This is a genomic window from Nafulsella turpanensis ZLM-10, assembly GCF_000346615.1.
Classification (GTDB): Bacteria; Bacteroidota; Bacteroidia; order Cytophagales; family Cyclobacteriaceae; genus Nafulsella; species Nafulsella turpanensis.
This window is the reverse complement of sequence record NZ_ANNU01000059.1, coordinates 1-51,173: the sequence shown is the minus strand read 5'-3', so window position 1 is coordinate 51,173 and position 51,173 is coordinate 1. Positions and strand designations below refer to the sequence as shown.

Genomic DNA, 51,173 nt, shown 5'->3' with positions numbered 1-51,173 from the left:
GCATAGGATAACAAGTTAATAATTTACACTTAACCTGCTGTCCTATTTTCGGGGTCCATTATACTGACGGTATGACTCCTTTTTATGGCATGATTACCGTTAGGCACAACTTTTTCAGCATATGTAGTACGGTTGCAAAGGCTATATCCAACAGGTCAGAGATTTCTGACAGGAGCATCGAGTAAAAAAAATCTCGTGAGCCAGCTTTGTCTGGCTCTTTTTTATGATCACTTTTTTGTAATTAGGGGAAAAGTCTGATTTTGAATAATGTCATAGCTGTTTTAGGAATTTTGCAATTCTTCCTCTTCAAACTCAAAAACCTTGCTTAATTGAGGTAAGTTATTAATATGTTTATCAATATAGCTCTTTAATACTGTATCTATGTGGGTATGTCCTGTAAAGCCCATTAATGTTGGAAGCGGTACACCTTCTTGTATAACCAGATTTATAAATGTTTTTCGCCCAATTGAATGGCTGGTAAGTGTTGAATATTTAGGCACCCTTTCACCCTTGTAAATTATGTTCTTCTTTAATAGGGGTATTTGAGAACAAAATTCTTTTATATATTCAGATAGGTATTTAGGAGAGTAAATGGGAACTGTGTAGTTATTTTTCTCTAAAATCCTTTTTACTGGTTTAGATATTGGAATAACTACTTTTATGTTTTTTCTAATGGTTTTTTGTGGGTAAAATTCTAAACAACCATTCAGAACATAATCCTTTGTTAAATTCTTTGCGTCTATCTGTCGCATTCCAGTGTGAGAGAGAAAAACGATAATATCCTTTGTTCGTTCTTCTCTTTTTGTCTTTGGCTGATATTCTAATATTTCGTTGAGTTCATCACGTTCTAAGCATAAGGTATCGGTTTTTGTTTTATCTAATTTTTCCCATGTGTCAGGTTTTATTTTGTGTTTTACCTCCTTTCTATCTAACCATTTAACAAACGTTACAAATACTTCTATGCGCTGATTAATAGTGGAAGATGCATTGCCTTTTTCGTTCAAGCAATAGTCGATGTACTTTTCTACAAAACTGTAATTGAAGTTTTCCAGATTTAGAAAATACTTGTAATGCTTATCCGCTTCTAACATTAATTTACCAGCAAATTCATAATACTCAATACTACTTTCCGAAAGCCTTTTATTATTCTTTCTTTCCTCAATAAATTCGGTAAACAGTTTATGGACATCTGTTACTGGTTCTGGCTTATTTAAACCAGCTTCTAAATAATTAATAGGCGGTAACTTTCCATGAAATTCATGTTGATGCTGATTTATTAAAGAAAGTAATCTATTATAGATATTATCTACTATCGTTTCATCACCAACTCTTAAAGCACCTCTTTTTGGTTTGTGGTTCCTCTTATCCCATTCCTTTGCAGATAGCTTAACACCCGTATTAAACCGCTTTATCTTACCCGAATTTGAATAGTAAATTACTATGGTTCCTCGACCAGTTTTTGGACTGATATTGTATAGCATCCTTTTAATATTTTTTCCAGCATCCATAAGAGTTAGTAAAGAATTAGTAAAATTTTGCTTACAATTATTTGATTTATGCTTGTATAAAAACATAAAAAAACCGCTTTAAGGGCGGTAGTAGACAAATATAATAAAAGTGTTTGTTTAAAGTTAATTATAATCATCTAAAGTCTTCATAATCGAATCTATGGGTTAAAAAAATGTTTACCGGCAATTTACTAATAAAACAAAGAGGGCAAAATGTTTTAAATCCGGAAAAGAAACCGCTTTTCAGTTCTGCTTAACTGGCAGCTGCCCTCGAAAGGCGGTCGTTAATGGCTCGCCCGAGGCCATAATCAGGTACCCGCTCCGCCAGAATACGACGAACCGGCATTTTATCGAGTTCCCGCAGGGCTTTAAACAGGTTTTGAGCCGCCTCGTTTAAATCGCCGGAAGGGGATAGCGTAATATGCCGTACTTCAGGATAAAAATCGCGGAAGGAAAGCACCGCTACCTCCTCCTTCGGGTATTTGCGCAGCATTTCAGTAAGGTTGCCGATGAGTACCGGTATGCGTGGTGCATAATGGCTCTTGAGTTGGCCGGGAGCCTGCGGGTTGGAAGAAGAATGCGGCATCAGCTCAATGTCGGTGCAGTAAGGCGCTAAATCTTCTATACCCATACCGCCAAGGCGGTATACAATGGTTTTGCTTCCTTCAAAACCAATAATGGTCGATTCTACACCCACTTCGCAGGGGCCGCCGTCAAGAATATAAGGAACCTGGTCGCCCAGCTGGTCGGCCACGTGTGTGGCGGTGGTAGGGGAGATATAGCCAAAAGGATTCGCGCTGGGGGCTGCCAGTGGAAAATCGAGCTGCTCCAGTAACTGCAGGCTGAGGGGGTGGCGGGGAATCCGCACGGCGACAGCAGGCAGACCCGAAGTGACTACATCAGGAATTTTTGCATTTTTCGGTAGCAGCAGCGTTAGCGGACCAGGCCAGAAGGCTTCCGCCAGCTGCCGGGCTTCCGAAGGGATTTCTTTCAGAAATTCCGCTGCCTTTTCAAGGCTGTGGGTGTGGACAATGAGAGGGTCGAAGGAAGGACGCCTTTTGGCTTCAAAAATACGAAGGGCAGCCTCCGGGTCAAAAGCATTGGCGGCCAGCCCGTAAACTGTCTCTGTAGGAATAGCGACCAGCGCTCCCTGCTCCAGAAGGATTTTGGCTCTGCCGATATCGGTTCCCATTTTAGACTTCAGCTCCTTCATAATTCTTAAAAAGTAAAAATCTTCCGCCAGTTCAGGGTGTGTTTATTCGCAGTATTGCTTTACTGCTTCTTTTGCCTCTTCGCTTCCCAGCTTACCTGCCTTTTTAAAGAAGAGGCAGGCTTCTTCCTTCTTCTCCTCCGCTATATTTGCCAGGCCCATCAGGTAAAAGGCACTGCTGTTCTGCTCATCCGTCTTCATTACTACCGCCAGGTTTTCCTTAGCCGCTGCGGGCTGATTCATCACCAGGTTAATTTTAGCAAGGTTAAAGTAAGCAAGGGTTTTGCCTGAATCTAGCGCAAGTACCTGCTCCAGGTCGGTTTTAGCCTGCTTATATTCACCCATTTCGTAAAGTACGGCACTCCTGTTCAGGTAGGTGTCAGGAAGTTCAGGATTAATTTTTACCACCTGGTTGTAATCCTGCAGTGCCTCCATAAACTTACCGGTGGTGAGATAAGCATTGGCACGGTTAAAGAGGGGTTTATAAGTGCTGCTGTCGTGGCGGATAGCCTGGTTAAAATCGGAAATGGCATCCTCCAGGCGGTCCTGCTCCAGGTAGGCTACTCCCCGCATATTGTAAGCTTCGGCATGTTCAGGATTCTGCTCCAGGAGACGGTCGAGGTAGGTGACAGCTTCTGTAAATTTCCCTTCATCCATTAACTGGCGGCTTTTATTGCTTAACTCTTCTTCGGAAGGAGAGCAGGAGAACAGGCTTATTGAAAAGACTAGGGTGAAAAGGATAGGATATATCTTACGCATGAGTATCAGTTTTTTTGCAGTGCAAATATAGCATGAAAGACAGGAATAAGAAATACCTGTCTTCCATGCCTCTTGTTAAGGAGTAGGAAGATGTTGGCTATTGGAGTATTACCACTGTTTTACCTATCTTCTGATCCTGATACTCCAGCTGAACAAAATAAGTACCCGGTGCCATAAACTGACCGGTTTCATTGGTGCCATCCCAGCTTACAACGGAGCTTCCGGCAGACTGCATGGCCCACAGAAGGGTTTTAATATGAGCTCCCTGCATACTGTAAATTCGAATTCTTACCACCCCATCTTCCGGAAGGATAAAAGGAATTTTCAGTGGTTTGAGTTTAGAGGGTATAAAGGGGTTGGGGAATGGATTTCCCATCACTATTTCTTCTCCGGCAGGATTAGCTGTAAGTGGTAATACGCCGTCAAAATCCCGGAAATAGACACCATTGCCATGGGTGGCCACTACTACACGACCATCGAGGGAACGGTAGCGGATTTGCGGAACGACTACATCTTCAATGGTTTCGGCCCCTTCCTGTAGCCACACCGTGGCATCGCCTTCCAGCGAAAGGGTAGAGTAAAGGCCTACACTGGTACCCACTAAAAAGAGATTTTCCCCGTTCTGGAGCGGAATAATTTGTGCATAGCGAATGGAAGGACCATCGCCTGTCCCGTCAGGATTTTCTTCCAGGTTTCCGCCCACATGGGTAAAATGTAAGCCACCATCTGTCGAGTGGAAAATGCTTCGGGAATTATAGTTGGAGAAGATAACCATAATTTCATCGGCATCAACAGGATTAATGGCAATATGGGCGTTGTAGCCACCCACCGGAAAGAGGGGAGAGCTGATTTTCCGGACATTGACGATGGTACTGTCTGCATCGTCCACCCTAAACAGATTACCCATGGTGGAACCATAATACATAATATTACCCGGATGTCGTGATACTGAAATAGCACTTATGGAACCGCTGTCGATGGCGGTGGTGGGGAGTACTTCCCAGTTCAGCCTTACCGGTTCCTGGCTACCCGCCGGAATCTGGCTCAGGTTATGGTTTCGATACACCACATTGCCGGCGGCCAGGTACATACGATTCGAATTATTGGGGTCGAAGGCGTAGGGGTTCACAAACAGGTATTTTTGCCCTTCTACTCCGCCCGCACCTACCGGATCTACCCTTGCAAAGGAGGTAAGCTCCAGGTCATCGTTCAGCGTTACCCGGTAAATCTGGCTGTTCTGGAAGGAGAGGTAGTAATAGCTGCCCTTGAAGGTGACGTGGGTATAGCCTCCATCTCCGCCAAGTATCCGGTCCCACCTGCTTTTCGGACCTGCATTATTGGTAATCTGGCTGCCGTTGTCCTGTAATCCCCCTACAATGATGTCATTGACCTGCTCCTCGTCCAGCCCAACGGTATAAAACTGACTGGTAATATAGCCGCTGTTGAGGTAATCCCAGCTTACGTCTTCGGCCAGAATATCTTCCGAGCGGCTAATGCCACCGTCGTGCGCGGATAAGCTTTTAGTTGGATCGGAAGGGTAGAACAGCAGGGCGTGCTGATCGGGGTGCTGACCGGGGTAAAAGGAGAAGGCCCCGGTGGTATCATAGCCGCCTATCCAGGCAATATTTTGGGTGCTGGTAAAGCCATCACTGGAGCGGTAGAGGTTGGTGCCGCCCAGGAAAACCACATCTTCTTCTGCCGGGTGTACTTTTACCACCATATTGTAGGAGCCCTGCAGCTCAAGCTTTCCGGTTTCTCCTTCAAATTCCGGTAAATTTTCTGTTAGTTCGGTCCACTTTCCTGCCCCTAAGGCCTCATGCTCATAGCGCCACAGGCGGTCGCCCAGTTCCGACTGTACCAGAAAGTACACTTCATCTTCATCCTGCGGATTCATATCCATGACTGTTCTGCCGAAGGAGGAAGGCCAGCCGGCAGGAGTTATATTTTCCCAGCTTACTCCATCTTCAGAGCGGTAAATGCCGGTATACTGTGCCTTGTCCTGGAACTTTTCTGAGCTAAAGCTGGCATACAGTACGCCGGAGGGGCTAACTTCCACATCGGTGTACAGAGCTGCGGTATCGGCCAGTGATTCCTGCCAGCTGTCTCCTCCATCTATCGAGCGGAAAATACCTCCTGCACAGGCGGCATATACCTCGTCCTGCTCAAGGTTAGAACCGTCGACCTTTACATTGAAAACATAATTAAAAGGAGAGTCGAAATAATTAAGATCTCCGGTGCTGGTGGAGGGAAGTAAGTACCAGCTTCTTCCGCCATCGATTGATTTGAAGATGCCATCACCACGGTAAGGCGCATCGCCACCACGGGCAGATGCACCGATAATTTCGCCGGTGCCATAGTACCAGATATGTGTTTTGCCGGGACGGGTATCCTGGGTAAGGGAGTTCACACTCTGGATAACATTGGGAGGCGTGGTCTTCGTCCAGCTTTGTCCGCCGTCTTCTGAACGCCACATGCCGCCGGACACTCCTCCGGCCAGGATAATATCTTCGTTGGTGATGTCGAGCTCGAGGGCGCGGGTGCGGCCGCCAACATTGAATGGGCCTGCAGAGGTCCATTCTTCTGCCTCAATACCTGCCCGCCGGTAAGCAGCAGCGTGTTTTTTTATGCCCGGGATTTGTCTGGCAAAGGCCAGCTCTCTTTCCCTGATATTGGCGGGAAACTGCCCGGTGCGGGGATCGCGCAGGATTTCCAACTCATACTGCTGCCGCGCCAGAGGGTTATCTTTGCTTCCAATGGAGGCAGGCTGCTGCAGAAAGGAAAGATCTTTGATGACCGCTCCTTCGGGTGGAGGAGGTAAGAAGGAAGGTTGCTCCTTTGGCCACCATTCCATTATCAGGAACAGACTTATGGCAGCCAGGGCAATGTATAAAATGCTCTTTTTGTTCACGGCAAAGTTTTTCTCAAGATACGAAAGAAATCCCTCAGTTTTACTTCCTTACAGCCAGCTGTTTATAGAAGGAAGCTCCCGCAGAAGCAAACCCAGCTTGGGGCTTTTAGTCTGGGGGTGCCGGCTTAGTCAAGATTTTCTTCAAACTGACGAATGGCTTTCTTCAAATGATCGGGAATAGGAAGAGGCCTGCCTGTTTTAAAGTCTACATGCACGAGTACAGAAACAGCGACTGCATAAAGCTGGTTGGGCTGGCCGGCTTCTGCAATAAAATTTTCCTGTGTAAAAGAGGTTTGTCCTATACGGGTGGTACGAACCCACACGACCGGCTGGTGGTGAAGCAGAATTGGCTTTTTGAAGTCAATTTCGGTCCGTGCCAGTACCATTCCCAGTTTGGTCCAGTCCCAGTTACAGGCCTTGCGGAAGTAATCCGAGCGGGCATGTTCGATAAAGGTTAGGAATTTAGCATTGTTCACATGGCCCATCAGGTCCACATCGGCATAGCGTACTTCTATAGGTTTCTGGTATTGAAATCCCTGCATGAGTATAAAATGAAGTTTTGGTTTAGCGGCTGGAAAAGGTGTACTGGCCTGTTTTCTCTATCATCCGCATAATAGAACGGTTAAAAGCTGTTCTGGAAGGTACTTCCTCCATAGCTATCCAGGCAAGCCCTTTGCTTTCGTTGTTTTGCTGCAAAGGCTCTTTAGGATCGGCCGTAAAAAGGAACCGGATATCGTAATGCAAATGCTCCGCTTCGCCCCTTCGTTCGGGAATGGTATGGATATCGATATCAAAAATCGTCTGATCCAGGATTTGGATGCTGCTCAAACCGCTTTCTTCCCGGGCTTCCTTTTCAGCGACACGCCTCACATTTTCGTCACCATCGGCATGGCCACCGGGTTGGAGCCATTTGTCGAGCTTGCGGTGGTGCAACAGCAGCACCTGGTCGCCTCCCGGATTTACTATCCAGGCTGAACCGGTAATATGGCCTTGCCGGAGGTGGCGGTGAAAACATTCCGGTTCCTCCTGCAGCAGCTTTAATATCCTGGAGCGGAAAGCTTCTTCTTCCGCATCAAAGGCCCTGTACTGTGATAGCTGTTGGGTAATTGCTTCTCTGTTCAAGGGTGGCGTTTTTATTCGATAATAATATTGACTTTATTAATCCGCCCTTCGCGCAGGGTATCGGTTTGTACGCCGGCACCTGCATTGGTCATCTCCTCTTTTACCACATCAACAAAGTACACCTTTGGCTCAAGGTCCTTAATTTTTACCCGGCCTTTTCTGTCGGTTAGTACGGTTTCTGAGGCGGCATTTTCTTCCTGGCGGTATTCCTCTTCGGTATGGTAAAGTGTTACCTCAGCATCTGGTACAGGGTTGCCTAATGCATCGAGTACCGTAATACGGATAGAAGTGCTGAGGAACTGTATAGGAGCCGTAAAAGCACTTAAAACCACTACAAGGATAAAGGACAGAACAACTGTTTGTTTTTTCATGAAGTCGAAATTTTTCAGGGTTAACGGAAATAGCCGGCCATATTTTTAGCCGTTACCAAATTCGCACATATCTGCCGGAATTAAAAGAAAAGAAGGACAGAAAGCGATTAACTTAGAGGAATTGACTTAGCTGACCCTGAAAAGCTTACTCAATAAATCGTCGAACGAGAGGGCTTCAGTAAATAAATGGTCGGAGTAAACATTTACCAGAAGTTTAAGATAGCTGGGCTGCTGGTCGATGAGTACATGCTCCAGCAGTATGTTGCCATAGCGCTGGTTATTTAGCTTTTGATGTAGTGGGCTGTTGGGCTTGAGGTAATGCTTTTCAGTGGTTTGCACGTAGGTGCCACGGTCGCGGATATGACGGTCGGTATTCTGCAGGCGATAATCGAGCTGGAGCACCTGGTCGCGCAGGTAATCGAACAGGAACTGAAAGGAGCGGGCGCCAATGGCAGGATGGTAGGAGAGGGCAAAGCCGTTTGCCGGAGCGGACTGGAAGAGGTGCATATGATACATCCCTTCCTTCCTGTTTTTTTTTGAATGATAAGAAACCTCCACAGCCCTGAGCAGGTCGGCCAGGTAGGAGCTTTCCTTCCACACCTTATAATGTTGAAGGTACCGTTCGTTCCGTTTTAATTCCTCCTTTACCTGTACAGCTTCATTTTGGTTCGGCTCCGGGAAAAGCTGTTTTAACAAATCATCTAAAAAAGCCATACTCATTTCCTTTCTCCTGCTAAAAGATCTAAAAGATAAAGAAAATTCTTCGTTTAAGCTGAAAATAATTAGATTTATTCGATAAAGAAAAATCTTACACTTTTATGTCTGTTTATAAGTCTTTTGTAAGTTTATTGTTGCTGTGCAGCCTTTGGTTAAGCGCCACTGCCCAGGAGCCCCTCCGTTACGAAGTTTCCTTCCCTAATGCGGAGCATCACGAAGCGCGCATCAGGGTGCATTTTAACCATTTGCCGGAAGAGGTATTAGCCGTTCGAATGGCCCGCAGTTCTCCCGGCCGCTATGCCCTTCATGAATTTGCTAAAAATGTGTACGATGTAAAAGCTTTTGATGGAGAAGGCAATGAACTGGAAGTGTACCGGCCCGACCCCTACGAATGGCAGGTGGCAGGCCATAACGGAGAGGTTTTTTTTGAATATACGCTTTTTGCCGACCGCATCGACGGAACTTACGCTGCCGTAAATGAGCGACAGGCCCATCTGAACATACCGGCCACCTTTGCCTACTCAGAAGATCTTAAATACCGGCCAATTGAAGTGGCTTTTAAGCTGGATGAGCAGGAAAACTGGAAAGTGGCTACACAGCTAAAGCAGCTGAACGATACCGCTTTTTACGCCCCCAACCTTTATTATTTTATGGACAGCCCTGTACAGGCCGGCGATTTTGATGTGCGCAACTGGACCTCCTCTTCCAATGGCAAAGATTATGAAATACAGCTGGTGCTGCACCATGAGGGTACGGAAGAAGAACTGGATCGGTATGCCGAATGGACCCGCCGTATTGTGGAGGAGCAAAAGCTGTATTTGGAGAACTGCCCGATTTTGATTTTGGACGGTACACTTTCCTGGTAAGTTATCTTCCGGAGGCATCCGGCGATGGCATGGAGCACCGGAACAGCACCATTGTGACCAGTTCCCGACCTTTAGCCACCAGTGCCAAAGATAATATCGGCACTGTGGCGCATGAGTTTTTCCATGCCTGGAATGTGGAACGAATCCGCCCGGCATCGCTGGAGCCATTCGATTTTACTTCTACGAATATGTCGGGTGAATTATGGTTTGCCGAAGGCTTCACCTCTTATTATACCGATCTTACGCTGGTAAGAGCAGGGATACTATCGATGGAAGAATACCTGCAGAACCTCTCGGGCCTCATGAATTATGTATTGCTTTCTCCCGGCAGCAAGCTGCATTCCCCGGTAGAAATGAGCTACCAGGCTCCTTTTGTAGATGCGGCCGTTTCGGTAGATCCGGTTAACCGAGGGAATACCTTTATTTCTTATTACAGCTACGGAGAACTTTTGGGGCTGGCGCTGGATCTCCGCCTCAGGACTGAATTTGAAGAAAAATCGCTCGACGGCTTTATGCGCTTTGTATGGGAGCGTTACGGGGAGTCCGAAATTCCTTATACGCTAAGCAACCTGCAGGCCGCCCTTGCCGAATATAGCGGCAGTCGTGAGTTTGCGGAGACCTTCTTTGCCAAACATATCCATGGAAACGAGCTGCCTGATATGAAAGAATTATTCAGCAGGCTGGGAATTGCCCTTGAGCCCGCAAACCAGAACAGAGGTAGTCTTGGAAGGGCTTACTGGCAGGAAAAGAATGACCAGCTGGTTTTGGGTTCCTACACTTTACGCGGAACTCCTCTTTACGAGGCAGGGCTGGATAAGGGCGATGTGCTGCTGCAGCTAAATGGACAGGCTGTTAACAGCAAAGCAATGCTCGACAGCCTTTTAGCTGGCTCCCGGGCAGGCGATGAAGTAGCGCTTTTATATAGTCGCTTTGGGGAAGAGAGAAAAGTAACGCTCGAACTGGAGGCCGATCCGGAGCTAAAGCTGGTGCCGCAGGAAAAGGCAGGTAAAAAGCAGCTGCGCCTGCGGGAGGAATGGCTTGAAAGTAAGGTGAAGTGAAATGAATATTTCTGCCGTAAAAAAGAAGAGGGCTATGGTAACTACCACAGCCCTCTTCTTTTCTGTAACCTGCCATGTTCATTCTTGCTTAGCTGACATGGAGCCTCTCGGCTCAGGTTTAGCTCCTCCGCCACAGGACAAACCCTTTTCTGCCTTTTTTGTATGCCCTTACCTGAAGGTATATCCTACAGAAAACTTCGCTACCCTGTTATATACATCTATATTGCTTTTTCCGGCATCGAGCGATGAAAGTCCATGGTCATAGCCCGCACTAAGCTGTACGCCATTGGCAAACTGATAGCCTAAACCTCCTGTAAGTCCGAAATCCAGTTTACGGAAGCCACTGTCCCAGTTAATTTCCTGTTCGTAGGAGAAGCCCATAATGCCGGCTTCGCCACGGATTTTATTGGCCACCAGGTATGATAGCTGAGGACCGGCATACAGCTGAAAGCCATTTCCCAGCCGCACCTTCGCCAGTAGTGGGAGGTCAATGTAGTGCGCATCGTCCGTTACCGTCGCCTTTACTTTCAGGAAGTTGTTTGCCTCATAGGTATAGCTGGCTTCAATTCCTTTGGTAGAATAATACAGCCCTGGCTCCAGTATAAAGTGCTGCCCCATCGGTATAGATAAAAATCCGCCAACATGGTAGCCCTGCTTAATGGTGCCTGGAAGGATACTGGCTTCACCCAGCATATCACCAAGGACCTGGCCTACGTCACCATCCCAGCCCGATACATTAAGGCCAGCTTTTATACCGCCACTGATTTGTTGTGCCTGCGCCTGCAGGAAGCCGGCAGCTAGAATTCCGATTAATAACACTAACTTTTTCATACGCCTCAAATTTTCTTTGTTTAAAAGGCATAATGGAAAAACCGTGCCAATCGGGAATTCTTTGCCTGATTTTTTTTGTTCTGAAAGCTTCCAATTTTATCAATCGAACTCGGGAAAAAGCCTCAGGCATATTTAAATGGCTATTTTAGCTTTTTGTCAGCTTTTAAAATAAAGGCCGCTTCATGTTTTTGCATCCCAATTTCAGGGTAATAATCTACTGCAGCGGGGGCGGCCAGTAAAATAAGCGTTGCCTCCGGAACGGCTTCCTGCGTTTTATGGATCAGGGCCTTGCCAATTCCCCGGTGTTGAAATTCCTTATTTACGGCTAAATCAGAAAGATAGGTGCAAAAGGCTCCGTCGGTTACGGAGCGGGCAAGGCCGATGAGTTTTCCTTCCAGGCGGGCCGTTACAACCAAATTTGCATTCCGGCACATTTTACTAATTCGTTCCTGTTGATGGATGGGCCGTCTTTCTGCCAGGCCCGATTGCTGAAGGACCTCGATGAATTCTTCTTCTTTCAGTTGTGACTCTATGATATAGACAATTTCCATGACTAAAAAGGTAAAATGGTGGTGGAAGGAGTAATGATAGTATGGTTAGCGGTTCCTCAACAATTTCAGGATGTTTTTTCCGGAATTGGCAAAGATCGGCAATTAAACAGGATGAAAAAAAATAGAAGTTAATGTATGAATGTATGCAAGGATAGATGGGGCTGTCAGCTAAAGTAGCTCTTCTTCGCCAGGTCGGGCTTTAGTCCAAAATTTTCTTTTTTTAAAAGGAGTGAAAGAGTGCCAGTGTACTTTTGAATAGCAGGCATGGAGCAGCAATAAAGGGTTTTCCTAACTATTTCAGTGTATGCACGTTAATTGGGTGTTAGTAGGTAAAAAATGCCACAAGGACTTAAATAAATGATGCAGCGATATGCCAAAAGATAAAAAGCTACAAATATGGCCAGGAAAACCTTATCCTCTTGGAGCTACTTATGATGGGAAAGGGGTTAATTTTGCCCTCTTTAGTGAATATGCCACTAAAGTTCACTTATGTCTTTTTTCTTCCGATGCAGATGAAGAACAGCAGGCCTGTATAAGAATCAATGAACAAACAGACCACGTTTGGCATGTTTATATACCTGGGATAAAGCCCGGCCAATTATACGGGTACCGGGTAGATGGCCCTTTTGATCCTGAAAACGGCATGCGATTTAATCCTAATAAATTATTGATTGATCCTTATGCCAAAGCAATAAACGGGAAAATTGAGTGGAGCGATGCCATGTTCGGTTATCCCATAGAGGACGAGGATGAAGACCGGCACCTAAAGTTCGATTCCAGCGACAGTGCTAAGGGCATGAACAAGTCCGTCGTAATAGATCCCCGCTTCAATTGGCAGGGGACGAAGCGGCCTAATACTCCTCTGCATAAATCTATTATTTATGAGCTTCATGTGAAGGGTTTTACCATTCAGCATCCGGAAATTGACCCCTCCATCCGGGGCACATATAAAGGCTTGGCAGCGCCGCCTGTAATTGCATACCTGAAAAAATTGGGAGTTACAGCAGTGGAGTTGTTGCCCGTCCACCATTTTGTGAATGATAAAACCCTTGTTGATAAGGGACTCACAAATTACTGGGGATATAACTCCATTGGTTTTTTTGCTCCTTATTCAGAATACTGTTCATCCGGAAAAATGGGAGAACAGGTGAAGGAATTTAAGGAAATGGTGAGAACTTTCCATAAAGAAGGCATTGAGGTAATCCTCGATGTGGTGTATAATCATACCGCCGAAGGGAACCATTACGGTCCAACGCTTAGCTTTCGAGGGATTGACAATCATGCCTATTACAGGCTTGTACCGCAATCTTTGCAGTACTATATGGACTATACCGGAACAGGAAACAGTATAAACATGTTGAGTGCGCGCTCCCTGCAGTTGGTGATGGACAGCCTCCGGTATTGGGTGACGGAAATGCATATTGATGGCTTCCGCTTCGACCTGGCATCTACCCTTGCCAGAGGGCTTCATGAGGTAGGAAGGTTATCTACTTTCCTGGATACCATTCATCAGGATCCTATTATTTCGCAGGTAAAGCTCATTGCAGAGCCCTGGGATGTTGGTGAAGGAGGCTATCAAGTTGGAAACTTCCCTGTGCTGTGGGCAGAGTGGAACGGGAAGTTTCGCGATAGCGTACGCCGCTTCTGGCGCGGAGATGAGAGCCAGGTGGCAGAGCTGGCCAATCGCCTCAGCGGTAGTAGCGACCTTTATGAAGATACAGGGCGCCGGCCAACCGCCAGCATCAACTTTGTAACCGCTCATGATGGATTTACGCTGCACGACCTGGTTAGTTATAACGAAAAGCATAATGAGGCTAATCTGGAAGGGAATAACGATGGGGAGTCACACAATGAGAGCTGGAACTGTGGAGTGGAAGGCCCTACCTTCGACCAGAGCATTATTGAATTGCGGCAGCGCCAGATGCGCAACTTTATGGCCACCCTTATTCTTAGCCAGGGAGTACCTATGATTAGTATGGGAGATGAATATGGCCGCTCCCAGGAAGGGAACAATAATGTATACTGCCAGGACAATGAAATCAGCTGGTTTAACTGGGATTGGGATGAAAGGCAGCAGGCTTTTTTTAACTATACCCGCCGCTTAATCGAAATCAGGAAGAACTCGCCTGTTTTTCGCCGGCGTCGCTTCTTTTTAGGGAGGGCCGTACATGGTTCAGGTGTAAAGGATATTCGCTGGCTCCGGCCCGATGGAAAAGATATGAAGGAGAAGGAATGGAACTCCTCATATGTTCGCTGCCTGGGCATGCTGCTAAACGGGCCGGCCATGGCCGAATACAATGAGCGGGGCCGGCGAATTAAGGACGGTGTTTACCTCATGCTGGTGAATAGCTGGTGGGAGCCTATTCATTTCGCTTTCCCCACTAAACAGCAGCACTGGGACTGGGAGGTATTGGTAGATACCTTCGCCCCGGAAAAGATGGAAAGAGGAACGGTGGTGTCACAGGGAGTAGAACTACAGGCACGTTCCCTGATGCTCCTAAAAAGGAAAAAGTGACCATTAAGTAAAGTGGTATTAGCTATCAGGCAGGAGACTTGCCGGTTCCGGCTCTGGCCCGGAATAAGAAAGTTAAACTGATATAGAGAAAAAGGGCAATTCGGGTATGGGAATTGCCCTTTTTATTTTCCATCCAGCTGAGGTTTCTCCTAAAAGAAGAGGATGCAGGAATATTAAGCTTTTACAAATCCTTCTTTTTGTGTATATTCAAGGTTTAACCATTATTAGTTTGAATTTCACATATGAAAAAGATTTGCTTTTTTCTGGCGCTAACCTTTAGTCCGCTTCTGTTACAGGCACAGGATCGAATAACCGGTAAGCTTTTTGCCACCCGTTCGGAGGTTATTGCCCAAAACGGCATGGCAGCCACTTCGCATCCGCTGGCAACTCAGGTAGCCATAGATATTTTACAAAAAGGAGGAAATGCCATAGATGCTGCCATTGCCGCCAATGCTGCCCTGGGCTTAATGGAACCCACAGGTAACGGAATTGGGGGCGATATTTTTGCCATCGTATGGGATGCCGAAACCAAACAGTTGTATGGCTTAAATGGTAGTGGCCGCTCCCCAAAAAGCCTTAGCCTTGCCTATTTTAAAGAGAACGGATATGAGAAAATTCCCTCGCACGGACCACTGCCGGTATCTGTGCCGGGAACAGTTGATGGGTGGTTTGCTCTCCATGAACGCTTTGGTAGTATGGAAATGGAGGAAGTACTCGAACCAGCGATAGAATATGCAGAAGAAGGCTTTCCCGTAACTGAACTGATTGCTTACTACTGGGGGCGCAGCGCTGATTTTATGGATAAGTATCCTAATTTCAAGGAAGTGTATATGCCTGGCGGTGAGGCTCCTGAAACCGGTGAAATTTTTAAGAACCCCCAGCTGGCCAATACCCTCCGTACGATTGCCAGGGGAGGCAGAGATGCCTTTTATGAGGGTGATATTGCCCGGACCATTGCCGATTTTATTCAGGAACAGGGGGGCTTTCTTTCCTACGAAGACCTTGCCAGCCACACCTCTGAATGGGTAGAACCTATTTCAGCAAATTACAGAGGGTACGATGTGTGGGAACTCCCGCCAAATGGCCAGGGCACGGCTGCCCTGCAGATTTTGAATATACTCGAGGGCTATGATTTTGATACCATCCCTTTTGGCAGTACCATGCATGTGCATCTTTTTACAGAAGCGAAGAAACTGGCTTTCGAAGATCGCGCTAAATTCTATGCCGATCCCGACTTTGTTGATATCCCGCTGGAAGAGCTTATTTCAGAAGAATACGCTGCCGAGCGCCGTGAGTTAATTGACCTGAACCGTGCGGCCAATTCTTATGATGCAGGTAAGCTGGAGCAGGGAAATACCATCTACCTGACCGTAGCCGATGAGGCGGGGAACATGGTGTCCCTGATCCAGAGTAATTACCGCGGGATGGGGTCCGGAATGGTACCTCCCGGTTTAGGCTTTATGCTGCAGGACAGGGGCGAACTTTTTAGCCTGGAAGAAGGGCACGCCAATGTATTTGAACCGGGTAAGCGTCCGTTCCACACCATTATCCCGGCTTTTATTACCAAAGATGGAAGTCCATGGATAAGCTTTGGACTGATGGGAGGAGCCATGCAGCCCCAGGGCCACGCCCAGATTGTGATGAACCTGGTAGACTTTGATATGGGCCTGCAGGAAGCAGGAGATGCACCCCGCATTCATCACGAAGGTTCGTCGGAGCCCACAGGCTATAAAATGACTGATGGCGGAATTTTGCAGCTGGAGACTGGTTTTCCTTATGAAACCATTCGGGAGCTCATGAGGCTGGGTCATGATGTAGGGTTTACGCTTGGCGCTTATGGAGGTTACCAGGCCATTATGTTTGATGAGGATAAAGGGGTTTACTATGGGGCCTCTGAAAGCCGGAAAGATGGTCAGGCCGCAGGCTACTAGAAAAATTGATAAATGACAAAAAGCAGCACCTCACTCAGGTGTTGCTTTTTTTATGACTTAGAAATAGACTCCTTCTCCTTTTCCTGCTGAGTCCCGATATCCTTTTTTTGCTCCTCCTTCCGTACCTGTTTATTTTCTTTCTCTGAAAGCTTTCGCTCAAAGTCAGCAAGTCTTCCCTTCTTGCGGCTGTTAATCCGCTTAATGGCACTGGCTCTTCCGTAGATGATAAGCGTATCGCCGGGGCAAATCTGGGTCTGATGGCCCGGGATGCCGAGGTAGGTGCCGTTTTTCCGGTTGATGCCCAGGATAAACAGGCCCTCTTTGGGTAAGGCCAGTTCGGCCAGGCTTTTCTCTGCCAGCCAGTCATCTTTTTCTACAAATATTTCCGAGATTTCATAGCCACCGGCTATATGGAGCAGGCCCGAATAATCCTGCACATCGAGCCGGGTGTATTTTTGCAGGGCAAAATGAATAATTCTGGAAAGGCCCCTGTTTACAAGCTTACTGCTAAAGAAAACAAGTAACAAAACAATGCCGCCTCCTAACATCAGCAGGCGAACTCCCAGAGAATACTCATGCTCCTGCGGGCCCACAAAAGTAAGCAGCAGGCTGGCCATGACGGACACAATCCCGGCATTACCCAGCAACATCAGCAGCATAATAATTTTACGGCGGAGCGGGTGGTTCACAATATTCTCGGCCTCCTGGGTAGCATAACCTACCCCCGTAAAGGCAGTGGTGGCCTGAAACCTTGCCGATTGCCGCGAAAGCCCGGTATGCATCAGGGCGATTGTGGCCACCTTGGTAATCAATACAGAAATGGTAATAATGATGATGACTGTTAAGACAGGAACCATAAGGGTGCAGACTTTACCTGTTTAACAAATAAGAACAGGAGAGGTTATGGAAAAAGCCGCAGGACTATTCTCCTGCCTTCCCTTTCCTTACAAAATCTGCTGTAATTGTTTTTTAACTTGTCATTTCTCCATTAAAAGAGGCAGGTCCGTGGCCGAGGTGGTAAACGGGATCAAAGGTGCGGATGATGTTAGGGTCGGTTTTGAGGCTTACCCCTGATTTGCCGCGGTTGGGAAAGTTAATTTCAGAAAGTACATAGCGAATCGCCTCCAGGCGGGCTATTTCTTTATTATTTCCTTTAATGATGACCCATGGACTCTCCTCACGGTGTGTATGCTGGAACATCTCCTCCTTGTAATGAGTAAAGTTGTGCCACTTCTGCTGAGCCTGCATATCTACCGTGCTTATTTTCCACTGCTTAAGCGGATTGGTCTGCCGGTCAATAAGACGGCGCTTCTGTTCTTCTATATCGATAGAAAACCAGAACTTTATCAGGCGGATTCCGTCATCTATCAGCATTCTTTCAAAAAGAGGCACCTGCTGCACAAACTGCTGATACTGATTGTCGGTGCAGAAGCCCATAACAGGTTCCACTACTGCACGGTTGTACCAGCTCCGGTCAAAGAAAACAATTTCGCCAGGGTTTGGCAGCTCCTTAATGTAGCGCTGGAAGTACCATTGGCCTTTTTCTACTTCTGTAGGCTTTGGCAGGGCTACAATTCGCATCGCCCTGGGGTTGAGATGGTGAGCAAAGCGGAAAATGGCGCCTCCTTTTCCGGCCGTATCACGTCCTTCAAAAATAATCAGGATACGCTGGTGGGTTTCCTGTACCCAGCGTTGCATCCTTACCAGTTCTATCTGTAAAAGCTCCAGCTCTTCCTGATAAATTTCCCTTGGACTCATTCCCCTTTGTTCCTTATGGCCAGCGATTAATAACAGCCAAATGTACAAATTCCGCAGAAATGAAAAAGTGTAAAATGAAAGAATTCTGTACGTGGTTTTTTCGGTATCAGGTATCAGGTATCAGGTATCAGGTAATGGGAAAATAGGCGATGGCGTTTGGAGCCAGTAATTAAGAATCAAAGACCCGTTAAGCGCCTGTCATTGCGAAGGTGGGGGCGCCTAGCTGACGTAGGAGTCAGTGGCAATCTCTACCAAATAGAAAGAGAGAGTCAAAGAAAAACGTTGAGGAGGTACAACTAAGCGGGAGATGGGAATGCTCCGCTCGTCATGACCGTTTCCATTGGAGCCGTCTTAATTCTTGAAGCTTACTGCCTGTTACTACGAACCACCATTCACTACCAACCAACAACTAAGAACTACCTAAAGCCTACTCCTCAATAACCAGCCCACGTAAATCGACCGGAACGACACGCGAAACACCCATTTCTAACATGGTAACGCCGTACATAATGTCTGTACTGGCCATGGTGCGTTTGTTATGGGTAACAATGATGAACTGGGAATCTTTAGAGAATTTCCGGATAATGTTGTTGAACTTATCAATATTGGCATCGTCGAGCGGAGCATCCACCTCGTCAAATATGCAGAAAGGAGCCGGCTTCAGTAAATATATGCTGAAGAGGAGGGAAGTGGCTGTAAGCGTTTTCTCCCCGCCCGATAACTGATTGATGGTGAGCGGTCGCTTACCTTTTGGCTTGGCCATAATTTCGATGGCTGACTCCAGCGGGTTTTCCGGGTCTGTTAACTTAAGGTCGCAGTCGTCCTCTTCGGTAAAGAGCGAGCGGAATACTTTAATAAAGTTCTCCTTAATCTGGTAAAAAGCAGTCAGAAAAGCTTCGCGGGCCGCTGTATCGAGCTGTTCTATGGTATTCATGAGAGAGCCCTTTGCTTCGAGTAAGTCCTTCTTTTGTTCGCTAATGAAGGTGTGTCGCTCTTTAATTTCCTCATAGGCTTCCATCGCCATGGGGTTGATGGGCCCTATGCGGTCGAGCTTTTCACGGGCAGAGCGAACCATTTCCTTCAGCTGCTCTTCGGTTGCCGTTTCCGCTTCCTGCTCTTCTTCCATCAGCTGTTCTGCATCTATTTCAAACTCTACCGACAGGCGCTCTTTAATGCTGCTGAGCTGGAGCTTGTATTCATTCTGCCTGTTCTGCAGCTCCATCATCAGCGATTGGGAGCTCTCGCGCTGGCGCTGGAGTTCACGGCTCTCCTTTTCATGGGTATCAATAAGTCCACGCGACTGGTAATACTCCTGCTCTGCTTCGTTTACGGCTTTCTCGATATTTTCCTTTTCCCTATACATATCGAGCAGTTCCTCATCGCCTATTTCATTTTTTTCGAGCAGCGCATTTATTTCACCTTCGCTTTCCTCGAGCTGTAGTTTGTTTTTACTGATGCGCTGCTGGCTGCTTTCATAGGCAGTTTGCTTAAAGCCAATTTCCTGCACCAGGCTGTTGAGCCTGTTTTCCTGCTGGTGAAAGAGAATATTCTGCTCATTAAATCGGGAATATTTTAGCTGGAGCGCCTCATTTTGAAGCTGGAGCTCCTCATTAAAATGGGCAATTTTTCCCTCCAGCGACTGTAGCTGCGTGGCTGCTTCGCTTGCCTGAGGCTGTAGATCAATAATTTCCTCCTGCAGGTCGGCAATTTTTGCTTCAATATCTTCCTGTCGGGTAGCGTGGTTGCTGAGCATGCGTGCCATTTGCTCCTGTTGGGTCCGCACACTCACAAACTCCTGCTGTAAATTATTTAACCCGCGCTGATGCTGCTCGATGGCGGCTTTTTGGGTGCTGCCCTTGATGCTGCTCAGCTCCTGTGCCATTTTTTCCTGTTCACGGCTCAGCTTTTGCTGCTCCTCTTCCAGCTGCTGGATTTCATTTTTGAGCTTTTCGAGATTTTTGGCCCGGCCAATGCGCTTGCCTTCAAACATGCCGAGGGAGCCTCCGGAAAGGCTGTGGTTCCGGCGGATTACTTTTCCACTCAGGCTGATGTAGGTGCCGGTATTTTCCTCCACCTGCTGGACTTGAGCTTCATCTGTCAGATATACCTCGTTGAAGAGGAAATTTATAAGCGGCTGATATTTCCGGTCGAATTCAATAATTTCTTTAGCGGGTGTAGATCCGTTTTGCCCATTTGTTGTGCCAGGCTTAAAGCTCTTGAGGCTGTCGAGGATAAAGAAATGGGCGCGACCTCTGGCAGCCTCGTGGAGAAGCTCTACTGCTTCATGGGCCTGAGTTGCCGTATCCACTACATAGTAGTTCATGTAGGGCTCCAGGTAGTTTTCAATGGCTACTTTATAGCGGTCTTCGCAGCTTACAATGTCAGAGAGGAGGGGGATGTTCTGGCCCCAGCCAGTCTTCTTTTTTAGAAAGCGAATAGCCTCCGGGAAGCCCTCCAGGTTATCGACAAGACTTTTGGTAAGGTTGTATTCATTCTGGCGGGAGTCGAGCTGCCGACCATTTTGCGCAATCTGGTCTTTTTGCCGGCTAATAGTCTCCTCCAGTTCTATTATACGTTCCTGCAAGGCTTCTTCGTGCGAGCGGAGCTGCTCCAGGGATTCTTCTTTTTCCTGCAGCTGCTCCCGCAGGTCTTCCATTTTCTCGTCAAATATGGCCAGGCTGCTGCTCTGCTCGGAAGAGTCGCGGGCAGCTTTTTCATGCTCCTGCTTAAGGGAGGAAAGCTGCATCTGCTTTATCTCGAGTGCCTTGCTTTGCTGGTAAGACTGGTCCTGCAACTGGCGGTATTGCTGGTTGGCCAGTTGGGCTTCTTCTCTTATCGTATTGGTTTGGTCTTTCTGCTCATCGAGCGCTTCGCGAAGCTCGTCTAAAAGAGCTTTGGATTCTGCCAACACCTTTTCAGCACTTTGCTGTTCCTGCTGAAGGCTCAGGATACTGAAGGAGGCCCGCTCGTTGCTTTGCCGGTCCAGCTCCAGCTGCTCCTTCAGGTTATCACGCTTATCAGTCAGAAAGCGGAGTCGCTCATTTTTAATTTTCTTATCGCTCTCCTGCTGCCGAATAGTATTGACATGTTCATTAAGCGTTTTTTGCCTGGTTACCAGCAGCTTTTCCTTGGTTATCATGCCAGCCTTGGCTTCCTCAATCAGGGCATCTTTTTCCGCCAGGCGGGCATCGAGATTTGCTTTGCGGTCTTTCTCTTCCTCTATCTGTTTTTGCAGGAGAAGAAACTGGTCGGTATACTTGCTGATGGATTTGCGGGCCAGGCGAATACTTCCTTCCTTGTACTCTGCTTTAAGGTTGAAGTAGCGTTCGGTCTGTTTTGCCTGCCGCTCCAGCGATTTGAGGTTTTTCTCTATTTCAAACAGCAGGTCTTCTACCCGTTCGAGATCGGCGGCAGTATCTTCCAGCTTTTTCAGGCTTTCCTTTTTACGGCTCTTGAATTTGGAAATACCGGCGGCTTCTTCGAAAAGAGCCCGGCGGGAGCCCTCTTTGTCATTCAGAATTTCATCGACCATTTTCAGCTCAATAATGGCGTAGCTGTTAGAAGCGATGCCGGTATCCATAAAGAGGCCGGTAATATCTTTCAGGCGGCATTGTACGCCATTGAGCTCATATTCACTTTCGCCGGAGCGGTAATAGCGGCGGGTAATGGTTACCTGTGCGTATTCGGTGGGGAGAAGGTTGCGGGTGTTGTCGAACGTAAGGGATACCTCCGCCATTTGAGTAGGCTTGCGGGTTTTAGTGCCGTTAAAGATAACGTTCTCCATTTTATCGGACCGCAGGGCCCGGGTTTTTTGCTCTCCAAGTACCCAGCGGATCGCATCGACCACGTTAGACTTTCCGCAGCCGTTGGGACCAACGATGCCGGTGATGCCCTGGTCGAAGTGAATGACCACTTTATCGCCAAAGCTCTTAAATCCTTTGATTTCTAATTTCGTCAGCTGCATAGATTTCCCCTTAACTTCTTCTCGTCAAACAAGCAAATTTAAAATTAATTTATAAATTTGATAGTATATGGAAATCGACGGCGAAATACTTTATATCATTTTAGGGGGCATTTATTTTTTGTATGGCCTCTGGAAGAGTTTCCGGAAGAAGCCGGCCACCCTCGAGGAGGATGTGCCGGAGCAGCCTGAGGTGGAAGTGGAGGAGCCGGTTCGGCCTCACCGGAGGGAAACCGTTTCTAAGCCTTTCGATGAGCGGGTAGGAAAACCTGTTGCGGCTCCCTCTTCTTTTGAAGACCTGCTGCAGGAATTTAAAGGAGCCAGGGCAGAAGCTGAGCAAAAAGCGGGCAGGAAAGTCAGGAAAATACGCGAGGCAGAAGAGGAATTTGAGGCCGTTGATGGCTCTGAAGAACCATCTCAGACTGAACTGGAGGCTGAAAGGCGTATTAGGGAAACGGAAGCAAGAAAAGTGGTGCAGGAACGGGCTTCGGCTGCAGAACGTGCGGAGGTAGTGGCTAAGGAGCTGCGCCGTCAGCAGGACCAGATTTTAGCAGACGCAGAGAAGGTACGACTGGAAGGATACCGAAAGGGGACTGGAGCATCCGCTGGAAATAAGCGGCGAAGGCAGATTCTTCAAATGCTATCTAACCCGGAGAGTCTTAAAAGCACGATGGTGGCAGCGGAGATTTTAAAGCGGAAATATTTTTAGTTAAAACCAAAAAGAGAGGCTGTGGATTCCACAGCCTCTCTTTTTGGTTTTTATTGGTGGTTGTTATTTATTAGTCATCATTACCAACGGCACCAGACTCGGGCAGGTAAAAGCGTACAGGAATCTGTACCTCAGCCATTACTTCCTGTCCATTCTGTTGGGCAGGTTCCCATTCACCGGAAGTGTTCTTAACGGCTTCAATGGCGGCCATCTTCATTTCTTCAATGGCATCTCTAATCTCCATTTCATTAAATGAAGTAGGATTCAAAGGCGTATTATCATATTTGGTTTGGGCTGGAACCACCACGTCTTCCACGGCATTTGCCATCACTACATTACCAGTTTCATCGATAATGGCATTCACAAAAACAATACCTTCAATACCAGCTACGGCTGCGTTATTTGGATACCGGAGGTCGTCCTCAATTTCATCCATCATTTCGTTATAGCCGTTTACCGGAACAGGTTCTACTTCAGGGGCTACATAAGCACCTGTCGCAGCATCAAGCTGTCCGGCCATTTCTGCTCTGCGGGCATTATAGGCATTTACAATATCAATAATTCTCTGTCGCGTAGCTTCTTCGTAATCATCTATGAAATCTATTTCGTAAACACCTATTACAAGGGGTTCAGCAGAACGGTTTGCTACATTTTCGCGTCCCTGATCCATTATTTGGTCATTTCCATCCGAATTATATACTTCGGCAGATCCTTCAAGCGCCTGATCGTAGTCAGTTAATTCCTGGGTAATTCTCTGGTTAACATCTTCATGCTTCTCCAGGTGGGCATCCATATTTTCAACAGTATAAGCAAGATCGTCATTTGGAACGCCCGGTACTGGTGCATACTCTTCTACGTCTGTACCGGCGATTTCATTTTCATCTTCAAGCTCTGTTTCCTCATCTGCAACATATTCTGGGTCAGTTTCATTACCTGCTGTCTGGAGGTCATCGGCGTCGGTATCTATTTCTTCTCCCAGCTCCTCAGTCAGGTCCTCATTCGCAACATTTTCTCTTTCAAGTACTACAGGTTCACTTTCTACCGCCTCTACTTCATTCACCAGGTCAGTATCCTGTTCCTCGGAACCACAGGAACCCAGCAGTAACAATCCTGATACGGCAAGAGTACCTGAGCAATATTTTATCCAGTTCTTTATAATTGGCTTTCTCATAACTATTTGATTATTAGTTTAAAAATTTGAGCGTCTTTTAACTCGTGTTTAAAAAATGCTATTTACCTATATTACGGAAAAGATTCCGAAGGGTTATGTATCATGAGGGTGTGCAAAAAAAAGTTCCCGGTAAAGGGAACTTCTGATGATTAGTGGAGGAAAACCTGTTTTACAGCTTGAATAGGATAGGCATTACCATGCGAACTTTTACTGCCTGCCCTCTTTGCATGCCAGGATTCCACTGGGTTTGCTTTATTACGCGAACGGCCTCCTCATCAGCGCCGTGGCCAATTCCTTTAACTGTTTTAACTTCAGATACCTCACCATTTTCGTCGACCACAAACTGGACGAACACCCGTCCTTCAATTCCTTTTTCCATGGCTTCGGCAGGATATTTAAGTTCTTTACCTATCTGGGCATAAAAAGCTTCCATACCATCTTTTGGGGTAGGCTGCTGTTCTACCACTTCAAAAACAACATCAGAAGCTGACTTTTGGTCGTTAGGAACTTCGATTGTTTCAGCGGGAGCAGTTTCTTCCTTTTGAGCTGCCTCGAATTTCACCGGTAAAGACTCTCCGCTAATTTTAATCAGTTTACTGACCAGTTTATCCTCAAAATCCTGATTTCCCGGATCTAACTGATCCACAATTTCTGCTGCTTTTTGAAAGGTTTCAGCATCTTCAAAACTTGTTAAAGTATAAATGGTTTCCGGGGTAGTAATTTCAATTGTCATTTCTTCCCCGGATTTCCTTATTCCAGTGTTTGCTTTCTCCTGGGTGTTTGGTGTTCTAATTACCACCAGTTTATTTTCAGCTGCTAAATGGTCTGCGGCAGTTAATTCTTTTGTGAGTGGTTCACCGGTTAAGCTGCTGGTCTCATCTTCGCAGGCCACAATAAAAAATACGGCGCCGGCGAGGCTAATACCGAAGAGGGCGCGGAGGATGGGGCTTGAGGGTTTCGTCTGTATCATGCGAATTCTGTTTAAGGTATTATGTTGAAAAAAAGTACTTACTAAAGGAATGTTGGCCTGGCGCAGGCTTTGTTTTACCATCAGCTTTAAATAAGCCTCAGATTCTGCCTGCTGCAGTACGTATTGGTCGGCCAGGTGTTCATGTACCTGCCGTAAGGAATGACGGTAGAAATACATCAGCGGGTTAAACCAGAGAAAGGCAGTTAAAGCTTCCAGCAGCAACAGGTCGTAAGAGTGTTTTTGCTTTACATGTGCCTCTTCGTGCCTGATGACCTGTTGAGCTTCCTCCTCATTGAGAGGGGCGGTATCGTCCCAGAAAATATAGTGGAGAAAGGAGAAGGTAGGGAAGCGGCCCCCTGTGGGGGCTAGTTTGTAGTTATTGCCCTCCTGTAAGCGGAAAGGCAGGCTTTTAAGTAACTGATATAGTTTGATAATACGCCTGGCCGTTATAAGGAGGCTGATGAACAGGCCGGTAAAATATACGCATCCTGCAAGGGTCAGCCAGCTAAAGGCGGTGCCAGATTCCGACGACACAGATCCCTTATTGGCATATACCACCAGTTCGGGAAGGTAGTTCCATGCCTGGCTGGCAGGTTGCCACACCACAGGTGCAGCGGACCAAGTACTGCTCGCAAGAGGGATATGGAACAGGGGGATCAGAATGCCGGCCAAAAGGCTCGATAGCAGGTATATCCTGTTAAAAAAAGGCTGTGCTTTATCGCGCAGTACAAAGTAGTACCCTCCATAGAGTACCGTCAGCATCAGGCTGGCCTCCAGTAGATAGGCGTAGAAATTATTCATCCTTGTCTTCTTTTTTTATATCTTTCTCTACATACTTCATCAGTTCTTCCAGTTCGTGGGAATTCAGGTCATTTTCCTGAGCAAAGAAGGAGACCAGTTTTTGAAAAGAGCCTCCGAAGTAGTTGCGGACAAAATTTTTCAGATAAAAATTACTGTAGTCCGCTTTGTCAATCAGCGGATAGTATTCGTGGGTTTTGCCATAAGCCCTGTGGCCGATAAAACCTTTTGTTTCCAGAATCCGCACGATGGTGGATACCGTATTATAAGCAGGTTTAGGTTCCGGAATCTTGGCCAGTATGTCTTTTACAAAACCTTTTTCAAGCTCCCAGAGGATTTGCATGACCTGTTCTTCTGCTTTTGTTAATTCTTTCATTTTGTGGTTAGTTGGTTAAAATTGTTAGCTGGAGCATGAAAATAGTTTTTTCAACCCTTTTATAACAGTTTCTCCCATTAATTATAATCTCAGTACCTCTTTTGCTGCTATCTTTTCTTGTTTAACTCAAACTTACTAATTACTTAGTTTAATAACTAATAAAATAGTTTAAAGTTTTATCATTTTAGAAATGGATAAAAAAAAGGCAGCCGGAAGGGGCTGCCTGGGAAAAAAGTAAATAAGAGCTTAGAAAATCAGGCTCCGGGTTTTAACCGGATGATGCGACAGTAATGTAAAACTTTAACCACCGGATAGGTAGGGTCAAATTCAAACCATTTAACCGCAAAGTTTGCTCGTTTAGGAAGTTTGTGGTGGTTGTTCTGGAACAGCTCTCCCATCATCAGGAAGTCAAGGAGCAGGGAATTCTTGGACTTATCGTTATTATCGAAATTGGCGTAGCCGTATTTATGGCCGCTCCAGTTAACAATGGCTCCATGGACTGGGCCCATCAGGAAATGAATAGGAAGGAGGAAATACATACTCCAGTGCGTGCCCCAGAAATCAAATACAGAGATGCATAGCACATAGAAAATTACATAAAATAGTCCCCAGCCCAGGCGGGTTAGGTAAGAAGATGCCACCCGGTCGAAAGTAGCCCAGTCGGGAATTCCTTTGCTGAAACGTTCTTCCGGAACCTCCTGGTAGTGGAAAACATCGTTATAAATGTTTCTGGTCCTCCACATCATGGTAAAAATATTTTCGGTATGGTGGGGCGAGTGCGGGTCTTTGGGCGTATCGGAATAAGCATGGTGCATCCTGTGGAGAACAGCATAAGCCCGGGGACTAAGATAGGATGAGCCCTGGCAGGCCCAGGTAAAAATATAAAAGAACTTTTCCCACCCTTTACTCATGCTAAACATTTTATGGGCGGCATAACGGTGTAAAAAGAAGCTCTGGCAGAAGAGGGATAAATACCAGTGGGCAATAAAAAATATTATAATTATCACTTGTTAAAAAATTAATAAAATGGTGACTAGAAAAATTAACTCTTTTACCTAAAAACCGAAAAAGAGCTTTTTTGTCACGGAAGAAAATGAAAAAAAATACCGGAAAGAAAAATTTATTCCTGTGTAAAGGCAAAAGATAAAATATTGGCGCCCATTTTTAATGCCTGCTGTCGAATGGCCTCAGGGTTGTTGTGCACGCTTTGATCTTCCCAGCCATTGCCCAAATCACTTTCGTAGGAGAAAAAGCTAACTAATCTACCCTTATAAATCAGCCCAAAGCCCTGGGGGGGCTTTCCATCATGCTCATGAATTTTGGGTAAACCCTCCGGGAAGCTAAATTTTTGATGGTAAATTGGGTGGGAAGGAGGTAGCTCTACGAAGTCGAGCTCAGGGAAGACCTTTTTCATCTCCAACCTGATAAATTTGTAGAGGCCATAGTTATCATCTATGTGCAGGAAGCCCCCGGCAATCAGGTAGTTCCGAAGATTTTCTGCCTCCTGCTCATTAAAAACCACGTTACCATGCCCTGTCAGGTACACATAGGGGTAGGCAAAAAGCTCCGGGCTTCCCACTTCCACCACAGCGTCTTTCTCTGCCAGGTTCATGTTTAGCTGCTGGTTGCAGAATTCAATTAAGTTTGGCAGGGCTGTTTTATTGGCGTACCAGTCACCACCGCCGTTGTATTTTACTTTGGCGATTGGAATACCGCTTTCCTGCTGTGCGAAAGCTGAAAGGGGAAGCAGGTAAATGCACAGGAGCAGAAAGCAGGAATAAAAGACACTTTTTCGCATTCGTCAGTTTAGTTACTTTTTTTGATAAACTAAATTTTGCAGCTGCTTAGTTTCAACAGACTCGAAATTCCTGACCAGCAGGTCGGCACCACTTTCCTGCAGCTCTGCCGCGGGGTGGGTGGTGATGAGGGCGACTACCTTCATGCCAGCTGCTTTGCCTGCCCTAATGCCGGAGAGAGAATCTTCAAAGACGACACACCCGGCTGGTGGAGCATTTAAGGCATTTGCCGTCTGCAGGTAAATTTCAGGGTCAGGCTTTCCTTTTTCAATACCCGCGCTGTCCTTCAATACAGAAAAATACTGCTTCAATCCAAGGGTATCGAGCGTAAAGTCCATATTGATAGTGGGAGCCGAGGTGGCTACTGCAGTAGGTATATCATCTTCCCTGCACTTTTGCAGAAAAGGAAGCAGACCTTCGACCGGCTTGAGGTGTGGCCTGTAAAAAGAACGATAGATTTCTTCTTTTTCGTTACTGTACTCCAGAATTTTTTCCTTTGAAGTCTCAGGCCCGAAAAGATAGGTGGTAACCTCTGTGACGGTACGGCCATTGACATAGCGGTCAAATTCTTCTTTGCTCAGGTGTTTATGGTAGCGCGAACAGAATTCGTTCCAGGCTTTTACATGGTACTGATGATTATCGACCAGTACTCCATCCATATCAAAAATCAGGTAAAAAGGGCGCTTCATACAGTTCATTAAAAGGAATCCAACACAAATTAAAGTATTAAAACGAAGGGAGATAAGGAGATGAGAGGTTTTCTGCTACCTCAGCGGTAAGGTTAGCGGAGAACGGGCTTCATTCTGCAGTATAGCAGTATAATAGAAGCTTTGGTTTAGATGCCATTCCCGTGGCAGATTTAGCCGGATCAGGATTATTTCAGGGGCGAGGCTTTATCAGGCGGATGGCCAGGAGGATAATGCCTACCACGATAATAATTTCCAGAATGGCCATCCCGACGAAGCCAAGTAGCTCGGAGAGAAAAACAAAAGCAAGAATGCCCGCCATTACCAGCAGCAACATCAAGAATACACCTGCAAAATCTTTCATATATAAGTAGCTCATAAGCCCCCAGAATTGTTTAACGAAACTGAAATGGGCCTGGCTGCCCTATGCTGAAGTCGTTAAAAAGAAGGGAGGGAATGGCAGAGAGGATAAAACCAAAGCTTTTTTCTGCATTATTTGGGTAATAAGAAGCTCGGAGCTGAAAGGTGTTAAAGGTGAAGTTTTCATTACGTATACGTAGCCCCAATCCAATACCTGTATAGCTTGAGCCTTTTAAACTGAGGTAGGTGCGGCTGTTGAGGTAAGCCAGATCTGCAAAGGCAAAGCCGGCCGTTTCAAAGCCTAAAAAGCGGAAAGGAGTAAAGGCAATTGTTTCGAGGTGCAGGGCCAGGCGTTGTGTTCCTCTCTTTTCACCAATATATAACCCACGAATGCTTTCATCACCGATCTGCAGAAACTCATGGTCAAAGCGGCGGTCACCATAAGTGTAGTCAAAGGAGAGGAGCTGGCGGAAGCGATACCGGCCAGCGCTCATCAGCGGACTGAAGTACCTCGAGTGCAGGTGCAGGAGCCGCTGTTCCATAGTGCCATTTTCGCGGAAGTAGGTTTCCAGCTCGAGCCGACCGGATAAATAACCAATGCCGGCTACATACCGGCCTCTTTGCAGGCTTAAACCGGCATAGGGCCTGTCCGTAAACTCTCCATTTTCGAGGCCAAAGGTAAGATTGATCAGGTAGCCGTAGGGAACATCCTCGGTTCGGCCAAAGCCGTAAATATAGCGGTCGCGGAAGTAGTATCGGCTGCTCCAGCCGATACTGCCTAAATAAAGAATGCGGTTGTGAAAAAAAGCCTGCTCCTCTGCACTAACCGCAGGCCTCTCCCGAAAATTGGTTCTGGCAAAACGGCCGGCCAGCACCAGCATTGGCTGCTGGTCTGCTGCCTCCCTGGTGGTTGGGCCACCTAAATTAAAAGCATGTCCGAGCCAGGCGTTGGCATAATGGTAGCGGTACTGAAGGAGCGTGTCCTGCTCCTCGCTGATATTTCTAACTTCTCTTTTTAAAGTAGTTCGGTTAAGCTGTAGGCCACCTGCCCAGCGAACATCAGAGGTAAAGAAGTTCCTTTGGAGACTGCCGCCTATATGGCGCTCATTTTCTGTATGGGAAAATTCTGCCCGGCTGTTAATAAATAATCCGCCAATATTTTGAACCGCGTATATACCACGGTAGCCTAAAACGGGTTGCTGGTCCTGGTCGAAGAGAAACTCGCTGCTAAATATATGCCCAAAGCCGGCGAGGTTGTAGTTATTGAGTCGGAGGGAAGACTCATCCAGCCCGTTAAAGGAACCACCGACGGAGTATGGAAATACATCCTGTGTCAGCAGAAGTACATCTACAGTATCGGAAGCCGGACTCCTTGGCTGTAGAAAGATCCGGGCATCGCGGATAAAGGCGAGCTCCCGTATAAGACGTTCACTTTCTGCCAGTGCCAGCGGGTCTGCCGGGTTGCCTGGTTCAATTAAAAGGGTCTTCCTGATTACCTGTTTGCGGGTAGGGGTATGAAAGCGGTTGCCTGCCTGCATTAACCAGTTGGCTGCCTGCCGGGAAGTGTCGTTAAGGCTGGGGCCAAAAATATCGAGTCTTTGTATAGTAATCTCTCCAATAACTTTATCTTCGACTGTCTGGTGCCGCTCTTTTGTGCTATCATTGCCCGGCAGCTGATCAGGTGGAGTAGTCATGCGCTCAGGTTCTACAAACAGGAGGTCAAATAAGCGGCTTGTGAGTCTTGTACGGGAAAAAAGGTTTTCCAGCCTGCTGTAGAAACGGCGGCTTTGAACTTCTTCTTTTGCCAGCCTGCTGGTATCGGTAAGCAGGAGCACAAGCGAAGGATTAAAACGGCGCACGGTGTCCTCAAATACCAGGGGCTGCACAGGCGATGGGGCATGTGAGATTTCTCCGGCTTTAAGGCCGGAGAAGTTGCTGAAAAAGGGTAACATCCACAACAGTAGGAGTGGAGTTGCTCTTTCTTTGCAAAAGAGGAAAAGGAGATAGATAGTACGCTCCTGTTTTGGCATAGGTAAAAAAGCAGAGGCGTTGAAAAAATAATATTGAGGCCTTACAGAAAATCCACATCTGTATTAAATGGATACTTCATCAGGTACTGCAGCGCCTCTTCCACCTTCATGTTCTCGAACAGGACTTTGTGGAGCATTTGTGTAATGGGGGCGCGAACATTGAGGTTGTCGGCTATTTCGGTCATGATTTTAACCGTCTGCACCCCCTCGGCTGTTTCTTCCATAGTAGAAAGAATCTGGTCCAGGGTTTCGCCCTGTGCCAGCCTGTAGCCAACGGTAAAGTTCCGGCTCAGGCGACTGGTGCAGGTGGCTACCAGATCGCCCACGCCGGCCAGGCCGATAAAGGCCTGAACATTTCCACCGAGGGCTCTGCCAAGGTAAATCATTTCTACCATTCCACGGCTGATAAGGAGAGCACGGGCGTTTTCGCCAAGCCCCAGGCCACTGAGGCCGCCTGCGGCAATGGCAATAATGTTTTTAAGCACGCCACAAAGCTCCACACCTATCAGATCGGAGCTGCCATATACCTGAAAGCGCTCGTTTCGAAGCAGTCGAATTCCTTCGTTAATTACTTCGCGAAAATGGCTGGCTACCACCGTGGCAGCAGGCTGCTGCTGCACCAGTTCAGTCGCCAGGTTCGGGCCGGCCAGGCAGCCTATCCGAACTACCACACTTTCCTCACGTATTACCTCACTCATCGTACGGATGCAGCTCCGGTCAATAGGCGGCATGTCTTTGGTTCTTCCTCCTTTGGGCAGGCAAATGTCCAGCCCTTTGGTGCCATGAATAAGGATATGATAGGGATGCAGGTGAGGGGCCAGATCTTTCATCATCGCCCGAAAGTTTGCGGCCGGCACTATAGGAAAGATCACGCTGCAACGCTCCGCCAGCTCCTGCATATTGTTGATCGCTTTTATGCGCTGGTGAAGAGGCTTTCCCTTATAGGTTTCATGAGACTGGATATACTCCACCGCTTCCGGGCGGCGGGCATAGAGCAGCACATCATTTTTACGGGCCAGCATATTAGCCATGGCAAGGCCAAAGCTTCCGGCACCGATAACTCCTACGGGCTTATTTGAACCGTTCTGCTCAAACATACTCTTCAAGCTCATAGCCAGACAGGCGGTTATGATAGTAGAACAGGGTGTTCATGTCTTCGGTCGTTACATCGCCAGCCTTGTTTTTCATTAACGGCCGTTTGCTGTGGTACATGCCCACACTCTTGATGCCGTGGTTAATAGCCACATCCATGTCCCCGGTTAACTTAGGGTCTACATGTACCTTTCCCTGCTGGTAGAGCTTCATAATTTCGTCGCGGAGCCTCGAGAAGGTATCTTTAAACTGCTCGTATGGAATGATGAGCTCATCTTCGGGCAGGCGAAGCAGGCTGAAGAGGTCCAGCTTCGGGAACTTCTTCTGCAGAATCTGGAAGGCTATAAAAGCGACCAGGTGGCTGGGGAATACCCTGTTAATGCGGTGGTACTCTTTTACAATAGCCTCACTGAGCATGCGGGTATACTCCTGCTCGCGCTGCTTATCTTTCGTAACCTTTCCGTTCGACATAAAATAGTCGCGGGTATCGATTACCTTTCCGTTATTGTCGTAGCTCTTGCCTTCATCATCTACAAAATTGCCGAGCAGGTCCATTCCTTTCCCTATAGAAACAGAAATGTCTGAACCACGGGTAAAGAACTTTAGGAGGAACTTTGTGATTTTGTAGGAAGAAGAGTACTTATCCGACTCTACATAATATCGTTCCTGGCCTTTTATTTTCAGGTATTCGTTAATCAGGCTGGGCGCTTCCAGCACAAAGTTATAATTGATGGTAACCGGAACGATAAATATTTTTCGGGCATCGGCGGCCTCATTCTTTTCATACATTTCGCGCTGGGCCTCCATGGCACTGTTGAGCAGCCCCAGTTTGAGGCGTTTCTCCAGCTTACCTGAACGCGAACGGGTACCCCCCGGAAAGAAAAGGCTATGGCAGCCATTCTGCATGGCCAGGCTGGAGTAAGACTTCAGTGTTTCGAGGTACACCAGGTTCTTTTTCCGGCGGTCAACCTTATAGGCACCTAGGCTGTTCATGAAATAGGCGATTACGCCGATATTGAACAGGTTGAGTCCTGCGCCATAGACAAAGGGAGGGAGTCCGAGTACGTGAATCACCCAGCCAATCAGGATAGAATCGAGGTTGCTGAAGTGAGTTGGGACCATTACCACCACGCCTTTTTTAGCCAGCGCCCTAACCTGATCGGTTTCGCCGGTAATATGGAGCTTATCCTGCAGGCTATACTGGTTGCTCCACAGAGAGCTTAAGCCTTTTACCCTGGAAGCGTTGAGCAGGCGGGCAAAGCCAAAAGTAATAGCCCGGCGGGCAAAACGATAGGAAGAAGGCCTGAAGCTCCCTGCAATTTCTTCAGCATAACGGGTGGTAATGCTGCGGAGCAGCTCTTTTTCCTGCCCATTGGTTTTTCCGGTTGTATCGTGCGATAAGGTTACGAGCTTTTTTTGCACATCAAGCCAAAAGGCAGCATCATCTTCCGGATCTACTGCCCATGGATTCTGTTTGATGCGGAGCTTCTCACGGTGCAGGGTGGTTTCAAGTTCTTCGATTAGGGCGGCTCTGCTTGGCTTTATTTCCAGTATTCTTTCCAGTCCCTGCTCCGCAACCTGCTCAATAAACTTTTTTTTATTCCGGCTTAACTGAACAACCGGCCAGTATTCGGTACGGGGAATAATGGGCTTATATATCTTTTTAGTATATTCTATGCCTTCTGGCTTTGGTTGCATAGGGTAAATAATTTAAATATATCCTATTTGTGCAGTAGATGTGAAAGTAGCTGCAGGCACAAAAAGAGACGCAATTTAGTGCTGCTTTCAGTCTTTTAAAAGCTTTGGTGAATTTTCCTTCCTTATAAGGGGCAAAGATACATAAATGCCTGCTGATTGTATAATTCCGCTAACAGCCTTTAGCAGTACCTTGGCTGGTTCTCTTTTTTACCCTGCTTTGCCATCCTCCATTTTCTCTCCTCCGGGTAGGAGGAAAGTTGGAAAGAAATTTAACAATGCATCTGTCTTGAATGTTAAAAAGGAATTAAAATACTTTGCCTGAAAGATTTATACTTTTTTACCCTTAAAGACCACTGCCATGAGCCAAGCCTATAACGTTACCCAAAAACTAATAAAAGATCATTTGCTGAAAGGAGAAATGGAGCCTGGAAAGGAAATTGGTATTCGTATAGACCAGACCTTAACCCAGGATGCCACCGGCACCCTTGTTATGCTGGAGCTGGAGGCGATGGGGCTCAGGAGGGTGAAAACCGAAATTTCGGTGCAGTATGTAGACCATAACCTCCTGCAAACCGATTTTAAAAATGCCGATGACCACCTCTTCTTACAGTCGGCAGCGCAAAAGTTTGGTTTGTGGTTTAGCAGACCCGGTAATGGAGTAAGCCACCCTGTGCATATGGAACGTTTTGGCAAACCAGGTAAAACGCTGGTAGGTTCCGACAGCCACACCCCTGCATCCGGTTCACTGGGTATGCTGGCGCTGGGAGCCGGCGGACTCGATGTTGCCTTTGCCATGGCAGGTGAGCCTCTTTATTTTAAAATGCCTAAAGTACTGGGTGTAAAGCTAAGCGGTAAGCTGCCCGATTGGGTAAGTGCCAAAGATGTAGTGCTGGAAATGCTCAGACGTTATGATGTAAAGGGCTGCAGGGGTATGGTAATTGAATATTACGGACCCGGGCTCGATAACCTGCAGGCCATGGACCGGCACGTGATTGCCAATATGGGGACGGAATTGGGCGCTACCACCACTGTTTTTCCGGCCGATGAGATGATTAGAAAGTTTTTAAAAGCACAGGGGCGGGAAGAAGATTTTAAGGAAATTTTACCCGATGAAAGTGCTGAATATGACCTGCACGATGAAATTGTGCTGGATGATTTGGTGCCGCTGATTGCCCTGCCCAGCTCACCGGGAAATGTGGTGCCGGTAAGCGAGGTGGCAGGCCGGGAGGTAGGGCAGGTAGTGCTGGGCTCTTCCGCGAATCCGGGCCTTCGCGATTTCTGGATAGTAGGGGCTATTATGGAAGGCCGTACGGCTCATACAGATCTCTCCTTCGACATTAACCCTACCTCCCGCCAGCTGATCCAGAACCTTGCCGCCTCGGGTCAGTTCCAGAACCTGATTGCCTCCGGGGGGCGTTTCCACCAGTCGGGTTGTATGGGCTGTATAGGCATGGGCCAGGCACCGGCAACTTCTACCATTAGCCTCCGGACCATGCCCAGGAACTTCCCCGGGCGAAGCGGTACACTCGATGACCAGGTATACCTCTGCAGTCCCGAAACCCTCGCCGCCGCGGCCCTGACCGGAAAGATAACCGACCCCAGGGACCTTGAAAAAGAGCTGGGTATAAAGTATCCGAAATACCAGCCGGTAGAACAGGAGCTTATTAATACCCAACTGCTCATTGCGCCGCCCGAAAGCGGAGAGAACATTGAGCTGGTAAAAGGACCGAATATCAAGACATTACCCCAGTTTGAGCCTCTGCAGCAGAACTACCGGGTACCGGTTCTTTTAAAAATGCCTGATAATGTGAGTACTGATGAAATTCTTCGGGCCGGGGCAGTTGTGCTCCCTTACCGAAGTAATATCCCTGCTATAAGTAAATGGGCTTTTGCGGTAATTGATGAAAGCTTCCACGACAGGGCATTGGAGGCTCGCGAAGAATTTGGTGGCCACATTGTGATTGCCGGCGAAAATTATGCCCAGGGCAGTAGCCGGGAACATGCCGCCATTGCGCCTAAATTTTTAGGGCAGGTAGCGGTAGTGGCCAAAAGCTATGCGCGCCTGGGCTGGCAAAACCTCATCAACTTTGGAGTACTGCCTCTTGAGTTTGTAAACCCGGATGATTATGAGCGTATAGAAGAAGGAGATGTGGTAAAGCTAAAAGGACTTCTGGAATCCTTAAATAAAGAGGAACCTGTAGTGCTGATAAATGAAACCAAAGAGGAGAATTATGAAGTGAGTTTTTCCCAGCTTAGTGAGCGCCAGAAGGAGATCATCAGGATGGGAGGGATCATCAACTACTTTAAAGAGAAGAAAGTCAGTACAAAAGGGGAAGTGGAGCGACCACTTCGATAAAAGGCGAATATTGACTATGCCCGTTGGCGGAGAACCGGCGGATGTTCCTTTAAGTTAAGGCGGCTGCCTTTTTGCAGGAAGGGAAGGATTTTCCCTGATGGAGGATCAGTTTTCCAGTTGATATGTACAGCAGGATCCAGGCTGTTGAGAGGCAGAATAAAGTGGAAGTCGGCGGGGAGGCTGCCCAACTCCTGCCGGTAGTAGAGACGCTGCTCAGCTGGTAGGGTAAAGTATTCGCGATTGCTGAGATTTGCACTGCTTTCAGCAAATAAAGGAAGATACAGTATTCCTTTAGGCTGATGGCCGGTAAAGGTATTGGTGTATTGTACAAACGACTGTAAAGCAGGGGTAATAGTCGGCAGGAAGAAGTCGGAATGGTATTTTTCTTCCTGTACGGTAAGAACCCAGCTTCCCCTGAAGCCTATAAAGGCAGCCAGGCAACCTGCTACCAGTAAGCTGAGCATGAGCCATGGATTATAAAAAAGCTTAAAAATGGCGACAAGGCTTAAAGTAGCTGTTACACCCCCTGCTACCAGCGGAAGCATTAGTTTGCGATGGTTAAATGCCAGCTGCCGGAGGTTCTCAAGTGCAAATACCTTAAGCTGTCCTCTGTACAGCAGCTGCAGGTGTTCTTCTGTTAGCCACAGTTTGTCCTCTTTATTTTTAGAACCTAAAGGGCAGGTGGCAATAACTTTTTCTCCTGCAGAAGGTATTTCCATAACAGATATTCTTAAGGGCAGTTCTGTAAGTTAACAGAAAGAGTAAAGATAAGCTCCGCCTGATGCCGAAAAAATAAAAGTACTGTAATAAATGAATTATGTTTTTCTCGTAGCAGGGATAGTGATTGTATGTCTGGCAGGTGTAGATGTATTGGTTAGTACGTTAGCCCCTCGGGGAACCGGCTTCTTTTCTACCCGCCTTCGGTCGGTAATATGGAATTTTTTTCACTGGTGTGGACAAGGCAGGGGAGAAAGCAGAATGTTAAACTATGCAGGTATGTTTACAGTAGCTGCCTGGTTGTTTGGCTGGATTCTGATGCTTTGGATAGGTAACTTCCTTATTTACCTGTCTGCCCCCGACTCTGTCCTTTATTCAGGGACGAATGCTTCTGCCGGCCCGATAGATAAGCTTTATTTTACCGGCTATGTACTTTCTACCATGGGGAATGGAGACTTTAAGCCTGGAGGAGGCTGGTGGAGCGTTTATTCAGCGGTTATATCTTTTTCGGGTTTTGTTACCATTACCCTGGCCATTACTTATCTGGTGCCGGTGCTTTCTGCCGAAATGGAAAAGCGAAAAACCAGTATTTATATCCATTCGTTAGGCGCTTCGCCGGAGGAAATTTTAATCAATGCCTGGAACGGCAAAGACTTTAGCCGGCTGACGCAGCACTTTGGTTCTTTAACAGACAGTATTATGAGCCAGGCCCAAAAACATGTGGCTTATCCAGTGCTACATAATTTTCACTCGCACCTGCACCAGGAGGCACTTGCCATTAACCTGGTAACGCTGGATGAGGCTCTGAGTATCCTTCTGCTTTACGGGCACAACGAAACATATACCATTGAACAGCAGATTTATCCTCTTCGCTTTGCTATTTCCGACTATCTGGCAACGCTGGCAAACGCATTTATTGAACCCTCTAATAACGAGCCTGGTCCTTTCAGGATGGAGCGCCTCCGCCAATCCGCCATTCCATTTAAACAGGAAAATGAGGATATACGAATGGACAAGGAAAGGTTACGACTGAGGCGCAAACTTCTTTTAGGGATGCTGGAAAATGATGGCTGGCACTGGGGAAACATTTACATGACGGCCACTTATGAAAGCTACGACATTAGCCGCAATAAAGAAGTTGCGTCTAAAGGAAAAATTAAGCACTACAACTCCTAGCAGGAGGTTAAGTATCTGAAAATCTTAACCACTCCAGTTATCTATGGCGTGGACGAGGTGCTTTGGTCTTTCTTCAGCAAATCTCGTATTTCCGAGAGTAGCTGAATTTCTTTAGGAGTTGGAATTTCTTTATTCCCGGGATCGTCGGCTTTTCTTTTCCAGCCATTAATGAGCTTTACAAAAGCAAAAACGACCACGGCAATAATAAAAAAATCGAATGCCGCCTGAATAAACTCTCCGTATTTGATAATGACCGGCGCCACCACCTCATTTCCATCGGCATCGAGTTCTCCTTCTTTTAACACCCACTGGAGGTATTTAAAGTCGAAACTACCCACCATCATGCCCAGGGCAGGCATAAGCACCGACTGTACCAGGGTATTCACAATTTTAGTAAAGGCAGTGCCAATAATAATGCCGATGGCCAGGTCCAGCATATTTCCTTTAACGGCAAACTCTTTAAACTCCTGGTAGAGGCTTTTCTTAGCCATAAAAGTAAAGCATAGATTAGTAATTGATAATTTCCTGTACAGGGTTTTTCAGCAGGTATTGCAGGGCAATTTCAGTGGCTTCCGGGGAGCGGCAAACCTGGGTAGCCTGCTCTGCCATACCGGAAGTATCATAGGCCTTATCCTGTAAATTTAAATATCCCCAGCTAACCGAATGGTTGTTTTCTATTCTTATCAGCGCTTTCTCAGAGGGGTTTCGGCCTTTTTCCACAATCAGCTGGTTGGTGGAGGCTTCCATGCTCTGAAGGGCTGCATCTACCCGTTTATTATAATCCGACGGGGCTTCCTGCTGCCGGCAGGCGCCTTTACAGGAGGAAAGAGACCCGGAGCAGGTAGTCTGTTTGCCGGAAAGAGGAGTGAAGGCAGCGCAAAGCGCAAAGGTAGTAATTAAGCTCTCCAGTGCCTGTAGCGCCTCTTTTTTAGTTTTGAAGGAGCTGGTTTTTCCATTAATTTCCTGCCGCTCGAGCTTCAGGTGAAAAAAGCCGTCCAGCTGAAGGTCGGGGAGGATGTACCACTTCAGGGGCTGCCCTTTTACTTTTGGTTTAGGATTCAGCCGCGGTTTGTTTCTTAGCACCTCCTCATGAGCTTGCAGTTGTGCAATCAGGTAAGTGCCGGTTTCTTCAAAGGCTACATCTTTTATTTGTTCCCGTACATTTACAGTAGCGCGGCCGCCTTTATTCTTGAGGTGGCTGAGCGCTTTGCGACGGATATTCCGGGCGCTGTCGATATACAAAATTTCATCATCGGCTCCTATCAGGTAGAGGAGCCCCGGTGATTGGGGCAGGTCTTCTATGGTGGTATTCTGGAGGTACTTATTATAGATGGAGCCACTATGCTCCCAGGCTACCAGGGCAGCCAGCTGGTTGTCTTTATCTTTTTGCAGTAGCAGTTCGAGTAGCTTAACGGTGGCAGCAGCATCACCACCGGCCCGGTGCCGGTTATCGAGACCAATACTTAGCTGTTCGCATAATCTGCCAAGGCTATAGGAGGACTGGTGGGGAATTACTTTACGGCTGGCCTTTACCGTACAAAGCGTTGGGCGATCAAACTCCCGGCCTAATTTGCGGAATTCGTGGCGGATAAAGGTATAGTCGAACTGGGAGTTATGGGCTACAAAAATATGGTCTTTGGTAAGGGCTGCAATGGTATCGGCCACCTCGGCAAAAATGGGAGCCTCCCGAACCATGTCGTCCGATATGCCCGTGAGCTGCGTGATAAAATATGGAATAGGAATTTCGGGATTGATGAGGGTACTGAACTCCTCGATTACCTCCAGTCCGTTATGTATAAATATAGCTATTTCGGTTATGCGTCCCCAGCGATAATTACCCCCGGTGGTTTCAATATCAATTACTGCGTACATATTACTGCTTTGCTCCGGCTGCTCTGCAGAGCCCTCTTCTCCTTTTTAATGAAATTTAAGGTTAAACAATTAATTAGCCAAATTAATTTACAGGCCTCCGAATTTTCTGGCCCGGCTGTAAGATCTAAACCTGAAGCCCCTTATCTGGTTAACCTTCTAAAAGCTATCTTTAACCTGTACCGCTTTAGGCGGTAAAATGCCTCACTTCTATGGATAAAACCAGAAATATTCTACTTTCCACCGATTTTTCAGAGGCCGCTGTTAATGCGCTTAAATTTGCCATTGGGCTGGCGAAGGAAGCAGGTGGCACCCGCCTGATCGTGCTGCACTCCTTCCAGCTGCCTGCTACTGGTCCGGTTATGGGCTTAGGAACGGCTTATGTAACCGACCAGGCTATTCTGGTGGACCAAATGCAGGCACAGGCCCGGGAGCATATGCTGGAGCTGGAAGAAGGCTATCTAAAGCCCTCCGGACTTGATTTTGAGTGCGTTATGCAGTTAGGATCTGCCATGAACAATATAAACGATCTGGCTAAGAGCAAAAAGGTCGATTTGGTGGTAGTGGCAAATGAAAAGGCTGGGAAGCTGGAACGCCTGCTGGGTAGCCTGCCCCTGTATGCGCTGGAACATTCAAAGGCTCCGCTGTTGCTTGTACCAGACAAGGTTGCTTACCGGCCCTTCCGCAAAATGGCCTTTGCCACCGACCTTAAAACTTATGAGCGGGAGGCAGTGCTGAAACAGCTGAGATACCTGGCCGAATTATTTAAGCCGGATGATATATGTGTGCTGAACGTGCACACAGCAGAAGAAGAGCTGAGCGGAAAAGAACTGCAGGAGCTGGAGCATATACGCCAGGAGTTTCAGGGTATGGATTATGAAGTCGAAATGATTGAAAGTGAAGATGCTGAAGAAGGTATCCTGGATTTTGTAGAGCAGGAGGAAGTTGGATTGCTTGCTGCCATTCCAAGACAACATGGCTTTTTTGAGGGGCTTTTTCATAGCAGTATCACCAAAAAGCTGGCCCGGCATAGCCACGTGCCATTACTGGCCATTCATGAGTAATAACCGTTCCTTTAACCGGGAGGGGATAAAATTGCAGGAGCATAAAAAGAATATCATAGGAACTGCCCCGCCAGGGCGGATTTCTTACTCATTTTATAAAATTAAAACATCAGCTATACTCAACTGTTACTCTATATGATGAGACACATACTTATACCCACCGATTTTTCTGAAACGGCCAACAGTGCCCTGCTGTATGCGCTGGAGTTGGCGCTTGCGACAAAAGCCGAATGTACCCTTTTGCATGCTTATAAAATGCCACACGATTTTGTGGCAGAAATGGAAAACCGGGTTGTTGCCCACCGCAAAAATGCTGTTAAAAAGCTCGAGGCTTATGTGGAGGAGTTAAAAAAGGAAGAGAAGTATGCCGGTTTAAAGCTTCACCAGATGGCAAAGGAAGGAAGCCCTGCTGAGGTGGTGGAAGATTTATCGGAAGAGATAGCAGCTGACTTAGTGGTGATAGGTCTTTCGCGAAATAAAGGCTGGAACACCTTTTTTTCCGGCGGCAAGGGTGAGGAAATTGTGGAGAATTGTCGACTACCCGTGCTGGCAGTGCCTGCCGGTGTTCCATTTCAAAAGCCACGCGAAATTGTATATGCCGCCGCCTACCGGGAGGAGGACATGCAAAACCTTGAAGAACTGGCCGGCTTTGCCAAATTATTTGATGCCCGCCTCAGAATAGTGCATGTTATTAAAAAAGATACGAAGGAAGAGCGGCTGCGCTACAGAGGTTTTAGCGAAGAAGTGCAGGATACGCTATCTTACCCTTACCTCAACCAGGAATTGTTAATTGCCGACGAAGTGGAAGAAGGGCTGCAACAGGCCATTGCCAATAGTGCAGGAGTGGTATTGTCGATGGCACATTACCATAAATCATTTTTCAAGGGCATGTTTGCCAAAAATCACACCAAAGAGGTGGCCAAAGAAACCCGCGTGCCCCTTATGGTTTTTTACGAGGAGGAATAGGACTCCTGCATTAAAACTAAAATAAAAAAGGTTGCTTCGGATTATTCCGAAGCAACCTTCCTTCTTTAAAAGCTTCTGCTTTTTAGTCTTCCTTTTTATCTTCTTTCTTTTTTGAAGTCACATCTTTTTGCCTTGTTGCCGGCACATCGGCCGCATCTTTACGATCTGTTTTAACATTCACCGATTTGTCGCCTGTCAGGTTTGGATTGTAATCTTTTCTTCTTTCTTTAATTTTATCGTTGATTGCCATAATTCCTTCTCTTTAAGTGAAAAAATAAGCCTTTCCAGGCTTTTCTATACCTTATTTTACTTAATCAGGGAGCTTTATGTTGCACTGAGGTAATGGTAATTTATTGATATTCAGTTTAGTAAGGTCCTGGGTGCGGCTTTCTGCTGTTTCTGATTGGTAAAAAACGCCACATCTGTCTGTAGGCTCACTTGCCCCTTAATGGTTTCGTACTGCTGTGGTTAAGTAATTTTAACACTGTCCCAGCACGATTGGGCTGCCTTCTCCAGGCGCTCTTCCGTTATATCTAAAGTACCGGACAAATGAAGTTTGGTGGTGGCTACAACCTGTCCGTGGACAATAGCTGCCATAAGGGCGATATCCATTTGCCGGAGGATGCCCACTTCTGTTCCATTTTTCAAAAAATCTACCACCACCCGGGGAAATTGACGCATTTCGCCTTCGCCCGACTGGCTTATAAAAGGAGAATTGGTGTACTGCTCTAAGAACATAAACTCCTCGGGGTTTTCCATAAAGCAGTGAAAGAGTCTGCGGTAAAAGCTAAAAAAGCGGTCGCGCAGATTTCCGCCAGCCTCCTCTCCCTGCTGCAAATCCAGATCTATTTTCTGCCTAAGCTCCCCGTACAGCTGGTTAATGAGCACCTCTTTGCTGGGGAAATAGTTGTAAATGGTGCCGGCCGCCACCCCTGCCTGTTTGGCAATCATGGACATGGGGGTGGCATGAAAGCCATGCTCCGTAATCAGTTCCATGGTCGCCTTCAGAATAGCCCCGCGTTTATCGTCTCCTTTCATTTTGCTGCTGAATGTTTGTTCAGTAAAAGTGTGGCAAACAGATGGTACGCGCAAGCATATCCTGTAAATTTTGCGTGGCTGTTGTTTAACTTTAAAGTAAAAGGACTGGAGGGTAATTTAGCTTTGCCCCTTTGATTAGAATAAAAAAACCGGCGAGTTTCCTCTGCCGGCTTATTTTGTTTAAGTTTTCCCTGGTCCTTAAAAGTCCATTTCCTCTGCATCACCATTATCCTGCTGGCGCTGCTCGCGGTTAGGACGTTCGCCACGCTTGTTCGACCTGCGAAGCTGGTAGGTAAACCCAAGGGTAAAGGTACGGGGGCGCCACTGGAATTCCCCTTCGCTGATGAAGTCATCGGTAATGGTAATTGATCTCCAGCGGCGGGTGTTCAGCACATCACTCACACTCAGGGTAAGGTTTCCTCTTTTATTGAAAAGGTCTTTGCTAATTCCTGCATCGACAATATATAAAGCCTTTGTGCGGCCCTGTGTCCGCTCCATAGGGGCACGGTAAAAGAAGGTGCTTTGGGCACTCAGGCCTTTGGCAATTTTAAACTGCATATTGGTCCTGGCGTTCCAGGTATAGGTATCGCTGTACAGGTCCAGGTTTTCATAGCCTTCCAGTTCACCACCCTCAATTATCTGCCGGTAAAAGTTGAAATTAGTATTGGTGGTCCACCACTCGGCAATATCAGCATTCAGTACCAGTTCCAGACCATAGGCGTTTTCAGTAGCCAGATTCATAGGCATGCTTACCTGTATGGGAAAACTGTCGGTTTCAATGGTGGTGGTAACTCTTTCGATAATATCAGTAGTGTGGCGATAGTATATACTGCTGGTAATGGAGGCAAAAGGCAGGTGGCGGAGGTAGCCTAGTTCTACAGAATTGGTAAACTCCGGATCGAGCCTTGGATTACCCGTGCGAACGCTGTATTTATCTTCCTGGCTAATGAAGGGGTTAAGCCAGCGACCGCCCGGACGACGGATGCGGCGGCTGTAGCTCCACTCCACTGAACTGTTGTCGGTAAGCGCATAGGTAAAGTGGGTGCTTGGGAAAAGGCTCAGGTAGTTTCTGGGGTACTCTTCGCCTGATTCCAGTAGCTCAGAATTAATATCACTGTACTCGGCCCTTAGCCCTAGCTGGTAAGAAAAGCGCCCGGGCTTATTGCCCAGTATTCCATAAGCGGCATACACATTTTCGGTATAGATAAAGCTATTGGATAGGCTATCGAGGAAGACCCAGTCACCATCTATTACCTGGTTTACATCATAAATATTCGTATTCTCATCCCAGTTGGCCCGAACCCCTGCTTCCCAGCGGCCCTCTTCTCCAAAAGGATGAGTATAGTCTGTCTGGAAAAGGAAGCTCTTTTCACCTTCGTCGTTTATGGTATTCTGGCGAAGGAACACCTCGTCTAAGTCGCCTCTCTGCCTTTCGCTGATGGTAGATTCCTCTATTTCAGATTCTCTGCTGGCCTGGAAGGTAGCTGTTAAGAGCTGTCCTTCCCGCTCGTAGGTGCGGCGGTAATTAAGTTCAGCTTCCATGGTGGGCTCTGTTTCTTCTTCAACTGAATTCCGGAGGCTTGAGTTGAGGAGGGCTTCATAGAGGTTGTAATTCAGGTAAGTAAGTTCCTCGGCAGACTCGCCCGAAGAGGCACGGTACAGGAAAGAAGTGCTTAGGGTATTACGTTCGTTCAGGAAAAAATCTGAGCCAAAGCGGATGTTGTTGGAGAAGCCCTGGCGGTTATTAAGGTTGAGCGTTTCAATATGTTTGACATCGGTAAGTGGGTCCTCTACAGTGAAGTAGGTCCTTTCCTGGTAGCCCTCACTGCTGAAATCGTAATAGCGAATACCATAGTTGACAAACAAATTGTACCAGTTTTTACGGTAGTTAAAGTTAAGGGAAGCGCCATAGTTGCTCGGGTAACCTACATTTGCACTTACTGAGCCATTAATGCCGTCTCTTCTCTCTTTCTTGAGGATGATGTTAATGATACCAGCCACCCCTTCGGCCTGGTAGCGGGCCGAGGGGTTGGTAATAACTTCCACCCGTTCAATCATATCGGCCGGGAGGGAGCGGAGCGCTTCTGCACCGCTAATTCCTACAAGCCCCGATGGCTTTCCGTCAATCAGGATCTGCACATTCTGGCTCCCGCGAAGGGCAACATTGCCCTCAACATCGACGGTAACAGAAGGGATATTATCGAGAATATCGCTGGCAGAGCCACCCACCCGGGCAAGCGATTCACCCACATTAAATATTTTTTTATCGAGGGCCAGCTGCATCTGGCTTTTTTGAGCTGTTACTTCTACTTCCGATAATGTTTTAGCATCAGGGGAAAGGGCAATAGTTCCCAGTTCAATTTCAGGATTGGCCGCATTCAATACAATATCATTCCGGTATTCGCTTCCGAAAGAAAGAAACTGAATAAGGGCGTAGTAACGGCCGTAGGGGGCATTCAGTACAAATTCACCTTCCGTATTGGTGGTGGTGCCGGTAACAAGGGAGGAATCTGCCTGGCTAAAGAGCGAAATGGTAGCATATTCGAGTGGCATTTCATTTTCGGCATCTGTTACGATTCCACTTATGGTGCCGGTCGCTCCTTGTGCCCATGCGCCCACCGCGGAAAGAATAATGAGAAGGATGCTAAGGATATATTCTTTTTTCATGCTGTTTAATTTGGGCTGCAAAGGTAGTAACTCTTTTCTTCTTAACGGATAATTATGCAAATGTTTACGTAAAACAACAAATAAACAAAGGTTAAACACTGGTATTTGGCTGCTCATTTTTTGAGTGGAAAAATAAAAGGATAGGCGGTGGCGGCTGAAGTTCTGCCTGTAGGCTTTCCCAGATCCTGGCGGAAGGTTTTTAAATTTAATCCTGATATCGTTCTATTTTTATTTGAAGATAATATGTAATTTGCCGGTTAAGCTACAGAAAGCCGAACCTACATTTTGACCTTTTAGGCGTCTTTGATTATTGGTAAAACAAAGGAGCAGGCGAGGGAATAAACAGAAAGAAAAAATGGATGCACTATACTTTGTTGGTTTTAATATTTTGATACTGCTTCTGCTGTGTCTGGATTTGTTTGTCTTTAACCGGAAAAATGAGCCTGTAAAGTTAAAGGAAGCGGCCGCATGGAGTGTTTTCTGGATAGCGTTGGCCATGGTGTTTAACTATGGGGTGTATGTATGGAAGGGAGAGGAACTCGCGCTGGAATTTCTTACCGCTTATGTGCTGGAGAAATCGCTGAGTGTCGATAACCTCTTTGTGTTCGTTTTGCTCTTTTCCACCTTTGGTGTACCGGCTGCTTACCAGCATAAGGTGCTGTTCTGGGGTGTGCTGGGCGCTATTGTTATGCGGGCCATCTTTATCTTTGCCGGTTTTGCTCTGGTAGAATATTTCCATGCAAGCCTGTATGTTCTGGGCGCTTTTCTGGTATACGGAGGCATTAAATCTGTAGTGGAGAAGGAAGAGGAACTGGACCTGAAGGAAAGCCGCTGGTATAAATGGTTAAGCCGCCATATTCGCCTGGTGCCGGAATTCCATGGGGAGCGATTCTGGATAAAAAAAGAGGGGAAGCGCTTTTTTACACCGCTGTTTATGGCACTGGTAAGTATTGAGATAAGCGATTTAATATTTGCGGTGGATTCTATTCCTGCGGTGCTGTCTATCTCAGCAAATCCTTTTATCGTGTATTCCTCTAATATTTTTGCTATTCTGGGGCTTCGGGCTTTGTATTTTGTGCTGGAAGGAACCCTGCACCTGTTTCATTACCTTAAATACGGACTGGCGGCTATTCTGGTATTTGTAGGGCTTAAAATGCTCCTGATCGATATTGTTGAGGTGGAAATTATGCACAGCCTGCTCTTCATTTTTGCAGTACTGGCCCTGTCGGTGGTGTTTTCATTAATCTTTCCTCAGCCAAAAGTAAGCGGTGGAGTGGTAAAGGAGTAGTGGAGCTTATCTGGTGAATAATGGAGGCCGTATGAGAACGATTACTTTTTTAAAACCAGGCTTAACGCATGTATATCGGTTTGCTCCTGTAGATAGATTAAAAGAAATTTAATCAGTAATATGATGCCAATCAGCTCCATGGTTTCTTCTACCGTGGTAATGAGGGCATACCGTAAGTTTATTAAGCCATCCTGTTCAGCAAAGAAGCCACCAATTAATTCCATTCCAAGGGCACCGGCTACATATACACATCCTGCCAAGAAGAACCCCCACCTGAACCTGGCAGGAAGGGAAAAGAAAAATTTTAAATACAGAGCAGCAAAAGCAAGTAAAAAGGCCATTCCTACCAGCACCCAAGAGTAGTAGAATATCCCTGAAAGATTTAAGCTGTTCCTTAAAGGAAGAATAAGATGCTCATGAAAGCTAGCTACTTCATCTAAGGCCATACAAATAAACACCCCGGCCAAAAGAGCCCAATGGAGTACATTAGGTTCCAGGTATTTCTTTTTGTACCAGGCAATTAAGCCGAATAAGCCGCCCGCGGTTAAGAGAATTAGGCCGGAAAAAAAAGTAGGTATATTCGCTTCTTTATCCATGTTAAAGCCGGGAACAAGCCCCAGCGCCTGCTCATAGCCCCCCTCCAGCCAGGTAAATATGGCCAGCAGGTTCAATACTACCAATAGGGCAGTTATCCTGAATAAGGCCCGGACAATCCATGCCGGATTTACCTCTATCCTATTATCAGAAGAGGCTTCTGCTTTCTCAGGTCTCGACCTTTTTCTGTCTCTTGTAATTATTTTATTGGCGAATGTTCCCATCTTTTCCCTGCTTTACATCTTATTTGTCCATTTGCACACACTCTTTAGGCAATGTATTAAGGCCTCTTTCACCTGCACAAATACACGGAAAGAAGAGGCGGTAATGGCAGGTTTTTCTGTCTTTTAAACTTTCTCCGGAACAAGGCTTTCCTGCCTGAATTTTTCGCGCTACTTCCTGTTAGCTGATTTTAGCGGTATACGCTAAATAGTTATGGTAAGTTTGTGAATAACCTGCTTTCATCAGTAATTAATGCCCTGATAAAAAAATAAATTGTTCAATAAATATAAGCACATTAACCGGATTGTTCAGGAATAGTTAGTGTTTTAGTAACAATATTTTATGCTTTATATCCTGTTTGTTGCGGTTGATGAGACCGGATGAAAAGGTAGACTACTCATCATGGTTGAAGGTCTAACCTATCCTCCTGAAATGGATGGAAAACAGGGAAGAGTTTTGCCGGTGCCAATCGTAAGCAAATTCCTGTTTCATATTTATAACAAATATCTTATGGCTGCCATTTAAATGATTGGATGGGTATGGCAGGGTAATGGATTTCTGCGTTAACAGAAATCAATGAAGCTGGAGAAGGTCCTGTTGTGAAAGAGGGGTGAAAATATGAAATATGGAAGAATGGAAGAGTCGTAAAAAGGGTGCTGAGGCTTTCTTTCGGCGGCTCCAACCAATAGAAAAAGCAGGTAACTTCCGCTACCTGCTTCGGGCTTATTGTGCAACCACTTTTTTAGGAAAAGTCTTTTTTATTTCTGGTACCCGTCCCTTTGTTGCCACCTAATCCTGCACCTGCAGAAGCGGTACCCTCTTCTTTGCTTTCTGCACCAGGTATCGCGCTGGTTTTACCGGTGGGTTCTGTATGTTCAGTCTTTATTTTTCCTTTTTTGCCATCAATTTCTGCGCGATTAGCCTCCCGAGTATTTTCTCCTCTGGCTTCGGCTGACCGGTCGCGGGTACCAGCTCTGTTTTCGGCCCCTGTCTGGCTCGCCTTTTGGTCAGGATTCATTTGTTTTCTGTCTCTATCTCTGTTTTCCATCATTTCTATATTTATGTTCAACATATTTTAATTTACGCTAACCTTATTTATAGGTTTACCCGGCGCTCTGTTTATTTGACTGAAAATCAGTAGGTTGAATTCATGGAGCATTCGCTTCCGGTGGAGCAGGTCAGGAGAAATTGATAAACCTGATAAAAGAGTTTTAATAGCTGAGGCAGGCAGGATGATATGTCAAGAATGGAATGCTTTTTGTAATTAGCTTTAAAAAGAGAAAGAATATGAGAAGCATAAAAATCATGTTAAGTACCACTGCTAAGGTGGTGCCTGTTCTGGTAATTTTCAGTCTGCTATTCATTAGTTTGCCGTTAAAGGCACAGCAGGATTCTACTTTGTTGGTGGTAATTGACGGGGAGTTGTCGAGCCATAAAGAACTGGCGGGGCTCTCCTGGGAAGAAATCGAAAGCATGGATTATCTCTCTGGCCGGGATGCTAGGAGTATATATGGTTTAGCCGGGGCAGGAGGGGCGCTCGTAGTGAAAATTAAAGAGAAAAGGCCGGAACTGCTCGTGGTAAAAGATGGGAAGGTAATACCTGCAGATTCTCTGAAGGATATACGGTTTGAAAAGATAGAGGTGCTTAGCCCAAGGCAGGCCATCAACCTGTATGGGCCAGTCGGTGTCAATGGTGCCCTGCTTGTGCAGGGAAAGGAGCAGGAGCCGAAGGGGGAAACAGAAGCCGGAGTGGAGGAGACTTGTAGGTCCGGTTGTTGTGCGGTGCCAGCGGTAGAAAAGGAGTAGGTTCTGTTGCTTTTGTTTGATATTTATTTCCAGATATATTTGAAAATATTTATTAGTGGAAGGAACTTCCTTCTTCATAATTCACTTCTTTAGCAGAATATTATTCCAGGGAAATCTGAAAAATAAAAATAATTATAAGATGATATTTGAAAACAGAGGATTAAAATATGCTGCTGCCATTTTGTTAGGCATGGGTTTGTTTGTGAGCTGTGCCAAGGAAGAGGAGGAAATACTTCCGGTAACAGAAGAGGAGCCAGCCGCTGATACTACTGGTGTAGCAGCTATTAATGACTGGATTTATGGGGTAATGGATGAGGTTTATTACTGGACAGATCAGATGCCTGAAGCACCAGATAATAAGCAGGATCCTTCCGATTATTTCGATGCCTTGCTTTCTTCTGAAGACCGTTTCTCTTTTATCATTCCTGATTATGAGGAGCTCATGAACTCTCTTAACGGAGTGAATATGGAAGCCGGCTATGAATATATGCTGGTAAAAGAGGACCAGAGTGGAACTGGAGTTTTGGCAGTACTGCTGTATGTAAAAGAAGGCTCGCCAGCCGATGAGGCGGGTTTAAAACGTGGCGATGTTATTACTAAGATTAACGGGCAGAGTATTAATACGTCTAATTATAAAGATATGGTAGGGCAGCTTTCCTCGAACCATTCCATCATTTATAAGCGGTACGATGAGGAGGTGGCTGCCTATGAAGAGCAACCGGAGCTTTCGCTGAGTGTAATGGAACTGGCCGAGAATCCTTCTCACCTCGATACTGTCTATACGGTTGGAAGCCACAAAGTAGGTTATTATGTATATAATTTCTTCTCTCCCGGTCTTAATTCCAATGAGTATGACCTGGAAATGGACCAGATAATATCCGATTTCAAGGCACAGGGGGTAAGCGATATTGTACTAGACCTCCGCTATAATAGTGGTGGGGCTATCTCTTCCGCAACCAACCTGGGCAGCCTTTTAGGTAAAGGAGTAGACGACAGTAAAGTGTTCTACGAAAATAAATGGAATAAGCTGATGACTGATTACTTTAACAGTCAGGCAAATGGAGATGATATCCTGAGAGGGAAGTTTAAAAACAAAGCCGAAAATATAGGTAATTCATTGTCATCCGGAAGAATTTACGTGCTGATAGGTTCCAGAACAGCTTCTGCCAGTGAACTGATTATAAACGGGCTGGAGCCTTATATGGATGTGCACCTGATTGGGGAGAAAACAGTTGGTAAAAACGTAGGCTCTGTGCCGATTGATGATACCAAAAATCCGGAAAACCCATATGGTCTCCTTCCAATCGTGTTCAAAATATTTAACAGCCAGGGAGAGTCAGAATATAGCCATGGCTTTGCTCCTGATGTGGAAGTAAAAGATTTTCAGTTGCCACTGAAAGCTTTAGGTGATATAGAAGAGCCACTGCTGGCGATGGCCCTGCAAATGATCTCTGGCGTAAATGCTCGGATTGGCCAGGAGCCTGCTTCGAATATGCGCGTAGCAGAACCCATATTTTCTTCCATCGACCAGAAGGCGCACACCAATCGCCTCATTATGGAAGTGCCTTCTCTTCAGAAGTAAGAAAAAGAATTTAAAAAAGAGGCCCTGCAGCACCATGAGTGGTCGGAAGAAATTCCGGCCACTTTTTTTATGTTTT

General features: G+C 46.6%; 43 protein-coding genes. 12 read left to right on the top strand and 31 right to left on the bottom strand.

Annotation, left to right across the window (positions count from 1 at the left end; genetic code table 11):
- Positions 1–281: 281 nt before the first annotated feature.
- The 8 genes from F752_RS0119820 to F752_RS25580 form a co-directional block, all read right to left on the bottom strand.
- Entirely contained in the window at positions 282–1,574 is a 1,293-nt protein-coding gene (locus tag F752_RS0119820) for a tyrosine-type recombinase/integrase (protein ID WP_017733490.1), read from the bottom strand.
- 187 nt (positions 1,575–1,761) lie between these two features.
- The gene (locus F752_RS0119815) at positions 1,762–2,721 is read right to left on the bottom strand and encodes an L-threonylcarbamoyladenylate synthase (protein ID WP_017733489.1); all 960 of its coding nucleotides are present in this window, start codon (positions 2,719–2,721) and stop codon (positions 1,762–1,764) included.
- Positions 2,722–2,763: 42 nt separating this feature from the next.
- Entirely contained in the window at positions 2,764–3,477 is a 714-nt protein-coding gene (locus tag F752_RS0119810) for a tetratricopeptide repeat protein (RefSeq protein WP_017733488.1), read from the bottom strand.
- Positions 3,478–3,574: 97 nt separating this feature from the next.
- Complete coding sequence (locus F752_RS0119805) at positions 3,575–6,385, bottom strand: FlgD immunoglobulin-like domain containing protein (RefSeq protein WP_017733487.1); 2,811 nt, start codon at positions 6,383–6,385, stop codon at positions 3,575–3,577.
- Positions 6,386–6,510: 125 nt separating this feature from the next.
- Entirely contained in the window at positions 6,511–6,927 is a 417-nt protein-coding gene (locus F752_RS0119800; protein ID WP_017733486.1) for an acyl-CoA thioesterase, read from the bottom strand.
- A gap of 22 nt (positions 6,928–6,949) precedes the next feature.
- Positions 6,950–7,507 (bottom strand): NUDIX hydrolase, encoded by a 558-nt coding sequence (locus tag F752_RS0119795; protein WP_017733485.1) that lies wholly within the window; start codon positions 7,505–7,507, stop codon positions 6,950–6,952.
- An 11-nt stretch (positions 7,508–7,518) separates the two neighbouring features.
- Complete coding sequence (locus F752_RS0119790) at positions 7,519–7,878, bottom strand: carboxypeptidase-like regulatory domain-containing protein (RefSeq protein ID WP_017733484.1); 360 nt, start codon at positions 7,876–7,878, stop codon at positions 7,519–7,521.
- Positions 7,879–8,004: 126 nt separating this feature from the next.
- Positions 8,005–8,592, bottom strand: coding sequence for a hypothetical protein (locus F752_RS25580; protein WP_051049925.1), 588 nt, complete (start codon positions 8,590–8,592; stop codon positions 8,005–8,007).
- Positions 8,593–8,696: 104 nt separating this feature from the next.
- Here F752_RS25580 and F752_RS26525 point away from each other — a divergent pair, with 104 nt between their 5' ends.
- Together F752_RS26525 and F752_RS26520 are read left to right on the top strand one after the other, a co-directional pair.
- Positions 8,697–9,461, top strand: coding sequence for a M61 family metallopeptidase (locus tag F752_RS26525; protein WP_201766074.1), 765 nt, complete (start codon positions 8,697–8,699; stop codon positions 9,459–9,461).
- Complete coding sequence (locus F752_RS26520; protein WP_201766073.1) at positions 9,377–10,519, top strand: M61 family metallopeptidase; 1,143 nt, start codon at positions 9,377–9,379, stop codon at positions 10,517–10,519. Before F752_RS26525 ends, F752_RS26520 begins: the two co-directional genes overlap by 85 nt.
- A gap of 168 nt (positions 10,520–10,687) precedes the next feature.
- Here F752_RS26520 and F752_RS0119775 read toward each other — a convergent pair whose 3' ends face one another.
- Both F752_RS0119775 and F752_RS0119770 read right to left on the bottom strand, forming a co-directional pair.
- Positions 10,688–11,350, bottom strand: coding sequence for a porin family protein (locus F752_RS0119775; RefSeq protein WP_017733482.1), 663 nt, complete (start codon positions 11,348–11,350; stop codon positions 10,688–10,690).
- A gap of 140 nt (positions 11,351–11,490) precedes the next feature.
- Positions 11,491–11,901 (bottom strand): GNAT family N-acetyltransferase, encoded by a 411-nt coding sequence (locus F752_RS0119770; protein WP_017733481.1) that lies wholly within the window; start codon positions 11,899–11,901, stop codon positions 11,491–11,493.
- A gap of 370 nt (positions 11,902–12,271) precedes the next feature.
- Between F752_RS0119770 and glgX the strand changes: the two genes are divergently transcribed.
- Together glgX and ggt are read left to right on the top strand one after the other, a co-directional pair.
- The gene (gene glgX, locus F752_RS0119765) at positions 12,272–14,416 is read left to right on the top strand and encodes a glycogen debranching protein GlgX (protein WP_017733479.1); all 2,145 of its coding nucleotides are present in this window, start codon (positions 12,272–12,274) and stop codon (positions 14,414–14,416) included.
- A 242-nt stretch (positions 14,417–14,658) separates the two neighbouring features.
- Positions 14,659–16,347 (top strand): gamma-glutamyltransferase, encoded by a 1,689-nt coding sequence (gene ggt / locus F752_RS0119755; protein ID WP_017733477.1) that lies wholly within the window; start codon positions 14,659–14,661, stop codon positions 16,345–16,347.
- Positions 16,348–16,397: 50 nt separating this feature from the next.
- On the opposite strand, the gene F752_RS0119750 is transcribed toward ggt, so the two are convergent.
- The 3 genes from F752_RS0119750 to smc all read right to left on the bottom strand — a co-directional run bounded on the left by F752_RS0119750 (position 16,398) and on the right by smc (position 22,069).
- Positions 16,398–17,204 carry a cation:proton antiporter regulatory subunit gene (locus F752_RS0119750; RefSeq protein ID WP_017733476.1) on the bottom strand — a complete coding sequence of 269 codons (807 nt, stop codon included), beginning with the start codon at positions 17,202–17,204 and terminating at the stop codon, positions 16,398–16,400.
- A gap of 112 nt (positions 17,205–17,316) precedes the next feature.
- Complete coding sequence (gene ppk2, locus F752_RS24665) at positions 17,317–18,105, bottom strand: polyphosphate kinase 2 (RefSeq protein ID WP_017733475.1); 789 nt, start codon at positions 18,103–18,105, stop codon at positions 17,317–17,319.
- 427 nt (positions 18,106–18,532) lie between these two features.
- On the bottom strand, positions 18,533–22,069 hold the full coding sequence (gene smc / locus F752_RS0119740; RefSeq protein WP_017733474.1) for a chromosome segregation protein SMC: 3,537 nt from the start codon (positions 22,067–22,069) through the stop codon (positions 18,533–18,535).
- A gap of 67 nt (positions 22,070–22,136) precedes the next feature.
- Here smc and F752_RS0119735 point away from each other — a divergent pair, with 67 nt between their 5' ends.
- The gene (locus F752_RS0119735; protein ID WP_017733473.1) at positions 22,137–22,775 is read left to right on the top strand and encodes a hypothetical protein; all 639 of its coding nucleotides are present in this window, start codon (positions 22,137–22,139) and stop codon (positions 22,773–22,775) included.
- Between the two features lie 70 nt (positions 22,776–22,845).
- On the opposite strand, the gene F752_RS0119730 is transcribed toward F752_RS0119735, so the two are convergent.
- The 10 genes from F752_RS0119730 to F752_RS0119685 all read right to left on the bottom strand — a co-directional run bounded on the left by F752_RS0119730 (position 22,846) and on the right by F752_RS0119685 (position 33,752).
- Positions 22,846–23,946, bottom strand: a complete 1,101-nt coding sequence (locus F752_RS0119730; RefSeq protein WP_026135860.1) for an energy transducer TonB — start codon at positions 23,944–23,946, stop codon at positions 22,846–22,848.
- Between the two features lie 169 nt (positions 23,947–24,115).
- Positions 24,116–25,717 carry a M56 family metallopeptidase gene (locus F752_RS0119725; protein ID WP_017733471.1) on the bottom strand — a complete coding sequence of 534 codons (1,602 nt, stop codon included), beginning with the start codon at positions 25,715–25,717 and terminating at the stop codon, positions 24,116–24,118.
- Positions 25,710–26,090 carry a BlaI/MecI/CopY family transcriptional regulator gene (locus F752_RS0119720; protein WP_017733470.1) on the bottom strand — a complete coding sequence of 127 codons (381 nt, stop codon included), beginning with the start codon at positions 26,088–26,090 and terminating at the stop codon, positions 25,710–25,712. The genes F752_RS0119725 and F752_RS0119720 overlap by 8 nt, the downstream gene beginning before the upstream one ends.
- A 254-nt stretch (positions 26,091–26,344) precedes the next feature.
- A complete protein-coding gene (locus tag F752_RS0119715) occupies positions 26,345–27,097 on the bottom strand; it encodes an acyl-CoA desaturase (RefSeq protein ID WP_017733469.1) in 753 nt (250 codons plus the stop codon).
- A gap of 113 nt (positions 27,098–27,210) precedes the next feature.
- Entirely contained in the window at positions 27,211–27,888 is a 678-nt protein-coding gene (locus F752_RS0119710; RefSeq protein WP_017733468.1) for a DUF4159 domain-containing protein, read from the bottom strand.
- A 12-nt stretch (positions 27,889–27,900) separates the two neighbouring features.
- Positions 27,901–28,575 carry an HAD family hydrolase gene (locus tag F752_RS0119705; RefSeq protein WP_017733467.1) on the bottom strand — a complete coding sequence of 225 codons (675 nt, stop codon included), beginning with the start codon at positions 28,573–28,575 and terminating at the stop codon, positions 27,901–27,903.
- A 190-nt stretch (positions 28,576–28,765) separates the two neighbouring features.
- Positions 28,766–28,936, bottom strand: coding sequence for a hypothetical protein (locus F752_RS26455; protein ID WP_169331916.1), 171 nt, complete (start codon positions 28,934–28,936; stop codon positions 28,766–28,768).
- Between the two features lie 31 nt (positions 28,937–28,967).
- Complete coding sequence (locus F752_RS0119695; RefSeq protein WP_152425226.1) at positions 28,968–30,962, bottom strand: BamA/TamA family outer membrane protein; 1,995 nt, start codon at positions 30,960–30,962, stop codon at positions 28,968–28,970.
- A 41-nt stretch (positions 30,963–31,003) separates the two neighbouring features.
- A complete protein-coding gene (locus F752_RS0119690) occupies positions 31,004–32,059 on the bottom strand; it encodes an NAD(P)H-dependent glycerol-3-phosphate dehydrogenase (protein WP_017733464.1) in 1,056 nt (351 codons plus the stop codon).
- The gene (locus tag F752_RS0119685) at positions 32,052–33,752 is read right to left on the bottom strand and encodes a 1-acyl-sn-glycerol-3-phosphate acyltransferase (protein ID WP_017733463.1); all 1,701 of its coding nucleotides are present in this window, start codon (positions 33,750–33,752) and stop codon (positions 32,052–32,054) included. The genes F752_RS0119690 and F752_RS0119685 overlap by 8 nt, the downstream gene beginning before the upstream one ends.
- A 358-nt stretch (positions 33,753–34,110) precedes the next feature.
- Here F752_RS0119685 and F752_RS0119680 point away from each other — a divergent pair, with 358 nt between their 5' ends.
- Positions 34,111–36,108, top strand: a complete 1,998-nt coding sequence (locus F752_RS0119680; RefSeq protein ID WP_017733462.1) for an aconitate hydratase — start codon at positions 34,111–34,113, stop codon at positions 36,106–36,108.
- Between the two features lie 14 nt (positions 36,109–36,122).
- Here the strand turns inward: F752_RS0119680 and F752_RS0119675 are convergent, their stop codons facing one another.
- Positions 36,123–36,827, bottom strand: coding sequence for a hypothetical protein (locus F752_RS0119675; protein ID WP_017733461.1), 705 nt, complete (start codon positions 36,825–36,827; stop codon positions 36,123–36,125).
- A 91-nt stretch (positions 36,828–36,918) separates the two neighbouring features.
- On the opposite strand from F752_RS0119675, the gene F752_RS0119670 reads away from it, so the two are divergent.
- On the top strand, positions 36,919–38,001 hold the full coding sequence (locus F752_RS0119670; RefSeq protein WP_017733460.1) for a two pore domain potassium channel family protein: 1,083 nt from the start codon (positions 36,919–36,921) through the stop codon (positions 37,999–38,001).
- A gap of 41 nt (positions 38,002–38,042) precedes the next feature.
- On the opposite strand, the gene mscL is transcribed toward F752_RS0119670, so the two are convergent.
- Both mscL and F752_RS25575 read right to left on the bottom strand, forming a co-directional pair.
- On the bottom strand, positions 38,043–38,492 hold the full coding sequence (mscL, locus tag F752_RS0119665; protein ID WP_017733459.1) for a large-conductance mechanosensitive channel protein MscL: 450 nt from the start codon (positions 38,490–38,492) through the stop codon (positions 38,043–38,045).
- Between the two features lie 16 nt (positions 38,493–38,508).
- Positions 38,509–39,873, bottom strand: a complete 1,365-nt coding sequence (locus F752_RS25575; RefSeq protein ID WP_017733458.1) for an exonuclease domain-containing protein — start codon at positions 39,871–39,873, stop codon at positions 38,509–38,511.
- A 209-nt stretch (positions 39,874–40,082) separates the two neighbouring features.
- On the opposite strand from F752_RS25575, the gene F752_RS0119650 reads away from it, so the two are divergent.
- Together F752_RS0119650 and F752_RS0119645 are read left to right on the top strand one after the other, a co-directional pair.
- Positions 40,083–40,934: a universal stress protein gene (locus tag F752_RS0119650; RefSeq protein WP_017733456.1), complete on the top strand. Its 852-nt coding sequence runs from the start codon at positions 40,083–40,085 to the stop codon at positions 40,932–40,934.
- A 135-nt stretch (positions 40,935–41,069) separates the two neighbouring features.
- Positions 41,070–41,900: a universal stress protein gene (locus F752_RS0119645; RefSeq protein ID WP_081604617.1), complete on the top strand. Its 831-nt coding sequence runs from the start codon at positions 41,070–41,072 to the stop codon at positions 41,898–41,900.
- An 82-nt stretch (positions 41,901–41,982) separates the two neighbouring features.
- On the opposite strand, the gene F752_RS26335 is transcribed toward F752_RS0119645, so the two are convergent.
- The 3 genes from F752_RS26335 to F752_RS0119625 form a co-directional block, all read right to left on the bottom strand.
- Entirely contained in the window at positions 41,983–42,150 is a 168-nt protein-coding gene (locus F752_RS26335; RefSeq protein ID WP_017733454.1) for a hypothetical protein, read from the bottom strand.
- Between the two features lie 218 nt (positions 42,151–42,368).
- Positions 42,369–42,938, bottom strand: coding sequence for a TetR/AcrR family transcriptional regulator (locus F752_RS0119635; RefSeq protein WP_017733453.1), 570 nt, complete (start codon positions 42,936–42,938; stop codon positions 42,369–42,371).
- A gap of 198 nt (positions 42,939–43,136) precedes the next feature.
- Positions 43,137–45,605: a TonB-dependent receptor gene (locus F752_RS0119625; protein ID WP_017733451.1), complete on the bottom strand. Its 2,469-nt coding sequence runs from the start codon at positions 45,603–45,605 to the stop codon at positions 43,137–43,139.
- A 355-nt stretch (positions 45,606–45,960) separates the two neighbouring features.
- Between F752_RS0119625 and F752_RS0119620 the strand changes: the two genes are divergently transcribed.
- Positions 45,961–46,893, top strand: a complete 933-nt coding sequence (locus tag F752_RS0119620) for a TerC/Alx family metal homeostasis membrane protein (protein WP_017733450.1) — start codon at positions 45,961–45,963, stop codon at positions 46,891–46,893.
- A 41-nt stretch (positions 46,894–46,934) separates the two neighbouring features.
- On the opposite strand, the gene F752_RS0119615 is transcribed toward F752_RS0119620, so the two are convergent.
- Positions 46,935–47,711, bottom strand: coding sequence for a hypothetical protein (locus F752_RS0119615; RefSeq protein ID WP_017733449.1), 777 nt, complete (start codon positions 47,709–47,711; stop codon positions 46,935–46,937).
- A 740-nt stretch (positions 47,712–48,451) separates the two neighbouring features.
- Positions 48,452–48,781: a hypothetical protein gene (locus F752_RS0119600; RefSeq protein ID WP_017733447.1), complete on the bottom strand. Its 330-nt coding sequence runs from the start codon at positions 48,779–48,781 to the stop codon at positions 48,452–48,454.
- Between the two features lie 215 nt (positions 48,782–48,996).
- Here F752_RS0119600 and F752_RS0119595 point away from each other — a divergent pair, with 215 nt between their 5' ends.
- Both F752_RS0119595 and F752_RS0119590 read left to right on the top strand, forming a co-directional pair.
- On the top strand, positions 48,997–49,515 hold the full coding sequence (locus F752_RS0119595) for a hypothetical protein (RefSeq protein WP_152425225.1): 519 nt from the start codon (positions 48,997–48,999) through the stop codon (positions 49,513–49,515).
- Between the two features lie 139 nt (positions 49,516–49,654).
- Positions 49,655–51,097, top strand: a complete 1,443-nt coding sequence (locus F752_RS0119590) for a S41 family peptidase (protein WP_152425224.1) — start codon at positions 49,655–49,657, stop codon at positions 51,095–51,097.
- Positions 51,098–51,173 lie beyond the last annotated feature (76 nt).

Excerpts from the sequence above, each read along its gene's own strand:
- F752_RS0119820 (WP_017733490.1), bottom strand. The coding sequence starts at position 1,574 with ATGTTTTTATACAAGCATAAATCAAATAATTGTAAGCAAAATTTTACT.
- F752_RS0119815 (WP_017733489.1), bottom strand. The coding sequence starts at position 2,721 with ATGAAGGAGCTGAAGTCTAAAATGGGAACCGATATCGGCAGAGCCAAA.
- F752_RS0119810 (WP_017733488.1), bottom strand. The coding sequence starts at position 3,477 with ATGCGTAAGATATATCCTATCCTTTTCACCCTAGTCTTTTCAATAAGC.
- F752_RS0119800 (WP_017733486.1), bottom strand. The coding sequence starts at position 6,927 with ATGCAGGGATTTCAATACCAGAAACCTATAGAAGTACGCTATGCCGAT.
- F752_RS0119790 (WP_017733484.1), bottom strand. The coding sequence starts at position 7,878 with ATGAAAAAACAAACAGTTGTTCTGTCCTTTATCCTTGTAGTGGTTTTA.
- F752_RS25580 (WP_051049925.1), bottom strand. The coding sequence starts at position 8,592 with ATGGCTTTTTTAGATGATTTGTTAAAACAGCTTTTCCCGGAGCCGAAC.
- F752_RS26525 (WP_201766074.1), top strand. The coding sequence starts at position 8,697 with ATGTCTGTTTATAAGTCTTTTGTAAGTTTATTGTTGCTGTGCAGCCTT.
- F752_RS26520 (WP_201766073.1), top strand. The coding sequence starts at position 9,377 with ATGGACCCGCCGTATTGTGGAGGAGCAAAAGCTGTATTTGGAGAACTG.
- F752_RS0119775 (WP_017733482.1), bottom strand. The coding sequence starts at position 11,350 with ATGAAAAAGTTAGTGTTATTAATCGGAATTCTAGCTGCCGGCTTCCTG.
- F752_RS0119770 (WP_017733481.1), bottom strand. The coding sequence starts at position 11,901 with ATGGAAATTGTCTATATCATAGAGTCACAACTGAAAGAAGAAGAATTC.
- glgX (WP_017733479.1), top strand. The coding sequence starts at position 12,272 with ATGCCAAAAGATAAAAAGCTACAAATATGGCCAGGAAAACCTTATCCT.
- ggt (WP_017733477.1), top strand. The coding sequence starts at position 14,659 with ATGAAAAAGATTTGCTTTTTTCTGGCGCTAACCTTTAGTCCGCTTCTG.
- F752_RS0119750 (WP_017733476.1), bottom strand. The coding sequence starts at position 17,204 with ATGGTTCCTGTCTTAACAGTCATCATCATTATTACCATTTCTGTATTG.
- ppk2 (WP_017733475.1), bottom strand. The coding sequence starts at position 18,105 with ATGAGTCCAAGGGAAATTTATCAGGAAGAGCTGGAGCTTTTACAGATA.
- smc (WP_017733474.1), bottom strand. The coding sequence starts at position 22,069 with ATGCAGCTGACGAAATTAGAAATCAAAGGATTTAAGAGCTTTGGCGAT.
- F752_RS0119735 (WP_017733473.1), top strand. The coding sequence starts at position 22,137 with ATGGAAATCGACGGCGAAATACTTTATATCATTTTAGGGGGCATTTAT.
- F752_RS0119730 (WP_026135860.1), bottom strand. The coding sequence starts at position 23,946 with ATGAGAAAGCCAATTATAAAGAACTGGATAAAATATTGCTCAGGTACT.
- F752_RS0119725 (WP_017733471.1), bottom strand. The coding sequence starts at position 25,717 with ATGAATAATTTCTACGCCTATCTACTGGAGGCCAGCCTGATGCTGACG.
- F752_RS0119720 (WP_017733470.1), bottom strand. The coding sequence starts at position 26,090 with ATGAAAGAATTAACAAAAGCAGAAGAACAGGTCATGCAAATCCTCTGG.
- F752_RS0119710 (WP_017733468.1), bottom strand. The coding sequence starts at position 27,888 with ATGCGAAAAAGTGTCTTTTATTCCTGCTTTCTGCTCCTGTGCATTTAC.
- F752_RS0119705 (WP_017733467.1), bottom strand. The coding sequence starts at position 28,575 with ATGAAGCGCCCTTTTTACCTGATTTTTGATATGGATGGAGTACTGGTC.
- F752_RS26455 (WP_169331916.1), bottom strand. The coding sequence starts at position 28,936 with ATGAAAGATTTTGCAGGTGTATTCTTGATGTTGCTGCTGGTAATGGCG.
- F752_RS0119695 (WP_152425226.1), bottom strand. The coding sequence starts at position 30,962 with ATGCCAAAACAGGAGCGTACTATCTATCTCCTTTTCCTCTTTTGCAAA.
- F752_RS0119690 (WP_017733464.1), bottom strand. The coding sequence starts at position 32,059 with ATGTTTGAGCAGAACGGTTCAAATAAGCCCGTAGGAGTTATCGGTGCC.
- F752_RS0119685 (WP_017733463.1), bottom strand. The coding sequence starts at position 33,752 with ATGCAACCAAAGCCAGAAGGCATAGAATATACTAAAAAGATATATAAG.
- F752_RS0119680 (WP_017733462.1), top strand. The coding sequence starts at position 34,111 with ATGAGCCAAGCCTATAACGTTACCCAAAAACTAATAAAAGATCATTTG.
- F752_RS0119675 (WP_017733461.1), bottom strand. The coding sequence starts at position 36,827 with ATGGAAATACCTTCTGCAGGAGAAAAAGTTATTGCCACCTGCCCTTTA.
- F752_RS0119670 (WP_017733460.1), top strand. The coding sequence starts at position 36,919 with ATGAATTATGTTTTTCTCGTAGCAGGGATAGTGATTGTATGTCTGGCA.
- mscL (WP_017733459.1), bottom strand. The coding sequence starts at position 38,492 with ATGGCTAAGAAAAGCCTCTACCAGGAGTTTAAAGAGTTTGCCGTTAAA.
- F752_RS25575 (WP_017733458.1), bottom strand. The coding sequence starts at position 39,873 with ATGTACGCAGTAATTGATATTGAAACCACCGGGGGTAATTATCGCTGG.
- F752_RS0119650 (WP_017733456.1), top strand. The coding sequence starts at position 40,083 with ATGGATAAAACCAGAAATATTCTACTTTCCACCGATTTTTCAGAGGCC.
- F752_RS0119645 (WP_081604617.1), top strand. The coding sequence starts at position 41,070 with ATGATGAGACACATACTTATACCCACCGATTTTTCTGAAACGGCCAAC.
- F752_RS26335 (WP_017733454.1), bottom strand. The coding sequence starts at position 42,150 with ATGGCAATCAACGATAAAATTAAAGAAAGAAGAAAAGATTACAATCCA.
- F752_RS0119635 (WP_017733453.1), bottom strand. The coding sequence starts at position 42,938 with ATGAAAGGAGACGATAAACGCGGGGCTATTCTGAAGGCGACCATGGAA.
- F752_RS0119625 (WP_017733451.1), bottom strand. The coding sequence starts at position 45,605 with ATGAAAAAAGAATATATCCTTAGCATCCTTCTCATTATTCTTTCCGCG.
- F752_RS0119620 (WP_017733450.1), top strand. The coding sequence starts at position 45,961 with ATGGATGCACTATACTTTGTTGGTTTTAATATTTTGATACTGCTTCTG.
- F752_RS0119615 (WP_017733449.1), bottom strand. The coding sequence starts at position 47,711 with ATGGGAACATTCGCCAATAAAATAATTACAAGAGACAGAAAAAGGTCG.
- F752_RS0119600 (WP_017733447.1), bottom strand. The coding sequence starts at position 48,781 with ATGTTGAACATAAATATAGAAATGATGGAAAACAGAGATAGAGACAGA.
- F752_RS0119595 (WP_152425225.1), top strand. The coding sequence starts at position 48,997 with ATGAGAAGCATAAAAATCATGTTAAGTACCACTGCTAAGGTGGTGCCT.
- F752_RS0119590 (WP_152425224.1), top strand. The coding sequence starts at position 49,655 with ATGATATTTGAAAACAGAGGATTAAAATATGCTGCTGCCATTTTGTTA.